Origin of the sequence: Xanthocytophaga agilis (genome assembly GCF_030068605.1) — a bacterium.
In the GTDB taxonomy this organism is placed as follows: Bacteria; Bacteroidota; Bacteroidia; order Cytophagales; family 172606-1; genus Xanthocytophaga; species Xanthocytophaga agilis.
Genome location: NZ_JASJOU010000017.1, coordinates 173,015 through 220,572, shown reverse-complemented (window position 1 = coordinate 220,572; position 47,558 = coordinate 173,015). Strand labels below are relative to the sequence as shown.

General features: G+C 40.1%; 36 protein-coding genes and 1 pseudogene (1 of these 37 cut by a window edge). 19 read left to right on the top strand and 18 right to left on the bottom strand.

Annotated features, from left to right (window positions below):
* The 5 genes from QNI22_RS33875 to QNI22_RS33855 form a co-directional block, all read left to right on the top strand.
* On the top strand, positions 1 to 1,094 hold a 1,094-nt coding region (locus tag QNI22_RS33875), incomplete at its 5' end, for an RHS repeat-associated core domain-containing protein (RefSeq protein ID WP_314518053.1).
* An 835-nt stretch (positions 1,095 to 1,929) separates the two neighbouring features.
* Positions 1,930 to 2,082, top strand: a complete 153-nt coding sequence (locus QNI22_RS33870) for a hypothetical protein (protein WP_314518051.1) — start codon at positions 1,930 to 1,932, stop codon at positions 2,080 to 2,082.
* Between the two features lie 71 nt (positions 2,083 to 2,153).
* Complete coding sequence (locus QNI22_RS33865) at positions 2,154 to 2,603, top strand: hypothetical protein (protein ID WP_314518049.1); 450 nt, start codon at positions 2,154 to 2,156, stop codon at positions 2,601 to 2,603.
* Between the two features lie 429 nt (positions 2,604 to 3,032).
* Positions 3,033 to 3,440: a hypothetical protein gene (locus QNI22_RS33860; protein WP_314518048.1), complete on the top strand. Its 408-nt coding sequence runs from the start codon at positions 3,033 to 3,035 to the stop codon at positions 3,438 to 3,440.
* 131 nt (positions 3,441 to 3,571) lie between these two features.
* Complete coding sequence (locus QNI22_RS33855; protein WP_314518046.1) at positions 3,572 to 4,018, top strand: hypothetical protein; 447 nt, start codon at positions 3,572 to 3,574, stop codon at positions 4,016 to 4,018.
* A 165-nt stretch (positions 4,019 to 4,183) separates the two neighbouring features.
* On the opposite strand, the gene QNI22_RS33850 is transcribed toward QNI22_RS33855, so the two are convergent.
* Positions 4,184 to 6,628 carry a M56 family metallopeptidase gene (locus tag QNI22_RS33850; RefSeq protein WP_314518043.1) on the bottom strand — a complete coding sequence of 815 codons (2,445 nt, stop codon included), beginning with the start codon at positions 6,626 to 6,628 and terminating at the stop codon, positions 4,184 to 4,186.
* A gap of 13 nt (positions 6,629 to 6,641) precedes the next feature.
* Positions 6,642 to 7,007: a BlaI/MecI/CopY family transcriptional regulator gene (locus tag QNI22_RS33845; RefSeq protein WP_314004700.1), complete on the bottom strand. Its 366-nt coding sequence runs from the start codon at positions 7,005 to 7,007 to the stop codon at positions 6,642 to 6,644.
* Positions 7,008 to 7,272: 265 nt separating this feature from the next.
* Between QNI22_RS33845 and QNI22_RS33840 the strand changes: the two genes are divergently transcribed.
* From QNI22_RS33840 to QNI22_RS40410, 3 genes and pseudogenes are all read left to right on the top strand, one after another.
* Positions 7,273 to 7,827, top strand: a complete 555-nt coding sequence (locus QNI22_RS33840; protein ID WP_314518039.1) for a hypothetical protein — start codon at positions 7,273 to 7,275, stop codon at positions 7,825 to 7,827.
* A 91-nt stretch (positions 7,828 to 7,918) separates the two neighbouring features.
* Entirely contained in the window at positions 7,919 to 9,220 is a 1,302-nt protein-coding gene (locus tag QNI22_RS33835) for a hypothetical protein (RefSeq protein WP_314518037.1), read from the top strand.
* A gap of 289 nt (positions 9,221 to 9,509) precedes the next feature.
* Positions 9,510 to 9,602 (top strand): annotated as a pseudogene (locus QNI22_RS40410) (hypothetical protein); the annotation flags it as partial.
* Positions 9,603 to 9,807: 205 nt separating this feature from the next.
* Here the strand turns inward: QNI22_RS40410 and QNI22_RS33830 are convergent.
* Together QNI22_RS33830 and QNI22_RS33825 are read right to left on the bottom strand one after the other, a co-directional pair.
* Complete coding sequence (locus QNI22_RS33830) at positions 9,808 to 10,353, bottom strand: YceI family protein (protein ID WP_314518036.1); 546 nt, start codon at positions 10,351 to 10,353, stop codon at positions 9,808 to 9,810.
* Positions 10,354 to 10,423: 70 nt separating this feature from the next.
* Positions 10,424 to 11,044 carry a Crp/Fnr family transcriptional regulator gene (locus QNI22_RS33825; RefSeq protein ID WP_314518034.1) on the bottom strand — a complete coding sequence of 207 codons (621 nt, stop codon included), beginning with the start codon at positions 11,042 to 11,044 and terminating at the stop codon, positions 10,424 to 10,426.
* 123 nt (positions 11,045 to 11,167) lie between these two features.
* Here QNI22_RS33825 and QNI22_RS33820 point away from each other — a divergent pair, with 123 nt between their 5' ends.
* Positions 11,168 to 11,359, top strand: coding sequence for a hypothetical protein (locus QNI22_RS33820; protein ID WP_314518031.1), 192 nt, complete (start codon positions 11,168 to 11,170; stop codon positions 11,357 to 11,359).
* Positions 11,360 to 11,458: 99 nt separating this feature from the next.
* Here QNI22_RS33820 and QNI22_RS33815 read toward each other — a convergent pair whose 3' ends face one another.
* Positions 11,459 to 12,433 (bottom strand): ThuA domain-containing protein, encoded by a 975-nt coding sequence (locus tag QNI22_RS33815; protein ID WP_314518029.1) that lies wholly within the window; start codon positions 12,431 to 12,433, stop codon positions 11,459 to 11,461.
* 241 nt (positions 12,434 to 12,674) lie between these two features.
* Here QNI22_RS33815 and QNI22_RS33810 point away from each other — a divergent pair, with 241 nt between their 5' ends.
* Complete coding sequence (locus QNI22_RS33810) at positions 12,675 to 13,043, top strand: hypothetical protein (RefSeq protein ID WP_314518026.1); 369 nt, start codon at positions 12,675 to 12,677, stop codon at positions 13,041 to 13,043.
* A 55-nt stretch (positions 13,044 to 13,098) separates the two neighbouring features.
* On the opposite strand, the gene QNI22_RS33805 is transcribed toward QNI22_RS33810, so the two are convergent.
* On the bottom strand, positions 13,099 to 14,100 hold the full coding sequence (locus QNI22_RS33805) for a carboxypeptidase-like regulatory domain-containing protein (protein WP_314518024.1): 1,002 nt from the start codon (positions 14,098 to 14,100) through the stop codon (positions 13,099 to 13,101).
* A 139-nt stretch (positions 14,101 to 14,239) separates the two neighbouring features.
* Positions 14,240 to 16,342: an IPT/TIG domain-containing protein gene (locus tag QNI22_RS33800; RefSeq protein WP_314518021.1), complete on the bottom strand. Its 2,103-nt coding sequence runs from the start codon at positions 16,340 to 16,342 to the stop codon at positions 14,240 to 14,242.
* Positions 16,343 to 16,702: 360 nt separating this feature from the next.
* On the opposite strand from QNI22_RS33800, the gene QNI22_RS33795 reads away from it, so the two are divergent.
* Together QNI22_RS33795 and QNI22_RS33790 are read left to right on the top strand one after the other, a co-directional pair.
* Complete coding sequence (locus tag QNI22_RS33795; protein ID WP_314518019.1) at positions 16,703 to 17,803, top strand: sensor histidine kinase; 1,101 nt, start codon at positions 16,703 to 16,705, stop codon at positions 17,801 to 17,803.
* Positions 17,804 to 17,882: 79 nt separating this feature from the next.
* Positions 17,883 to 18,623, top strand: a complete 741-nt coding sequence (locus tag QNI22_RS33790; RefSeq protein WP_314518017.1) for a LytR/AlgR family response regulator transcription factor — start codon at positions 17,883 to 17,885, stop codon at positions 18,621 to 18,623.
* A gap of 630 nt (positions 18,624 to 19,253) precedes the next feature.
* On the opposite strand, the gene QNI22_RS33785 is transcribed toward QNI22_RS33790, so the two are convergent.
* Both QNI22_RS33785 and QNI22_RS33780 read right to left on the bottom strand, forming a co-directional pair.
* On the bottom strand, positions 19,254 to 19,388 hold the full coding sequence (locus QNI22_RS33785) for a hypothetical protein (protein ID WP_314518015.1): 135 nt from the start codon (positions 19,386 to 19,388) through the stop codon (positions 19,254 to 19,256).
* Between the two features lie 71 nt (positions 19,389 to 19,459).
* The gene (locus QNI22_RS33780) at positions 19,460 to 19,750 is read right to left on the bottom strand and encodes a hypothetical protein (RefSeq protein WP_314518013.1); all 291 of its coding nucleotides are present in this window, start codon (positions 19,748 to 19,750) and stop codon (positions 19,460 to 19,462) included.
* 347 nt (positions 19,751 to 20,097) lie between these two features.
* On the opposite strand from QNI22_RS33780, the gene QNI22_RS33775 reads away from it, so the two are divergent.
* From QNI22_RS33775 to QNI22_RS33760, 4 genes are all read left to right on the top strand, one after another.
* A complete protein-coding gene (locus tag QNI22_RS33775) occupies positions 20,098 to 20,349 on the top strand; it encodes a hypothetical protein (RefSeq protein WP_314518011.1) in 252 nt (83 codons plus the stop codon).
* Positions 20,350 to 21,080: 731 nt separating this feature from the next.
* Positions 21,081 to 21,932 (top strand): AraC family transcriptional regulator, encoded by an 852-nt coding sequence (locus tag QNI22_RS33770; protein ID WP_313980414.1) that lies wholly within the window; start codon positions 21,081 to 21,083, stop codon positions 21,930 to 21,932.
* A 682-nt stretch (positions 21,933 to 22,614) separates the two neighbouring features.
* A complete protein-coding gene (locus tag QNI22_RS33765; RefSeq protein WP_314518009.1) occupies positions 22,615 to 25,821 on the top strand; it encodes a SusC/RagA family TonB-linked outer membrane protein in 3,207 nt (1,068 codons plus the stop codon).
* Between the two features lie 43 nt (positions 25,822 to 25,864).
* A complete protein-coding gene (locus tag QNI22_RS33760; protein WP_419836259.1) occupies positions 25,865 to 27,418 on the top strand; it encodes a SusD/RagB family nutrient-binding outer membrane lipoprotein in 1,554 nt (517 codons plus the stop codon).
* 181 nt (positions 27,419 to 27,599) lie between these two features.
* Here QNI22_RS33760 and QNI22_RS33755 read toward each other — a convergent pair whose 3' ends face one another.
* Together QNI22_RS33755 and QNI22_RS33750 are read right to left on the bottom strand one after the other, a co-directional pair.
* Positions 27,600 to 28,067: a VOC family protein gene (locus tag QNI22_RS33755; protein ID WP_314518008.1), complete on the bottom strand. Its 468-nt coding sequence runs from the start codon at positions 28,065 to 28,067 to the stop codon at positions 27,600 to 27,602.
* A 300-nt stretch (positions 28,068 to 28,367) separates the two neighbouring features.
* Positions 28,368 to 29,333 (bottom strand): helix-turn-helix transcriptional regulator, encoded by a 966-nt coding sequence (locus QNI22_RS33750; protein ID WP_314518007.1) that lies wholly within the window; start codon positions 29,331 to 29,333, stop codon positions 28,368 to 28,370.
* Positions 29,334 to 29,429: 96 nt separating this feature from the next.
* Here QNI22_RS33750 and QNI22_RS33745 point away from each other — a divergent pair, with 96 nt between their 5' ends.
* The gene (locus QNI22_RS33745; RefSeq protein WP_314518005.1) at positions 29,430 to 30,581 is read left to right on the top strand and encodes an FAD-dependent oxidoreductase; all 1,152 of its coding nucleotides are present in this window, start codon (positions 29,430 to 29,432) and stop codon (positions 30,579 to 30,581) included.
* Positions 30,582 to 30,661: 80 nt separating this feature from the next.
* Here QNI22_RS33745 and QNI22_RS33740 read toward each other — a convergent pair whose 3' ends face one another.
* Complete coding sequence (locus QNI22_RS33740; protein WP_314518003.1) at positions 30,662 to 30,904, bottom strand: hypothetical protein; 243 nt, start codon at positions 30,902 to 30,904, stop codon at positions 30,662 to 30,664.
* Positions 30,905 to 31,139: 235 nt separating this feature from the next.
* Here QNI22_RS33740 and QNI22_RS33735 point away from each other — a divergent pair, with 235 nt between their 5' ends.
* The gene (locus tag QNI22_RS33735) at positions 31,140 to 31,826 is read left to right on the top strand and encodes a DUF421 domain-containing protein (protein WP_314518002.1); all 687 of its coding nucleotides are present in this window, start codon (positions 31,140 to 31,142) and stop codon (positions 31,824 to 31,826) included.
* Positions 31,827 to 31,970: 144 nt separating this feature from the next.
* On the opposite strand, the gene QNI22_RS33730 is transcribed toward QNI22_RS33735, so the two are convergent.
* The 4 genes from QNI22_RS33730 to QNI22_RS33715 all read right to left on the bottom strand — a co-directional run bounded on the left by QNI22_RS33730 (position 31,971) and on the right by QNI22_RS33715 (position 40,537).
* Positions 31,971 to 34,355: a family 78 glycoside hydrolase catalytic domain gene (locus QNI22_RS33730; RefSeq protein ID WP_314517999.1), complete on the bottom strand. Its 2,385-nt coding sequence runs from the start codon at positions 34,353 to 34,355 to the stop codon at positions 31,971 to 31,973.
* A 185-nt stretch (positions 34,356 to 34,540) separates the two neighbouring features.
* The gene (locus QNI22_RS33725; protein ID WP_314517997.1) at positions 34,541 to 36,148 is read right to left on the bottom strand and encodes a RagB/SusD family nutrient uptake outer membrane protein; all 1,608 of its coding nucleotides are present in this window, start codon (positions 36,146 to 36,148) and stop codon (positions 34,541 to 34,543) included.
* 44 nt (positions 36,149 to 36,192) lie between these two features.
* Positions 36,193 to 39,351 (bottom strand): SusC/RagA family TonB-linked outer membrane protein, encoded by a 3,159-nt coding sequence (locus tag QNI22_RS33720; protein WP_314517994.1) that lies wholly within the window; start codon positions 39,349 to 39,351, stop codon positions 36,193 to 36,195.
* Between the two features lie 640 nt (positions 39,352 to 39,991).
* Positions 39,992 to 40,537 (bottom strand): RNA polymerase sigma-70 factor, encoded by a 546-nt coding sequence (locus tag QNI22_RS33715; protein WP_314517993.1) that lies wholly within the window; start codon positions 40,535 to 40,537, stop codon positions 39,992 to 39,994.
* A 913-nt stretch (positions 40,538 to 41,450) separates the two neighbouring features.
* Between QNI22_RS33715 and QNI22_RS33710 the strand changes: the two genes are divergently transcribed.
* Positions 41,451 to 45,470: a hybrid sensor histidine kinase/response regulator transcription factor gene (locus QNI22_RS33710; RefSeq protein ID WP_314517989.1), complete on the top strand. Its 4,020-nt coding sequence runs from the start codon at positions 41,451 to 41,453 to the stop codon at positions 45,468 to 45,470.
* Between the two features lie 149 nt (positions 45,471 to 45,619).
* Here the strand turns inward: QNI22_RS33710 and QNI22_RS33705 are convergent, their stop codons facing one another.
* Both QNI22_RS33705 and QNI22_RS33700 read right to left on the bottom strand, forming a co-directional pair.
* Positions 45,620 to 46,615, bottom strand: a complete 996-nt coding sequence (locus tag QNI22_RS33705; RefSeq protein WP_314517986.1) for a glycosyltransferase — start codon at positions 46,613 to 46,615, stop codon at positions 45,620 to 45,622.
* Between the two features lie 289 nt (positions 46,616 to 46,904).
* Positions 46,905 to 47,558 carry the 3' end of an Ig-like domain-containing protein gene (locus tag QNI22_RS33700; protein WP_314517984.1) on the bottom strand. The gene runs 5,232 nt beyond the window's last position, so only the last 654 of its 5,886 coding nucleotides appear in the window; the start codon falls outside the window, past its right edge; its stop codon occupies positions 46,905 to 46,907.

The following is a 47,558-nucleotide window of genomic DNA, read 5'->3' as shown; positions in this document are numbered from 1 at the left end:
AACCACAGGCAACAACCACAGGCAACAACCACAGGCAACAACCACAGGCAACAACCACAGGCAACAACCACAGGCAACAACCACAGGCAACAACCACAGGCAACAACCACAGGCAACAACCACAGGCAACAACCACAGGCAACAACCTAACAGGTCAGACAGAAGGCAATGTTACCTGGCCATCGCTTCAGGTAGGACTGGCTATGACTCCTCGTAACAATACAGCCAATCAGGTTCCTAAAGCCTATCTGAGATCTGAGCAAATAGTACAGCAATCAGGGTATGTGAGAGTCTTTGTGGTTAGTGAGTCCAATGTTAATACCTGGTTTGATGAACTCGCCATTACTCATGTAGAATCACCGATTGTACAGGAAAATCATTATGATCCGTGGGGATTGAATCTGGTGGGTATCGAAGTAGAGAATAATCCCAATGACAAGTTTCAGTACAATGGGGAAGAGAAGCAGGAAGAGCTTGGTTTAAACTGGATGGACTACGGTTTTAGAAATTATGATGCGCAATTGGGACGGTGGCATGCGGTTGATCCGGTATCAGATTGGGCTGAAAGTCTTACTCCATACTGTTATGGTCTTAATAATCCCGTCAATAATATTGATTTATTGGGCTTATGGGAAACTACTGATGGAGGATATACAACCAACAAAAAAGAAGATATTGAGCGTTTTATGACTTATCTTCAATCTGAATCTATAGGCAGTAATAACGAGACATCGCCTTCTACTGAACAAATGGAACAGTTTGTTGAAAATGAAATGGTAAATAAAGCTACTCAGTTGATTAATGGACAAATGTTTCTATCAACTGTTAATGTACAGGGTTATCGTGATGGACGTGGTACTCGTTGGTATACAGATCGGCCCTCACTTGATAATGCATGGCATCAAGTCCAGGGAACTTTAACACCAGATGCTTTAGATCCAAGAATGGTTGGGCAAAATCTGTTGGTTTTGGTTATCCGGGCGGCGATAATCCTAAAACATATAGTGGAAAAGATGATTTTTCATATGTTCCAGATGACTTATGTAAATCCTGCAACTGGTGAACAAGTAACAAATAAACCAGATACTAAATAGTCTAGATATGACGTTGAAAGAAGCCTTAATACGATCTTATTTAGTTGCGTTTCTATATGTAGGTTTTGCGACTTTTGCTGTACTCAATTCTTATGGAAGTAGCCCTTTTTATGGGGAATGGGTTTTGTTTGGGCTAGTTATTACATTACCTGTTAGCATTATCAGCTTTGGTATAATGTATGCTAGCAAAGAAGCCTACTTAGTTGTAATTGCCATACAACTTATTATGTTTCTGATTACAGGTTTTTTAATTTTTTTCGTATTCTATCGTCATAAGTTAAGATGAGTTGATACTAAATTTTAATCTGTTGTGTTAGAAATTTTGCATTCTTATCTATTTGAAATTAACTAAAGATTATCTGGTTTCTTTTAGCATAGGATTTTCTCTATTTACATGAAGAAATATCTTTGCGAACAAAGAATTATACTTTGTTTATAAAGGTTAAAGTAAGCTATAGTATAGCAACTTTCGGTAGCAAACACACGTATTCCGTATGCATCTGAGCTAGACCATTCTTCCTTACAATAAGCAAGGCAGTATATTTAAGCTAACTAACAACTACGGCCTGAGTCGAATGCTTACTAAGAAATAGATATTCTCGAACAGGAATCTGGAATTACAGGCTTTTGTGCACCATCGTATAATACTAGATTGTATGGAGATCCTGAATCCACTGAGTCATTGGCAGCATATGTAGGTAGTGGAAAGAGTAATTAACAGAGATAAAAGTATGAATACTATTTGTAAAGCCTCACCGCCATGTGAGATTTTCTATTTTTAGGGGGCGTAATCCTGATTTTCATGTAAATAATGGTCAGGTGTATTTTGATAACTTTGAGATCAAGTACGAAGAGAGGCTTATTGTACATGAATGCCATTATGATCCGTGGGGACTCAACAGTTGGTTTAGGTTATAATAAGAAAGAAGATATTACAGAGAATCACCTACATGAAGAACAGGGACAAAATAAACGAGGTGCATATTAGTTATGAGAACATTATTTAGAATATTACCGATTTTTATATTGCTGTATGGGGCGTCCTCCTGTAAGGAACAAATGAATACAAACGATGAGCAAATGAATAAAGATATTGCTCTTGATAAGTTGATTGTACTGATAAAATCTGTTCCTGGAGGAAGCCGGGCACACATTATAACTTTATCAAAAGATGGACGATTAAGTTATAAAATAGGCTCGATAGAGGACTTGTCGGCATTTAATGAAAATAAAATTGAGATTGATAAGTCCTATAAAAAAATACGTAAGCAATTAACAAATGTTGAAATACAGGAAATTAAAGGTTATTTATCCGCAGACAAGGCTATGATTTATAATGATACAAAAACAGTAAAGGATAACTTCCAATATCTATTATTTGTGAATGGAGATAAAAAAGCATTTGTATACGAGAAAAATTTTGATGATTATCCTGAAAATTTTAGAAAAATAATTACTTTTTTACTTGAAAAGACGGGAACACTTTATAAGATACCGGAAATGTCATAATTCAAAGTCTCCAAAAACTTTCAAAGCTCGATTTTTCGAGCTTTTTTACTTATAAAATACTCTGATTTTTTCTATTAAAGATAAAAGTATCAATCACAAAGAAGAGATGTAAGCGTTTATCTTCTGCAAATTTGAATACCTCCAAGATATGTTTTTGTGTGGTTTTATCTATTTGTAAATCAGCTTTACCATTCAGAAATCAAGGTAAAGATACTCGGGTGATAATCCCACCCAAAGCTGATCGAATTCACCTCAAAGACTATGACCAGAATCAGTATAAAGATCAAAATAAAATGTCAGTTTCTTAAAGATATTTCGACACATTTCCACTTGTTATGATAAAACTGTTGTTTCTTTTTTAGCTCATGTACACCTAGCCTATCCTTTAATCTAATTCAGATAATTGTCAAAATGCGCTAACTTGTGGCTATGCCTCAAGCAGGGTCAGAACCGGTAGGCTATCTGAATATCTTGGTTTACAATAAAGACTATACGTTGATTTCAAGTAAGATTCGTCAAGTTACACAGGCAGCATCTGAATGCTGGGAAGAGTTGTATTTATCTCATGTAGCCATAGAAGACGGCTATGTACAAATCCTACTAGCCAATGAAAGTGAAAAAGCGGTTTGGTTTGATGATATCAAAGTTAACCATAGCAGAGATCTAATTGTCCAGGAGAATCACTATGATCCGTGGGGATTGAATCTGGCTGGTATTGAAACGCAGAGTAATCCCAATGACAAGTTTCAGTACAATGGAAAGGAGAAGCAGGAAGAGTTTGGGCTGGATTGGATAGATTATGGAACCAGAATGTATGATGCGCAGTTGGGTAGATGACATACTGTCGATCCACTGGCTGAGAAGATGCGTAGACATTCACCTTATAACTATGCATTTGATAATCCGTTGCGTTTCATTGATCCAGATGGAATGGTGCCTAAAGATCAACATCCTAAAATACCACTAAAATGCATTATTTAGGGAGTAAAGTTTCATATATTCTTTTGTTTGTACCCAGTGCTTTATTTCTAGTAGCTGGCTTAGGATTTATTTGCGATGCATTCATTGGTAGTAAAGCTCATGAAAACGCAGTAATAAGTATAGTAGGGTGCCTATTTATTTTATTTGCATTCCTATACTCAAAGTTAAATCTTATATCCTATGACAAAAATGGAATTTATATAAAAAGCGTCTTCTACAAGAAACACTATAAATTGGAAAATTTCCTTCTTATCAAGCCTGCAAATAAGAATATACCACTTTTGATAAATATCTATAAAATTGTTTTTATCGATGGTAGGTCATTTTATTTTGCGATTTCTCCCTCCAGAGATTTTTCTATGTTAGATCCAGTATCTAAGGCAAACCAAATGGCACAAAAGTTAAATACATTTGTTCAGGATAATAAAATCTGAAGTTGTATTGATCAACCCAAATTTGATAAAACAATCTTTATTTAGGTGTGGGCTTCCCTATAAAGGGAGCCAGTAAAAATAAAGATAAAGAATCATTTGACCCCACTCACTCTACCCTCCCGAAAGGACATGTCTTTCAGGAGGGTAGAACGGATTTTCTCAAAATCAATCAGAATTGCGGCGACTAGCCATTCCATGAATTTTGAGGCGGATGTATTCATCAAATTCTTTTGGACTATATCCTTTTTTACGGGCTTCTTTGATAAAGTCGGCAGTTACTCCATGTATTTTGGCTTCGAGCACTTTGTCAAATTCCAGGTTTTTAAAACCGACGTCAGCCAGGTCCTTCAGATAGCTGGCATTTACACCATGTATCTTGGCATCTAATACCTTGTCCAGCTCCAGATTCTTAAAACCCGCATTGTTCAGATCTTTGATAAAGTCTGAGTTGATACCATGAATCTTGATCTCAATCATCTTATTCAGGCTCATGTCACCATACCCTAATGCATGAATATTCTTAGCTTCTTCGGCGTTGATACCATGGATTTTAGCCTCCATAATTTTGTCTAGCTCCAGGTTCTTAAATCCAGCTTTGCCCAAATCGCTAATGTATTCGGCATTGATGCCATGAATCTTTAACTCTATCATTTTACGCAAACTCAGATCTCCAAATCCCAACGCACGGATGTCTTTGGCAGAAGCCGCATCAATGCCGTGAATTTTAGCTTCCAGTATTTGTTCAACAGGCAGATCTGCAAATCCTGCAGCTTTGAGGCCATCAATGTATTTACGGGTTACCCCATGAATTTTTAACTCCATGATTTTGCGCATGCTCAGGTCTTTGTAGCCAGCCTCCTGCAACTCCTGAATGTATTCTTGTGTAACTCCATGAATACGGGCTTCAATCACTTCACGCATGGATGGTTTTTTCTGCGCGTATTTATCGAACATACTCAGATAGAGCTGATAGTCGGTCTGGGTAATGCCATGAATAGCAAGTTCCTGTATCCGCTCTCCATCAATATCCTGGTAGTTAGCTTTCAGGAAGGCAACATACTTGCGATCTACATTGCCCATAAACAGATGGAATAAGAAGTTTTTGTCGGTATTGGTAATATCATTCTTCTCCAGATAAGACTCAAAACCTGCATCTTTGGCAAAAGTATATTTGCCCTGGCTTACTTCCTGATCCAATGCACCCTGCAAGGTCATGGTACCGGCATCACGTGTGAGCGTAAAGGAATCGCTGGCTTTCTTGACAAACAAACTCTTGTCAAAACACTCCGACATATTCCAGTAGGAAGTTCGGGTATTGTTGCCACCCTTGAATTCAATGCAATATTCTTTGTCAACCTGACGTCCGTACCAATACCCGGTCGACATATCTACATCACTTCTGAAGTTAAATGAGAAGTTGGTTTTGGTATTTATGTTAACCGAAAGGTTCGGATTCGCATTCACCTCTGGAGTTGCTGTGGGAGTAATAACAGCAGAAACACGAGGAGTAGGTGTGGCAGTGATGACAGGTGTCGGGGTTGGAGTCACAACTGGTGCAGTTATAACAGGTGTTTGCTGGTCTCTGGCTCCAACATAACCAATCAGGGCAGTAGCCTGGCTCTCGATGGGTTTGTTAATCACTAACAAAACGCCAAAAAATAGAGGAAGCATAAAGGCATATTTCCAGTAATTGTGCATAGTTGACTTTTTCGCGTTAATCATACGAATTCGTTGTTTGAGTAAAGACTGATTATAGTTTGTAGTTATAGTTAGCGGTTTATGCGGGGCTGCAATTTGTAACAAGCTCCACTGGTAGGTTTCTTTGTCCACTTCATGACCACGAAGCAATAGATCATCGGTCTGGTATTCAATGTTTTTCTCCATCTCCTGTTTGAGCAGCCACATAATGGGGTTAAACCACAGTACAATTCCTACCAGTTCGGCCAAGAGTAGATCCCAGGTATGGCGTAACCGTACGTGGATTTTCTCATGTGAAATGATTTGTTCATACGTCTCAAAATCATAGGCATCGGGATGGATAAAAATGTACCGAAAGAATGAATGGGGTGCTTTTAGCTGGGGCAAATTCACGATGGTGTACCCTGTGTCTGATATGGTATCATGGCTGGTATAGATTTTCAACCATACACTGCCCAACTGAAACAACAGGTTTAGGGTAAATATGCCTACCCCAAACAGGTAAAGTACCAGTAGCCAGAAAGTCCAGCTTTTAGGTGCTGTAGGTGTCTCTTCCTGTGAGGATTGAGCAGAAAGGGCAGTAGCTTCTTTCGCTGTTTGTGGAGACGACACTTCCTTCTGCATTTCATGAGGCGTTTCTTTGGGCAATGCCTGTTGGCTGGGTGATGTAACCAAGGCAGAAGTACCCTCAGACTGCTCCGTTACTTCGTTAGCTGAAAAAATAGTGGAAAGATAGCCCTGGTGAGTAACCAATGGCGGCAATGAAACAAAGGGCAAAACGAAAGCCAGCAACAACACTGCCCAGAAATACATACGATTGACAGCAAAAAAGCTTTCGCGTTGCAAGACAGCCTTGTAAAACAACCAGGCAATGCCCAGAATAAAGGATGATTTAACCAGGAGTGCAATCATAGGTGGATGTAGGTTAAGGTTTTTTCTGGTCTTTGATCATACGTACTATTTCATCCAGGTCGTCGTCAGACAGGTTTTCCTCCTTGGCAAAGTGAGTGAGCATCTTGCTGAACGATCCTCCAAAATACTTTTTCTGGATTGATTCCACGTCCTGCTTACGGTAGTCTTCCAGCGAAATAAGTGGCTCATACCGGTAGGTATTACCAAATTTTTCAGCACTGAGAAACCCTTTGTCCTGGAGTATCTTCACCATTGTGGCAATGGTGTTGTAATGTGGCTTGGGTTCTGGCAAATGCTCGATGATCTCCTTTACAAAGGCTTTTTCGAGATTCCAGATTACCTGCATAATTTGCTCTTCGCGTTTTGCTAATATCTGCATATTCGTATTGTTTTTACAATACTACTAATCGATTAGGACTAATCCTAATAAATTAGTAAATAAAACTAATGGATTAGGAGTTTATTTTTTGATTAGAGTTTTTTATTTAGATGTTTACTGGGGTAATATATTGATTTTTAGTGATTTGTGTTGAATTTTAGTCTCGATGGTGAGAGATTTTCTTTTTGATTTCAGAAGGATACTTTATATGACTTTGGCTTCCATTGATAATTTGTTTTAATTTTCAGTAACCAGAAAATACAACATGAACAAAGAAGAAATACTTCAGCAAATAACCTGGGATTCCTACGGTATAGGTAAGATTACGTTATTCGTTCCCTTATTCGGACAATCACTCCCCTTTGTATTTTTTGCTGAAAATGCCGATTCCCCAACCATTACAGATAAGATGGTAGCCTGTGTGGAAGATGTCCTTACACTTAGACCTGCTGCAATCCAACATGTAAAGGAACTACTTTGGGAAGAATGCTTATTTGCTTTTCAGGTCGCAGACTATGGTGTAGACATTCTTGATGGAGAAACGGCACTGCAAGCACATTTACGGGAATTCGAAGTTGCCAATGCAGAAGATGCTTACCAAAAAAGTGAAGTGGAAGAAATTCATATCAGTCATGAGAACGAGGTGTTCAAGGGACAGTATGCAGAAATAAAAATCAATACAGCTTCTGATAATTATATTAGTGTAATTGTGAAAAACGGACAGATTATTGATTTTGACGACGATGGTACATACGTAAGCTGGTTTGAGCAGGATGAACAGTATGCCCATAAAAAACGGAGTAAAACACTTGGAGATTGACAATCCTTATGTGATTACATGGGGCTATATCTGGTAACGTAGTTATCTAAGTATAACCGAGTTTGTGTTGAGCGAAAAAAAATAAGTATAGATGAGGACAATCGATATAAAGCGGCAGTTTTTAAACTCACTAAAACGTGGGACAGGCGAAGCCTATCTGATACTGAAAAAGAATCCGGAAATTGACTTTTCAGATCAAATCATAAAAGGTGCTTTGAATATTTATGCTTATGACGGACAATCTGAAGGAGATAGGGCACAATACATTTTTGACATAATCTCCATTTCAAAACAAAAAGACAAAATTCGCAAAGCTGTTTTGCAGGGTTTGGCAACAGAACAAAACGATACATGGAATCTAACTCATTTGTTTGCTCTCACAAAACTGTATGCTCAACAGAATGATACAGAAGCGAAACAGGCAATCTATAACAGGTTTTTAAATCACCCAATAGAAGGCTCTGATTGGGTTGGAGAGTCAGAAATAGTGGAACTTGATGGGCTAAACGGATTATTTTATGTGTCGGAAAAGTATGGCAGGTATATTGAACAAAATCCTGGCGATTGGCAGGACGGTTCGGTTATCAGGCATTTTCAAGAAGAGCATATGGATATAAATGTGTATGAAGAACTTAATGATAGAGCCAGGTCAAACAAGTATATTCAGATCTGTCTTGACAACATAGAGCAAACGAAAGCAATACGGGAAAAGAATAAAACAGAACCTGTACCCTACAAAGATATAGTGGATGAAGTCCTTACCAGCAAACCATTTATTTCAGTTAGAAGGAAAAGAAACCTTACAGAAAATGAAGTAAATCAGATAGCAAAACGACTAATTGAGGAAACTGACAAATCAAATATCGAAAGACTTTTAGACATTTTTGATTCTCATAAATTTCCCTACAATAGCAACATAATGTTGAACTTTGCCAAACAGAAACGTACACGTAAAAAAAGTATAGTTGATAATGCTGTTAACGCATTAAAATATCTGAAAAGCCAAAGTATTAGAGAGTTTGCTCTGGACAAAGTCCAAACCACTAAAAACCCGATTGATTTTTTAGAAATTCTGATTTCCAATTACAAAAGTGGTGACGCTAAACTGTTAAGTGAAATTGCAAATAAGACAAACAGTGAGTATAAGATAGAACAACTGGCAGGAATATATACAGATATTTACAAAGCTAATCAGACAAAGGAATGCAAAGAGCCTCTTGAAATTTTGTATAGCAAAATGAATTGTGCTATTCATCGAAACGGAATAGTAAAAATATTGATTGAAAACGAAGTTCTTTCAGATAAAATCAGAGAGGAAATTAAATACGATTGTGATTTAGACACGAGAAAGCTAAGTGAAAAGATAAAAAATGGTAGGGACAAGTCTAGCTGAGTATGGATGATATTTCCTTAAATTTGTCCGTAAAAAGGTAGTTTCAGTAGATAGGAAAACTACTACGAATTGTTTGCAGTGAACCAGATATGATTGTTAAGCTGACAACTAATAAGGCAGTGGTTACCTACTCAAAAATGCCGAGAAAGACGAATAGCTCAGGGCAATCAATAAGACTGAGGATAGGTAAAATTATTCTCAAAAAAACATAGGAGAAATACCTCAAAAATGTTTTTGCTCCTGAGTCTAAAACATCTACCAATCCGGTTCTGAGTGAGAAAAAGAGGTTCTTACATATATTACTGCAGAATTTACCTCACCTGAAATTGCCGACAAACTTTTTATGAGTCAATATACTGTAAACCACATCCCAAAAACCTAATTTCGAAGCTAGGTGTCAAGAACGTAGCCGAACTGGTAAAATATGCTTTTTAAAAAGGCCTGGCATAGCAACCTTACCAGTTGAATAGATAGTGTATGATACTAAACCTGTGTGTAAAGAAACAAAAGCTATATGCTATATCAGGTGAAACGTTGGACGACTTCTCTGTAACTGATCAACTAGTATATAGAAATGCCACTCACTCTTATACTTCAGGTGCTTGTTTGATCAACTGAATGTCAAAATGTAGTTTTATTTCTTCACCCACTACCAGGCTACCTGCTTCTGTTAGCAAATGAAAGGTAAGCCCAAAATCTTTTCGGTTAATTTTACCATTGCCTTCGAAGCCTGCTCTTGTATCGCCAAACCTACCTGTTCCTGTGCCTGTATGTTCTATTTCGATTGTTACGGGTTGAGTAATGCCTTTAATCGTCAATTCGCCCACTAGTTGGGAGGTAGGCTGGTTTTTTCTAATAAAGCCATTAAACAGGATTTCCGGAAATTGTTCTACATCCAGAAACAGAGTTGACTTTAGATGGGTATCCCGTTCGGAATTATTGGTGTTAATGCTGGAGGTTAGTAGCTGAAAAGAGACCTGTGCATTCTGAAATTTGTCAGTTTCGGCTTGTACCTCTCCTGAAAATAACTTAAAAGTGCCCGATACATTAGAGATGGCAAGATGTTTTACTTTGAATTGAATCTCTGAATGAGCAACGTCAATCGTCCATTTGGATGTTGTTAGTACTGTCATCGTTTTGCTTTGTTTGTTTTTACAAAACTAGACACAGTCAACAACCTGTTTTTTACCCTATGGTAAAAAATTACCTTTGGGCCCGAATTCTACTTAACGACTGCTGGGTTATACCCAGGTATCTGGCCATATCACCAAGGCTAATGCGGTGAATAAGGTGATTGTTTTCTTTTACAAACTGGTGATAACGTGTAGTAGCGTTTTCCTCCAGCATTTCACTGATTCGTTTGGTCATTTTGACTGTTGCTCTGGAAACCAGCTTTCGGAAAAATGTTTCCAGAGAATGGTGTTTATGACAGAGCATTTCCATGGAATCATATGAAATCAGTGTTAGTGTGGTTGGTTCCAGTGCAATCATCTCAAAATTGGAGGGTGTTTGAGTAAGAAAGCTTTCAAAGACGCTAAACATCACATTTTCAGAAAAAAAACGCATGATGAACTCTTTGTCTTGTTTGAAAGAACAGATTTTGGTAAGTCCGGAATTGATAAAAAACAGATGCCGGCATACTTCGCCATTGTAAACGATGGTATCGCCCTTCTGGAATATTCTTGTCTTTGTATGGGGTATCAAATCGTTGACAGCAGCTTCATCCAAAGGAGAAAAATCATTGCAAAAAGTAAAAAAGTCAGCCATAAACCAATAGAAAAGCTTCTTTGGATAAAATGCAAAGAAAAGATAGGAAGGTTGCAAATCTAACGGGTATAATTATCACATAGAAAATGGATGGGTAGTAAAAATTGTGACGTTGTTGTGAAAGCAACGAACAATGTCTTAAAGCAATATCTCTGTCAGCACAATTCTTGCCAACAAAACTTGTTACATTTACCTGGTAATAAATCATGCAATTGGTGTCTTTTCTATATATCCCATGAAAAATATCTTGATTTTGTAGATAAGGCTACCTTCAAAGAAGAATATAAGTCTGAATTGTTGGCTGCTTATCCCAATTATGGCGGAGACCGTCTTATAGATATTTATCTGGCCTATTATCTGAAAAAAGACTGACCAGTTAAATAATAGAAAAAAGAGTGTGTTTTTTTGAGACACACTCTTTTATTACTTGCTTGTGAAAGTGCTATACTTTCTCTTATCAAGGTGCTTTGTTTATTTATCAAACTTCCGCTGACGTTTTTCCGTTTCTGTGGGGAAGTCGTCTGGAATCGGAATGTCTACTTTTCCGGTAGCTGCCCACTGACTACCTCGTTGAAGGCAAGTGATAAAACCTACACACTCTGCTGAGTAGTCAGCATGACCCAATGTCATATGGAAGATGCGTCCTTTTCCATAGTGAATGGTTATCAACGTGGGTTCGTTACGATCCGTACCATTGTTGCTTTTGGGTGAAAATGCCGTAGCCAGTATCTGCATGTTTTTAGCCGGGCCCCGTAACCGGTCATAGAGTTCATCCTTGTTGTGTAACCATTTTTTGGGCATTCCTTTGGTAATGGGATGGGTTGTATCACGAAGTGTAATCAGAAAGTCAAACTGAGAACCATGTGAACCGGCTTTGCCTGGTTGTGTATCCTTAACCAGCTTATCATTCTGATCATAGTAAACATACGGACCATCTTTTTCAGTACGATCTCCCCAGCCTCCCAGACCGATCATCTGATTATAGGCAGGCCATTCCGGAAAGGAGTTATCCGCTGCATGAATGACTACCAAACCCCCTCCGTTTTTCATGTACTTTTCAAAGTTTGCCTGAGTTTTGGTTGTCCATGGAGCTGCATTCCATCCGAAATTGCAGATGATGAGGTCATACGTAGAAAAGTCAGGGTGAAACGTTGAATCTACTTTGGACTGAGCTAGTGCCTGTGTTTGTCGCAGACCTTTGATGGGATAGGCTTCTATATATTTATCTCCCTGCCAGGTAAATTGTGTGCGTTGCACATCTACAGAAAACTTTCCGGTTTGTTCCAGGTATTGTTTCATCATGGCAGTAATCTTGGGCCATTGTTCATGGTTATTTTGCCCATCTACAATAAGAGCACGTATCCGGGAAGATTGTGCGAACGCTGGCACGCAACAAATAGCCAGACAAAATATGATCAGAAAAGAAAAATGTTTTTTGGTAAGCATAACGATTTCAATATAGATTCAGGTGTTTTTGACCTTAGTGGTAGTCTGGATTATTTTTAAAGAAGTGAAAAGATAGAGGTATTTACTCTGAAATACCAATTTTTGGAATAGTCTGACTAACATAAAGCTACCTATCTTAAAAGATACTGATTTGATTTTACATACCGATTCTTTTTTGGATATGATTTGATGTATGGCACGTTCTTTTTTTAACTAAGTTTTTCACTAATGTCTGAAAATTATGAGACACTCAGAAGAATATTTAACACCTCAGCAAGTGGAACGTATCCTTTATAAAGAAGATATAAAGTTAGCTTTGCGTAACTATCTGACATATTTGTTGGAATACAAGCAGCTTCCCAGAGAGGAAAATTCACTGGAACTCATACGTAAACAGTTTTTTCTGGAAAATAGGGTAGACGTAGCCAAGACCCTGTTTTCCACAACTCTCATGACGCATCACTCGCTGCATTTACAAAATGTACATGGGGAAGACTCGCAGGAACAGCATGCAGACCAAAAACTTATCTCGACTTTGGAAAACTTATCCGTCTCCAATCTGGAACGTTTACTGTCTATGGTTGATAATATGGAAGAAGTTAATCGTTGATAGCCTGAAGATTATTAACGATTAACTTGTGTCCTGTAAAACTGCAATTATTGCTCTAGGGTAACTCGAGCTGGATTTGTGTGCTCTCCCAATTGCCACCATGTGCTGGCACCATTTGTGGAGTTCTGCCCACAACTGGCGTAAAAAGCATACTGGCAGAGCCTTTGGCTTCTGCAGGTTTAAGACCAAAGGCAGGATAGTAGCCTGCATAGGTACCCACTTCACGCATTTTTAACTCTCGGCCATCTGTAAGCTTTGCCTTGATGATATATTTTCCTACAGGTATATTGACAATGGTCAACTTGGAATATCCAATCTTTTTGTAAATCCTGAAAGACTTGTTTTCTCCATACAAGCCTGGTTCTTCAGGGATAAGATGAAGCTCAATTTCGCCATCTTCAGGCAAGTAGTTAGGAATAGTATGATCCCAATCTACCTGATAATCCAAACTAATTGCGCCTCCATAATAATGGGTGGAATTGCCTGGCTGTTGAAGAGCGTCATCTTTGTCGCCTATACCATAAGACTCAAGAACAAAATTTTCTACACTCCCTGTTTCTGAGGCAAACCCTGATATATTGTCATCTGCTGGATGTAAACCTACCACTGCTCTTCCTTCGCCATAATCGATGGTATAGCCTGTTGCATAATACTGCACGGCTCCGATAGGAAGATTTATTTCATAATACCCTTTTTCATTTGTTTCGGCAGAAGCCCCACTATAAGAGCCACCAATTACAGTCACCCGCACTCCTATATAGGCTCCCTTTATCGGTTTCCCACTCAAATCTGCCACATACCCACGAAGTACCCCTTTTTTAACGGATAGTGAAGGGAAATTTGGAGTTCGGGGCTGAACATTGCCCATTACATTTACATAAAATTCGTTTCCACTCAGACGAAAAGTAGCCTCTCCATTTACGACAGGAAGCGGGGGCTGGCTACCCCAGTCAGGGTTTTTCGAATCATCAGGACTAGTGGTGTCAGAGTCTTTTTTGCAGCTACACGCAAATAAGGTGAATACTAAGGAAGTTGCAAGTAATACTTTGGTTGTCATAGTCATAGTATTTAATATAAGTTGATAATAGATGTTTGCGACAATGCAGATTCGTCTGGTAGGTAACCAGGATTGAAAAGATCTATGCATTTACTACAAGTGCTTACTTTAGGGTAATACACTATCCCTGTCAAATCATTTACAAAGCATAGTCTGATTTAGGTAGAAAATTAGGTTTGATAGCCTTCCACTCAAGTGTGATTCCAAACTCAGGAATGTTGCCATCTGCATATTCTATTTCTGATCGGTCCAATCCTTTCCCCTCTACTTTTCCGGCTTTAATTGTAAAGTCCTGGTCAAACTGAAAATTGAATAGCAGAAAACTCTTTCCGGGGTTTTCCAGTGTCATATTATCGTAGGCTTTATCAGAGGTGCCACTGGATGAACTACAGGCCCAATCATTGTATACTGAATTCTGGGAGGGCTTTACAGCAATAAAGTTCAATCCACTTAGTTCGAATCCGTTTGTTTTTTCTGTACTAATAAGTAAAACCCCTTCCTGATTAGGTTTATTTATATCATAAAGTCCAATCTCTCCCTGTTGGGATATCCAGTTGGCATAATAAGTATAGGTGCAATTTTCGTCTTTATTTACATACTTTGCAGACCCACCAAACTTATATATAGCTTTACTATCCCTTGCAGGACCTGTAAAAGGGGAAGCGTCTATTTTCTCAGGTTTTAATCCTGCTCCTTTCCTGTACTGAGCTATGTCTCTTCTCAAATGGATCTTCAGAGTTACTTCTTCCATATAGGACCCCGCTGAGGGTCGTTTGTATAGCAATTCTCCTCTCCATTCGGTGAGTATTCTTGGGCGACTTTCATTCCCTTTTACCTTCACGATTACCTCTCCGGCAGAGCCTTTACCTGAAGATTTGATCTTGCATTTGATCATCTGTGGTGTCCATTCTAATATCTCTGTTGTTTCCCCATCAATGGTTACAAATCGTTTGCCAGCCCCGGGATCTTCACCAAAAAGGCCATAAATAAACAGCCAGTCGAAATACTCATATACCTGCATATAGGAAATGGAAGGCCTGAGTACAATATCTTTATTGGGACCTTCCTGGTATTTTAGAAAGGCTACCTGATAAGGCCTTGATGAATAGGGTGTTGATTCGACAAGGTTTCTCTTGACCATATCCTTATATACAGAAGGAAAGTCGAAAGACCTTTGTTTGGGTGTTTCATGAGGGATCACAGGATATCCTTGTAAATTCACTCCCAGTAATCGGTCAAATACAAAGGAAGTTGCTTTGTGTGCATCATCATCTCCTACGTTATCAGACCATCCGATCACAGTACCTGTTCCCTGCGACTTGCTATGAAATGCCCACCAGTAATCTTTTACTCTAAAACTCTGACACAAATCAAGATAGATCAGGCTGTTTTTAGGGAAAGACATGTATTTATCAACGAACTTAGCTGTAATCGCAAAATGGGTTTCAGCTACTTTTTTTCCATTTTCATGTCTGTCATAGGCATCCATATAAACCAGTTCCCCTGCTTTGATTTCTTTCCTGTATTTCTTTTCTAAGTCTACGGTCACCTTTTCTGTAGTCCATGAGCCATAAATAGAATCTTTTGGATTGTCTTTAAATCTTCCCATTCCACCATGTGAACAGTAATAAAATACCCCGGCATCCTTGATGTCTTTCAGGTTGTTGATTGTCGCATCAACAATAGTGGCTTTGTACCCTGTCTTTTGTTTTTCAAAATCGAAAAGGAATTTATAAAAAGGAGTTCCGATATACGAACTCTTAAAATAGTTACCTACCCCTTTGAATATATATACATTGCTACTTTCAGGAATAGCCGGATATTCATAGGCTGTTGTTCTTTGGCTAGAGGAGGTTTGTTTCAGCTTACCATAGTCAGGTTCAGGGATATCTTTATCTGTGTTCCTGTTATTGACCATCATATAGATAGCTCCATCGGTGAATTGAGCTATGATGTTGTCAGAGGTTTCATCATACTCCACCTTTTTGAATTCGGGGATCTTTTTCAGATGAGCCACAATCGCACTTTGTGCCTTGGCTCTATCGTTCCAGGAGAGGTCATTTAAAAAGACATTGATAGATTCAAAGATTTCTACCCTTCGTTCTGCCAAAATGGTATCTCCATTGGTAGTATCTGGTTCTTCATCTGGGGGCGTATTATTTTTTAGTACATCATCTTTTTTGCAGTTCATCAGGCAGAACAACAAAAGGAGTAAGCCTAATAGGGATACATAGTTTTTCATAGTAGTCATAGAAATCCAGTAAGCGGATTGTAAAATGTGGATGGATTGTAGAAGAGAAATAAGTTTTCTGCAAAAATCCTCTTCCGTTTTGACGTAATTATGCTGCAATGTAGAGTAGAAATGTATATGCATTATTGGTGCAAAACCTTCTGTAGACAGACAACCGGATTAATCGTTGAACTACAGAAAGTGAGGGCGAATGACTAGAAAAGAAGGATTCATTCGTATAATAGGTAATAATGTGTTGTCTGTCGACTGAAACTGTTTTATGTCTGTTTAGATTGTCTAGAAAGATCGTACACTGTAAATTTGAAACAAGGCATACTGTCCCCAGTTATCTTTTCGCGTTATTGATGTGCTATGCGTTCTCTTCTTCATTTCAAATGGAAGCAAGTACTTCCGGATATTATATTCTGGTTGGCAGCAACCTTAATCCTAACTCTTTTTTACAGGCCTACTTTGCCCAGCTACGAATTTGCGTTTACACTTGTGTTGCTGGTGATGCCCATTAATATTCTGTATTATTATGTAGTAGTGAAATGGTTGCTTCCACGATTTCTCTATAAGAAAAGGTACGGGTGGCTTAATGTGAGTATACTATGCATAGGTCTGATAGCTGCCTTACTCTTTCGTCTCAATGAAATTTTGTTGTTATATCCACTGATCAGTGATGCCTATACAAAAGCAGGATGGACCTTATCCTATAAAATTCATGATCCCTTTCTGGCTCAGTTAACTGATCCGGTTTACATAGTCAATGCCATTGAACAAAGCAATAGTATTGTCTGGATTGCCCTTGGTATTACATTTTTCCGGATGTGGTTTGAGAGGCGTCAGGCAGCGATGGAAGCAGAACTCAATTTACTAAAAGCACAAGTACATCCTCATTTTTTGTTTAATACCCTCAATAACCTCTATTCACTTACACTGCAAAATTCACCTCAATCGCCTGCTATAGTATTAGGATTGTCAACCATCTTGCGGTATATGTTGTATGAGTGCAATGTCGAGTTCATATCGCTTGCCAAAGAAGTACGGATTCTGGAGAGTTATATGGAACTGGAGAAGATTCGCTACAAAGAAAGGCTGGACCTTAACTTCACCTGCAAAGGCGATTTATTCAGTCAGGAGATTGCTCCACTTCTATTAATGCCTCTAGTTGAAAATGCTTTTAAACACGGTGCAAGTCAGGAGATGGCACAAGCCTGGATTAATATTGATCTTCAGATAAAAAGCAGCAAGCTGAAGTTTAAGGTATCTAACAGTATACCTGACCAAGACTTAGTAAGAAGTATTGAGTCTAACGATATACTTACTGAGAAGGATGGGATAGGCTTAGCAAATATCCAAAGAAGACTGGATATCATTTATCCGGCTGCTCATAGGCTTCGTATATTTGAGGAGGAAGATATGTTTCTGGCTATTCTGGAAGTGGAGCTGGATAGACGAGTGGGTATATAAAAGGCAGGCTAGACCCGATGAATCACAGTATTTGTGTTAAATTTACTGTTTTGTAAATTCACTACTACAAGAAGAGTTAATGAATGAAGCAACTATAAAATTAAAGGTGCTATTAGTAGACGATGAACCTTATGCCTTGGACATTCTTGAAACTTATCTTCAAGGTCTTGCCGAAATGGAAATAATAGGCAGATGTTCCAATGCATTGGAGGCTTTTCAGATTTTACAACGAACCTCTGTTGATCTATTATTTTTAGATATACGGATGCCAGGATTACAAGGTACCGAGCTAATCAAAAGCCTTAAATGCCCTCCTAAAGTTATTTTTACTACCGCTTTTGAAAATTATGCCCTGGAAGGTTTTGAATTAAATGCAGTAGACTATCTGTTGAAACCTGTTTCCTTTCCCCGCTTTCTAAAAGCAATAGACAAAGTATTTGCTCTGTTGCATACTCGAAACACCCATACAGGTGATCATATAACAGAGCCTTCCCTTTCTGTTCAGGAAGTCTTTCTGTACCTGAAAGTAGAAAGAAAAACGGTAAAGCTTAACGTGTCCGATATTCTATGGATAGAGAGTGAAGGCGATTATGTGAAAGTAAAGTTGAAAGAGAGGGTAGTAGTCTCAAAATATAAAATCAGTTTACTGGAAGAGCTTTTACCGGAAGATCAGTTTATAAGGATACACAGATCCTATATGGTATCTATTGCAAAGATTGATAGCTTCCATGCTAATTTCGTGGAAATCGGAGGGGCAAAATTGCCAATTGGCAGAAGCTATAAGGAAGAATGCAGCATTCGGTTTAAGACCGGTTTTTAATAAAGAAACTAGGAAGCCACTCCTGTATTGGTGCAAAGAAAAAATGTAATCAGTTGTGGGAATTAACAGTAGTTTGTGCCTTTGAACCTGTAAACACTACTACTCAAGCTTTAGTTCCCATAAAGATTAATAATGAAATTATTTTGCATTTTTTTTCTGATCAGAAGAGTATACCTTATTAATAATCTAGTAGTAGGAGAGGGTGTTAAGTATGATAGTTTGATTTGCAGTAATAAGAAGCATGAGTCATCCCGAATATTGGATATGAGTAAAACCCAAGCCTATACTTTTGAAAGTGTGGGCTTAGAGTAATTTTTACGAAAGCTCTCTTTCTTTGTTTATAGTCACTTTTATCACTCTTCTTGAGGCTCCTTCCTTTTTTGCTTGCCCAAAAAAGGACAACAAATGAGAATTTGTTGGGCCAGGATGTGTGCTAGCCGCAAAAAAGGGCACTTTTCTCTGATCCTTCCCCTCACTGGCCAAAGGCCAACATCGCGCAGAAAAGACTCTCTACGCACCTACACCACCTTCCGCGATTGAAGGCAACACCACTCTCTTTGTGACATTTATTATCCCTTCTCAATGAGATCCTTTATTCAGAATTCGGGATGACTCATGTTTGACTATAAACTAGTCCTCAAGCAGGAACATAATTTTTGTTTGCCATTTGGCAGGACCAGGTTCAAAGTCAGGATCAATCAGATAAAACTCAGTGCGGCCACCCCATTGGGTAATGCCTTGAGATGACAGTAGTTTCTCTTTCAAACCTCTTTGCCTGATCCAATTTTGCAAAGCAATATGCCCCTGCATCATGTCTTTGAAGTCTCCCGAGTAAATTAGGCTTGCATACCTCCCTTCAGGAAAGCTACCAAGTGGATATGGGAATTACCTTCAATGGGTATATCAATAGTAAAGCCAACCTCACATTCAAGCTCATTATTCTCATTGATTGACTTGTATAAGAAAAAGTCAGGACCACTTGGTTTAATCTTGTTATTGTTCATCCATTGTCTGACTTCTGGAATCAAAGGGGGAAGAACTTGGGGAATCTCATGCATGTGCACAGTCTTTGCAATGGCTAGATAATACCGTAGTGTCTGGTGTTCGATCTTAGGTTCTGAAAGCATATAATGGGTTGGTGTTTGGCAAGTTTACGTAATCAGAAAGTAACCTAACGGGCGTACCTATGGCAAAATAAGTGGTGGATTACGACATGACTTCTGTAAGGGTGAATTATATAAGTTGAAAAAATCAGTTACACAAACAAGTGGATAGGTGTGAGATTATCGAATTGGATTGTATACTGTTTTCATTCTCCCAACGCTCCTCTTGTAGTAATGCGATTTTACATTACCTTTCTTTACCAACATGTACGATCTCTATCAGGGAGTCATAAATTTTTGACCTATTGCATGTTTAAATTATATAAAGGAATATTGTAAGAAACTCACTATATAACTATCACCACACAAAAATGGCAAGTAAAAAACCAAATGAAATGAGCAATGAAGAACTGCTCAAAAATGAGAAAACCTTGAAGCTAGTCATCACTATGGGGATTGTTGCAGCTGTTTTGATGCTGGCAGCTGGCATATGGCTCACCATAGCAAAACAAAAATTTAGTGCTCTGACAGCCGTTCCAATGTCAATGGGAGTGATTGTGATAGTGAATGCTAATAGCTTAAAAACAATACAAAAGGAGAAAAAGTCCAGAGGCTTATTGTAAAGGCTTAGAAAATCAGTCATTTATATTGATTTAACTATTGCGTTAGTGAATAGATTGACTGGTATTCGAATAGTTGCCAAGTTTGACCATACTACCAGTCACTGACAAAAGCGACTGGTATTCGAATATTTTTTCAACCTGACCAGAATTCCAGTCAAAGTTGAAAGCGACCGGAAGTATGGTCAAAAACAAAAGTGAACAGAGTTCCAGTCATTTTGTAAAGTGATTCTAAGTATGGTCAATTGCTTTGCTAAACAGTTGCTTGATCACTCAGCCATCAATTGTCATTTTGACCATACTTTAGATATTTTTACTGAGTGAACACAATTACTGTCATTCTTCTTCAGTGACCATAACTATGGGCTTGGAGGGAAAAGATAGGTGGGTTTTACTAATTTACAGAATCTAAAACTTCTTCATCTAAAGCGAGTATATTAGCTGGCCAGACCAAAGAACAACAGTATTGGCTGCAATGATATTTTAGCAAAGGAAAGCTTGGACGGAAACTCTATTTTCAGTGGGTAGATAGTTTATCTATGATAAATTCTTCAATAAAAAATCTTTATTGGTTTAATAGCTTATGAATGAGGGTTCGAATTGTTGGCAACTTAGCTTATTATCGTAACAGACTAATCGCTAACCTAATGCTCCTATTTTCATTTTTCTTGCCATTAGTTGAACTATTCTAGCAAAATAGACCAGAGTATGACATATTCTGTTAAATTGAAGACATGAATTTGTCGTTTCGGCTAATCACCCCACAAGCTAATCGTTCCTATAGCTTTCGCAGAGAGTTATTGGGTTTTACTACGCTCTGGCATTACCATCCGGAGCTGGAGCTGGTGTATTTTATGAAAGGGAAGGTGAATGCGCTGGTTGGTGATACATTCCGTGACTTTGCAGAAGGGGATCTGGTGTTACTGGGTTCCAACTTTCCACATATATTCAAAGAACAACCAGAATATCAGGCAGCTAACCCTACGGTAAATCCGTATGGCCTAATGCTTCAGTTTCAGGAAAATTTTCTCGGAAAAGAGTTTCTCGAAAAGCCTGAAACTATCAGATTGCGCCATCTGTTTGAGCGTGCCCGTCGTGGACTGTTATTTAAACCCAATGTGGTAGAGTCGTTACAACCTGTATTGGAAACACTGCATACCCAGGGAGAAACGCGCCAGTTGCTGATGTTGCTGGATATTCTCTTCACCATGGCTGAAACTCAGGACTATGATTACCTAACCAATCAGGATTACTTTTTTCATATCAACGACGATGACGAGCATAGGCTGGCTCGTGTACGGCAGTATGTATATGAAAACTTTAAGTCCAAGATTACGGTAGCTAAAGTAGCTTCTATTGCCAATATGAGTGAAACAGCCTTTTGTCGTTACTTTAAAAGTCGTACCTCCAAAAACTTTACCCGTTTTCTGAATGAAGTCCGGGTTGCATATGCCTGTAAGGTTCTGCACAAACCCGATACTACAGTTTCAGATGCCTGCTTTCGGTCGGGCTTTAATAGCCTTTCCTACTTCAACCGGCAATTTAAAGCTATTATGCAAGTTTCACCTCAGCGATATCTACGCTAAGTCAACCAGATAGTTAATTAAGTTAGTAATTGAATAGTAATCCTTAGCTGCAAGTAATGAGTATACATAATTGAAAATATAAATATTAAAAGAAAAAGTAATATTCAGTAAGGGGAGAGTATATAGTAGATCCAGATTGTCAATGAGTTAAAAATAAATAGGTATGTGTATAAACAGGCATTACTAAATCAGCAGCAGATTGTTATTTTCTTTGATTCGTCTTTATTTCTGTTCCATCTTCACTTTGAAAAATGTATATAGTTATTGTCTTAACAGTAGTAATTCGTCTTGAAAGCATGTTTAAATTCTATTCCCTGAGGTAAAAAATAGGTAAGGAGTCTATTAGTAAAAACTGTTCGCTTGACTCTTCCAGCAAGGCTTTCTTTTGTTTAATGAAAATTGTGTTGTAAAGACACCTTTTGTGCATTTCTATTTTTTGGGAAGAAGCTACTGAATTGAAGCATCCCGTTGACAACCATACAAGCAAAAGTTTTACACTTTTCAAATCGTACTATTTACTTATCAGCAATTTACATCTGTAATCCAACATCTGACAAGTAGCCTAAGATCCTGTAGAAGACTTACCTGGATCTGCTACCTGTGATTAGTGGGTTCGCTAGGCTTTTGCCTGAAAGTATCTAGATAATAATTCACTTTCACACCTTTTAAAGCAAAATCTTTTATGAAAAAACAATTACCAGATGGCTTGCCATCCATTTTGCTATCAACTAATGCCAGGTTGCTGGTGTTAAGCATACTTATCTTCTTTGTATGCTCTACAAGAATACTCGCTCAAAATACCCCCATTAGGGGAAAAGTACTGGAAGGTACCAGTAAGGAACCCCTGATAGGAGCCAGCGTAACTGTTAAAGGCGAAAGAATAGGAACAATTACAGATGCCAAAGGGGAATTTAGTTTGTCTGTACCTCCCAATGCTATACTTGAAATTTCTTCAATTGGCTATGTAACTCAAAGCGTGACTGTAGGTAACCAGACAATGCTTACAATTACTCTGGCTGAAGATTTAACCAATCTGGGTGAGGTGGTAGTTACAGCATTAGGTATCAAGAAAGAACAGAAAAAACTGGGCTATGCAACTTCCACAGTTTCAGCCGAACAAATCAGCGAGAATCGGTCTCCTAACTTTATCAATACACTTTCCGGCAAAATTGCCGGAGTAAATATTTCATCGCTGGGTACAGGTCCTGGTGGTACAGCTAAAGTCCGGATTCGGGGGCAATCCTCTATTGGTGGACAGAACGGACCACTGATCGTAGTGAACGGAGTTCCCATCAACAATACCAACTTCGGCTCTAATCAGGGGAATAGTGGAGCCGACAACTCCATCGCCAGTCGCATTGCTACCAATACATCAGATGGTGGAGATGGATTATCCAGTATCAATCCCGATGATATCGAAACGATGACTGTGTTGAAAGGAGCAACCGCGGCTGCGCTGTATGGATCACGAGCCAAAGATGGGGTGATAATGATTACCACCAAGTCCAAAGGTGAGAAAAAGGGAATTGGTCTTTCGTATAATCTCAACTATACCAATGACACTCCGCTAGACTTTACTGACTATCAATACGAGTATGGACAAGGAGAAAATGGTGTTCGACCCACCACAGCTAACCCTACATCCGGACAATGGTCGTTCGGTGAAAAGTTTGCCCCAGGCATGACTCAGGTTTTATTTAACAACATTACTGTACCATATGTCCCTGTACGCAACCGCATTCGTGATTTTTATCGGAACGGACAGAATATCTCACATACTGTTGCCTTATCAAGCAATGGTGAGAAAGGTGGACTGAACTTGTCCATTGCCAATATTGATAACAAGGGCATTGTACCTAACCACTCGTTTAACCGGAAGATAATAAATCTGGGTTTTTCCTATAATCTGACCCCTAAGCTGAGCTTTGCAGGTAATATTAACTACTCAAATGAGAAAACCAGAAATGCACCTAATATTTCACAGCAAGACCTGACGATTCCAACTTCCCTGATGAATCTTGCCAATTCCATGCCATTGGATTTGCTAGAGGCTAACAAGTTTAATGCCGATGGAAATGAAACCGTATACTCACGGTTTACCAATCGGACTAATCCATATTTTACTTTGTCCGAACGCTTTCAGAATGTGATACGTGACCGGATATTTGGCAATGTTTCTGTTAAATACAACATTCTGTCCTGGTTGTCTGTACAGGCTCGTGTAGGACAAGATTATTGGTCACGCGATCAGGATTACAACACGCCCACAGGTACCGCGTTCCTATCTCCTGCACCAGCAGGATTTGTCAATGGTAACTATGTACAGGAAACCCGCCGGTTCCGTGAAATCAACAAAGACATCCTGATTTCTGCTTCTAAAACATTTGGAAAATTTGGTATAGATCTTAATGTTGGTGGAAATCAGCTGTATGTACGTCAGGATTACAACTCTGTATATGTACAGGATTTTGTTGTGCGGGGACTGTATACTGTCATGAACAGCCGTCAGAAAGAACCCCTTTACGTTCTGACAGAACGAGCTGTTAATTCTCTTTACGGATCAGGTGAGTTTTCGTTTAAGAATTTTTTGTTTTTAAACGTGACTGCACGTAATGACTGGTTCTCTACTCTTTCCCCAGCCAATCGAAGCATTCTCTATCCATCCGTTTCACTGAGTTATGTATTGTCTGACTCGTTTGATGGTTTACCACAATGGGTCAATTTTGTCAAACTCAGAGCCGCTTATGCTCAGGTAGGTAGTGACACTGATGTACCTGCTTACTCAAACAACTTATTTTATAACATCAACCCTGCCTTGTTTGCCAATCCTTCAGGCTCTATGCAGCCAGTGGGAACCATATCTGGTAACACAGTTCCTAATCCCAATCTGAAACCCATGCGTGTAGACGAGAAAGAAGCGGGTTTTGAGGTAAAGTTGTTTAACAACCGTGTCAACATCGACTTTGCGATATATAAAAAGGTAACTACTGACCAGATTGTGACAGCTCAGGTTTCAGATGCCTCCGGTTATATAAATACATTGGTAAACAGTGGTCAAAGCCAGAATGTAGGTCAGGAAATGTTAGTTAATCTGGTCCCTGTTCAGTCATCTACTTTCAAATGGGATATTACCTTCAATGCTTCTCACAACAAAACTAAAGTATTGAGTTTGCTTACTGACAAACCCGGTGAAAGAATTACGGTAGGAACAGGTTTCTTTGGAGGAGAATTGCGTCAGGTTGTAGGCCAGGAAATGGGCCAGATCTATTCCTTCGGTTTTAGACGTGATGAACAAGGGCGACAGGTATTTGGTTCCAGCGGACTTCCTCTCCGAACTACTGACTTGATCAGTTTTGGCAGTGCATTACCTGAATGGGTAGGGGGTATCACCAATAGTTTTAATTACAAAGGTATTGCACTCTCTTTTCTGATTGATTTTAAGTTGGGTAATACCATAATTTCCAACACCAATATGAATGCCTATCGCCATGGATTGCATAAAGCCACACTGGTAGGAAGAGACGGTGGGGTAGTAGGAGTAGGAGTAAACGAAAAAGGAGAGACAAATACAGCAAAAGCCAATGCACAGGATTACTATTCCATTCTTCGTACACAATCCATTTTGGAATGGGTAGTATACAATGGAGGCTTCTGGAAATTACGTCAGCTTACTGTAGGATACGATTTTTCAAAATTCTTACCCAAAAATTCACCCATTTCTGGAGTTAAGCTAAGTTTTGTAGCTAATAATGTACTTATGCTGAAAAAATGGATAGACAATATTGATCCTGAATCGTTTGGCAATTCATCTGATAACCTTTCCGGTATTGAAATGACAGGTTTGCCTACTACCCGTAGTCTGGGATTTAACCTCAATGTTAAATTCTGATTCGTTCACTCAAGTATTTTTAACCTGCTTAAAAATCAAAACAATGCATACTCAATTTATAAAGATATCCAAAATTCCAGGTATGGTACGGGTACTTTCAGTTCTTATACTGTCTGTCCTGACACTTGTTTCATGTGAGAATGGTTTTGACCAACTCAATATCAATAAGACGAATCCAACAGCCATCAATCCGGTGTTTAGTCTTAACAATGCGGTAATTAATTCTTCCTTCAATCAGTCATCTATACTTTACGAAATGGGTATTGTCCAGCAACTGGTCACACCCAATTCTGGGTTTGTAACAGGAGCTAACTTTAATCAGGACAACCGGGACCAGACGAATGGAAACTGGGTTAAGTTTTTCCAATCGGCTATTAGACACACTCAGGATGTTTTGAACCAAAAGGCAACCTTGGAAAACCGTCCAAACCTGATTCAGATGGCCCGCATCCTGCAAGCCTACAATTTTATGGTACTTACAGATACCTATGGGGATATTCCTTATTCTGAGGCAGGCAAAGGTTATTCAGAACTGATACTTTATCCCAAGTATGACACACAACAATCTATTTATACAGATATCATCAAAGAGTTAAATGAAGCCTCAACAGCACTGGATGCTAGCAAACCCATCGAATCGGCGGATGTATTGTATGGGGGAAATGTGACTCAGTGGAAAAAATTCGCTAACTCCTTACTTTTACGGGCTGGTATGCGATTAGTGAAGGCCGATGCAGCACTGGCAATGCAAACTGCCGTAAAGGCGATTGAGGGAGGTCTCATTGATGCAAATGCAGATAATGCAATCATCCGGCATGATGCTAACTATACAAATCCTATTGGTGTTACACTTAATAGTACTGAGGCTGCAAACCTGTATCTGACTGCTCCGTTTGTCAATCAGTTGAAAAGCACCAATGACCCTCGCCTGAGAGCCATTGCCGTGCGCTATGTGGGAGCTAAATCCGGACCCGAACAGAAAGCGGCCATTGCCTCTACAGATCCTTCTGTTCAGGTAGGCATGCCAATGGGTTACGATAATGCTACCATTGGTACTAAAGTAACAGAACTGAATTTAGCTAGTTTTTATGATTTTAGTCAGGTTGACAGAACACGGATGGCCAAGATATTGGCTCCTACTTTTTTGGTAACGGCTTCACAAACCCAACTTCTACTGGCTGAAGCTGTACAAAGAGGCTGGACTACGGGTGATGTAGCTGAGCTATACAACAAAGGGGTAAGATTGCATATGGAACAGATGGCTTTGTTTGATGCGAATTCCGCAGTTACTACTCAACAGGCAGATGCATACCTGAACGCCAATCCGTTTGATGCTAGCAAAGCCCTCGAACAGATCAATACACAATACTGGATCAGTTCGTTTTTGAACGGCCCAGAGACCTGGGCAAATTTTCGCCGAAGTGGCTTTCCTGCGTTGACTCCTAATCCGTATCCAGGAAAAACAATCAAAGGGAATTTCATCAATCGGCTGACTTATCCAAATTCTGAAATCTCTGTCAATAAAACCAATGTTGATGCAGCCATTTCACGACAGGGAGCCGATGATCTGGATTCTAAAGTGTGGTGGGATAAATAATTTTGTTTTTACAGACCAGACACTAGTTATAACCAGAAATAGAGAACTGACAATCAGTCAATTGTTTCTGGATTATAACTAGTACTTTTCATACTATTCTTTAGTAAGGGTTTGTTTTGTGGAATTCCGGTAAAGTATGTGGGAACACCCTGGGTATTGTTCTTACATGGTATGTAATCTCTTATTTTAATCTGGATGCCAGCTCAATAAGGTTACCGTAAGGATCAGCAAAAAAAGCCAGGCGTTTACTAATGGTAGGAAAATCGAACGGTTCACCGAGCACATTTACCCCTCTTCGACGCAACTCAGCAACCGTTTGGTCAATGTTGAGTACTTCAAGACAAAAGTGATGGTAACCAGCAGGTTGTAAGCTTTCATTCAAGTCAGTATAGTCGGGCTGTGGTAAGGGTTGCCCTCCGCCAAGTATTTCTACACAAAAGTTATCGTCGTTTGGCGGTGCGAGAAATGCCAGTTGTAAGTCTCCAAATGGCCATTCCTGTATAAGACGAAAGTCTAGCTTTTCCTGATACCATTTAACTATACCTGCATAATCTGCTGCACGTAGAGCGACATGTCCTCCTCTCATTGTACTAAATTCACTAGCTTCATTCCTTAAAGGATGCTGGATTGTGATGTTTGTCTCTTCCATGATGTTGTTTTTTGTATGATTAAAGTTATATTGTCCGTTCCATGCACCTTGATCAATAGAAAAGCATCTACAGTGATTTTGAAGGATTTGTGATGATTCTGGAAAAATAGCCTATGAGTAGCCGCAATGTTGATCTCAATGGCATTTGAAATGGACTCGATGATACAAAATTGACGTATCTCAAAAAGAGAACCTATCTGCTTGTGTGTGAACTGTTGAAAATCCAAGATCTGACTACACAAATTATCCCTTAACAGTGCATCAGAAAGGGTCTGTAAAATAGGTGAATTTGGCAAATTCTTATTGTTCGCTGGAATACCTTTTGGGTTTGATGCCTATATATTCTTCGAAAACTCTTGAAAAATGACTAAGATTGGTAAATCCTAACAGGTAACCTACCTCAGAAACACTTAGCCGTTTTTCTTTAAGCAATCTGGCAGCTTCCTGCATTCGTACTGATTGGTAATAGTCGAAGACCCCTTTTCCAAAAGTTTGTTTGAAAAGCTTTCTCAGTTTGGGCTGACTCATACCTGCTTCCCTTGCTAGAGTTGCAATATGTGGAGGTTCATTCAGATGGGATTGTAAATGAGTTTTAACAGCATAAATAGCTTTAATATCTTCAATATGCATAACACTTGTAGATACAGCCTCACGTTGCATCAGTATCGCAAAGATATAGCATAACAATTCTTCACATTTCAACTTGTAGTAACAACTTTCAAGAGCTTCCGGAACGGATTGGTGCAACATATCACTGGTGGTATGTATGATCTGGGAGGATAGGCTGGTTTCATAAACGAAGTTGTCTTTGGCTTCCAAAACACTGGCTACTACCGGATGATCTAGTTGTTCAAAAAGCTGATTCAGGTATTGTCGGGAAACCCGGATTGTTACACTTCCAAATAGGGTGTTCGAAGGCATAGTCATAACGGCAGCAACACCCTGCCTGCAGATTAGGATATTTGCTTGTTCGGTTGATAAGTGTTCGTCAGACTGTATGAGTGAGGGAAAAACACCACTCAGTAAAAAAACAACATTTTCTTGTCCTTCAGCGAATTCATTTGTCCGTTCAATCAAAATATCCTCTTTCAGGTGATAATTGCGGATCATGACACTCATATCATTTCCCCACGAAAAGCCGGTGATATAACCTGACCCTTTACTTTCCGGAATGTATATAAAACGTCCGCTGATAGTTGCCCCAATAGCTTTGGCAAATTGCAGTGCGATGCCTGATCCTTGCTTATCAATAACTGATATTTTCATTTACGACTATTTTAGTAGCAAATACGGCTATTTTAATCCTAAAGATATACAGAATTTTGTGAGCAGTTAAAAATTACTTATTCAGAAAACAAAGAAATGCTGTTAGAAAATAAACAAGTAGCCATCATCGGCGGTGGTCCTGGTGGCTTGACGCTCGCAAGACTTTTACAGTTGAAAGGAGTAAATGTAAAAGTGTATGAAAGAGATCTTACCAAAGATGTACGGGTGCAAGGTGCCACCCTGGATCTGCATTATGATTCAGGATTGAACGCGATAGCGAAAGCAGGGTTATTAGAAGCGTTCAAACATGCTTACCGACCTGGTGCTGAAAAAGGGCGTGTAGTTGATCAGTATGCCAACATAGTTTATGACGAACATACTAAGGACTCAAATCAAGGTTTCGGTAATGAATTGTTCAGACCGGAAATTGACCGGGGAGATTTACGAGATATTTTGTTAGCTTCTCTCAAACCTGATACAGTTGTCTGGAACAGTTATTTAGTGGCTCTATCACAAAGTGGTAACGGTTGGAAACTGGAATTCAAAAACGGATCAATGGCTGTTGCTGATATTGTAATTGGAGCAGATGGGGCTAATTCTAAAGTTCGTTCCGTTATTACATCTGTTAAGCCTTTTTATGCAGGTATTACAATTTTTCAGGGAAATGTGGAAGATGCAGGAACAAAAGCCCCCACTATAGACAGATTACTGAAGGGTGGAAAAATCTATGTGCACAGTGGCGGAAAGTATTTACATATATCTTCAAAAGGGGATGGAAGCATTGATTTTTATATGAGCAGTCAACTAGACGAAAACTGGGTGAAAAACAGTGGAATCGATTTTACAGACAGATCCCAACTGATGGTATGGTGCCAGAAAGTGCTTGCCGGATGGGCAGATGTATGGTTCGAACTGTTCGAAAATGTAAGCTTGCCACTACTAATCCGTCCACAATATTGTGTCCCATTGGATCAGACCTGGGAAGCACACTCAACTATAACTCTGCTGGGAGATGCAGCCCACATCATGCCACCTTCTGGTGAGGGTGTAAATTTAGCTATGCTGGATGCTTTGGAATTAAGCGAATGTCTTACTACAGGAAACTTTAATAATGTACAATCTGCTATTGCTGCCTATGAAAAACAGATGCAGAGAAGAGGTCTGGCAGAGGCTCAAGCATCACTAGAGATGGTACAATGGATGCATGGTGAAGGTGCAATGGAGAAAATGGTCCAGCTATTTGGCTGAATACCGAATGAATAAGCGTATAGTCTTTATAATACGTTTTTGAAGATGTCAATGGTAGATGGCGAACGAGAACTGAAAATCTAACGGATTAGTAACCTGTATTCTGCTTCAGAATTCTGCTTCAGATTAGGATTCACAGTCAGATTTGATGAGAGAATAGGAGACAGGCTATGATAGTCAGCAACTCCCGTTCCGTCTTTTACTCCACCTTTCCATAGCCATAACATAGCTATTGGCAGTAAACATGTTGAAGCGAATAAGATTAGTTCTGCGATGTACTTCCCAGTTAGTTTCTCCAGCTCTTCCTCTGATGATAAAATCAATAGCAGAACTTAAAAGATTTTTATAGTATAACCTTTTCCAAAAAATGTCTGCTTATTCCCCAAAATATAAAGTATTGACTCTGTGTTTTGTGGAAAGTGGGTAGGCTGAATTTTATAACCGATTCAAAACATATTCACTTTTGCAGAATTACTCAGGTACATCTTTTTATCCAAAAGGTGAGGGCATATATCATTAAAGCCTTTAATAGATAATTTTATAAAGTTTTCAAATACTATGCAGAACGAATGGGCAGAAGTTTTTATAAAAGATTTAGATTGGACAATCGTAGTACAAATAATAGTGAGAACATTTATTATGTTCTTGTTGGTAATCACTTTTTTGCGTTTGTCTGGTAAGAAAGGAATTCGTCAGTTATCCCTTTTTGAGGTAGCAATTATTATCTCGCTGGGGTCTGCTGCGGGCGATCCTATGTTTAGTAAAGATGCAGCTATTCTCCCTTCGCTGATTGTAATTATAACCGTATTGGTATTTTATCGGGTTATTATCTGGCTCACAAGCAAAAGTGAAAAAATAGAGAGTATGCTGGAAGGTGATCCTATCTACATTATTGAAGACGGAGAATTTATACTGACCGATGACAAAGATGCCCAATATGCCAAAGATGAATTTTTTGCGGAGATGCGTCAGCAGAATATTGAGCATCTGGGACAAATCAAAACGGCTATTCTGGAAACCAATGGGACTATTAGCTTTTTCTATTACCCGGAAGAAGAGGTTAGATATGGATTACCTGTCATGCCTAAACTGTACATACAAAAAGTACGGACTATACCAAACAATAAACCTTATGCTTGTTCCTATTGTGGCCGTGTTATAGAAGCCATACATTCAGTAGAGGCCTGTACCAAATGCCATAAGTCAGAGTGGGTTGCGGCTATCAACACCCTCCGGATTACTTAAGCAGCACGTTTGCATCTTATCAGAAAATTGAGGTGTTTTAGCTGAAGTCTCTTCTATTTTCCTGATGAATGAGTTATACCTCAATAGGTAAACTATTCACAATACAAAAGATAAATATACAGTCTTTTTACTTTCTCTGGCACTCTAGTCTCCATTCAACTGGATTTTTTGTGTCCCTCCTTTTAATATCATTGTTTTAGAATGCCAGATCAGTACTCCTTCAATTCCTTGGGGTAAGGTTATTTGTCCTTTGATCGTTTTGCCCTTTTTTTCGAGATGAAGAGCAATCTTGCCTGCAGGATGAGGTATACTTGCCTGAATCCATTGCAGATTGCCAAAGTTAGGAGCTATTTGTACCCGCTTAAATCCTGGTTGCTGAGGCTCTATGCCGCATACAGTAGCTAGAAGATCATAGGTAGGGCTGGCACTCCATCCATGGCAGTCCGATCGGGTAGGCTCTGGGCGTTCTGCAAAAGTGGTCAGGCCTAAATCTATCATATGATACCATGGGGTAAGTAGTCGGAGGTATTCGTTACCCAGGCCAGCTTTTTTAAAGGCTTGAATCAAATAAAAGCGGTAATAGAGAGTACACTGAATGATGCTGGTGTCTTTTTCTATTTGAAGTAGTACCTTCTTTTCATCTTTTTGGGGAATAGTGCCTGTTAGTACTGCTAATGCATTTACATGCTGGCTAAACGCTGCTTTTTCAGGCGTATCCGCCATCATTCCTTTTGTCTGATCCCAACATGTTTTATAGGTAGTGATTCGTATCTTTTCCTCGAGTTGCTCAAGTCTTTTTGCTTCTTCAACCTTACTAAAAGCATAATACAAATCCCTTGCTTTTTGTAAGGCGTAGACATATTGCAAGGTTAAAATTGCAGAGTTCCCTTCCAATGCTCCGGCAGGTATACCACTTATATTTTCATCTCCTTTCCAGGGCCACTCTTTAGGCCAGTCCACAAAGTTCCAGTAGGGCATTTGAGTTAGAATGTGTTGCTGGTTTACATACTTGCTATGCCATTGTATAATTTCATTGACTGCTGGTAAAAAACGCTTTACAAAATCCGGATCACTGCCTAGCATCCAGTAATCATGCAGCATAGCAATCCAGAAAAGAGAAAATGGAGGAATAATCTGTTTCTTACCAGAAGGGTAGCGGCTTTGGGTCAGCCCTTCCGGAATACGTGACTGATCAAACTGCTCAAGCGCATTTTTCATCAGTCTGTCATCTCCTGAAACATACAATGAAATTAGTGCCTGAATACGGGTATCCCCAATATATTGCATTTGCTCATAGTAGGGACAATCCATATAGGTTTCAAATGCACATAAGCGGCTTGTACGCCAACCCACCTCCCAAATGGCATGTAAGTTGGTATCACTGGAAGCAAATCTTGCTTTTTCAATGAATGGATAGGCTGTAAAACGGCTGTTATACGTATGAATGGTTAATGGAAACTGAGCATTTTCTATCTTGAGTTCTACATACCGAAAAGTGCGGTAATACAATGGGCAGAAAAGTCTTTTGTCTCCTCCATCTAGTATAAATACATCCTTGTCTCCCTTGCTATGTTTACCTTCAGTTTTATTGCGATTTCCTTTTCCTCCATTTGTATCGGCATACAATGCTTCCGAATAGGTAACAGTTATTGTACACCCTTTTCCTCCACTTACCACTAACTGCGGATAGGCTGTTGTCAATACACCCTGATCAATCAGAAGTGTACCTTTTTGTTGGGAAGATAGATATAATGGATGATCACCTCTTAAAAATCTGTCGTCCACTGCTATTCCCTCGGCTCTTCTGATATGAGCAAAGGTCTGTTGTTTTTCTTCCATAAATGGAATGTTACGTGGCAACAACTGCCTTTCTGATGCGTTGGCGTGATGAACAGGAATGGCTTTTTCAGAAATGGCTTTTTCTGTTTCAATCGCATACATCCATGTATCATCGGCATAGTCTGGATCTTGCCAGCCCCACGGATATTTTTCAGCTGTAATCTGATCAAATGGTCCGGTAATATGTAATGTACTGATAAGGGGGCTATAGGCTTGGTTCTTAATTACTTTCCAGGTCGTGTCCGTATTGATAATCGAGGCTGCTCCAATACCTTCTACCCACAAGCCTGTCTGCAATGACAGTTGTGCCCATGCCATTCCTTCTCCCTGATTCCATACCTGAATGGCAATACTATTGCTGCCTTTATGAAGATACGAGGCAATATCCAATGTATCATACCTCCAATGTGTGAGGTCAGACCGTTGGGGACCGGAAAGTACAGATACTCCATTTATATACAGCAGATAACGGTTATCCGCTGAAATCCGGATGGCAAATGCCTCCGGTTTCGATGCTAACTCTAGTCTTTTCCTGAAATGATAAACGCCATAGGTGGTCAAAGAAACCTTGGGAGGGGCAATCCAACTGGCTTTAAAATGTATTTCGTTTTTGGGAAGAGGAGATATTTCCTGTGCAAAGAGAGCACAACTATATAACAGGGTTACTATAAATGCTATATTTTTATTCATAAGTCGGTAAACTACACAAAGTATGGTAAAGTACTTTATTGAAATAGTATAATAAAGGAGTTAGGAAAGGATCAAACTCATATATCCTATCAGTAGTAGTGGGTATGTACACTTTTGTCCATGTAAAAAACAAAAGGATATGCAACTGATACAAGACCAGCTACATACCCTTTAACCCCCTTTTCTTAATTCCAATCGTCCGCAATGTCACTTGCGACAGCCGAATTAGTTAATTTCTCAGCTTCGGGAATTGGTAACAGTAAGTACTTGTCTGTTAATGGTTGTGAGCCAATAGCTGCCTGTTTTTCAGGATTGATAGTCTGTTTGGCAATACCCCAGCGATTCAAATCAAACCAGCGGGATTGTTCACCACATAGTTCCAGTTGTCTTTCACGCATCAGCAGCTTCATCGCTTCGGTTTGGTTACCCAGTTGTGTATAAGGGAAAGCATTCACACGAGCACGCACCTGGTTGATCAGTTGTAGTCCCGCTTCCATATTGGATTGCTGGATGTAGGACTCTGCCAGTAACAACAGTACATCAGCAAAGCGAATTACCTGAGAATTGATATTACTTTGTGGACCTCCAAACTGTTCTACCACCTCATAATTTTCATACTTACGCCACCGATATCCTGCTGCTTCAAACGGGTAGGGGAATGGTCCGCCATTGGGCGAGTTGGCTGCATAGGAAGGCAGTGGAGTTATCTTGCTGGCAGGACATGTCTGACAGAAATCTGTATCGCCACCACTGGCAGCATCTCCATAAAAAGTCAATTTTGCCCGAGGATCTGTATAGGATTCTCCCTCTTCGTCCAAATAGGTAAACGCCTGCACGGCAGCGTTGGAAATAAATACATTTCGCCAATCGTTCCATCCATACTCTTGTGCACGACCTGAGTGGGTGGCAAGTCCACCCCATGCTTCCTGTCCACCAAAATAATAGGTTTGTTGTCCGGTAGCAGCATCTACCCATTTATGAGGTATATCAAAAACCGTTTCGGGACTCGTACCATTGCTTTCAGAAAACTGATTGTCAAAATTCGGATTTAACGCATACGCAAAAGGCGCCTTGGTAAGTTTTTCCAGCTCAGTAGAAGCAAGAGCATATTTTTTCTGATACAGATAGGCCTTGCCAAGCAAGGCAATGGCAGCGCCTTGTGTGGCACGACCTAGGTCTGCACTGGCATACGTTAAAGGCAAACCTTCAATAGCTGCCTTCAGGTCTGCTTCCACAACTTCCCAACCCTCGGCAATCGTGGCTCGCGGAGCCGCATAAGCTGTTGAACTAAAGTAATCTGGTCTGAGTGGTACTCGTCCCCATAATGCAACTAGCTGAAACTCGGCAAACCCTTTCAGAAAGTGAGCTTCCGCGAGGTACTGATTCTTTTTAGTTATCTCTTCTGGAAGCTCTGGCGACCATTGTCCGGCTTTGTCAATTACCAGATTGGCGCGGTAGATCATGCGGTAGAGTGACCCCCACAAGCTAGTTATCTGTTGTTGGGTAGTACCATAGCTATAATCGTGCAACTGTAGTAAGTCCCCTAATAATGGGGCATCGCGCTCGGCATCGTTACCTAGTAAATCAAATAGAAAATACCAGTCACGGGAATACATGCCCTGATGCAGGAATACAGAATAGGTTGCAATAACAGCTTCGTTGAATTGAGTAGCTGTTTTAAAATAGGTAGCATCACTATAGGCATTTTGATTTTTTATATCAAGCGCATCATTTGAGCAGCTACTAGCCAGTAAAAGTCCAGCTGCTAGCAGGAATAATGTTATTTTTTTCATAGGTGAAAAGTCAAAGCAGATTAATCGAATTGGAAGTACACTCATTAGAAACCGAGTCGCAAACCTACCAGGAATGTACGCGGCTGAGGATATTGCCCCTGATCGATGCCACGTGCAAACAGGAACGATTGTCCGCTGACTTCAGGATCATATCCACTGTATTTGGTTATGGTAAAAAGGTTTTGAGCTGTTACATACATGCGTATACTGGAGACCGCACTACCCATCCATCGATGCAATACAGCAGATGGTATCCCATATCCCAGTGTTACGTTCCGCACCCGCAGGTAAGAGCCATCTTCTACAAAGCGGTTTGAAGGGCGTAGGTTCAGATTGCTGTTAGCATTCTGACCGGCTCTGGGTATGGATGTAATATCTCCTTCTTTGCGCCAGCGATCCAATACAGCTGTGCTGGAGTTAAAAGGACGCGTAGTGCCTTCGGTCCAATAACGGAGTGCATTCACAGTCTGTACTCCGCCAATGCCCTGTAAAGAAACCATCAGGTCAAAGGAATGATACGACAGGTTTACATTTGCTCCATAGTTCCATTTCGGAATAGGACTTCCCAGAAATGTCTGATCTTTTTCATTTACCACTCCATCATTATTCAGATCTTGGAAGATGATATCGCCTGGTTTGAGATTAGCCTGGTAGACAGTGCTTTTTCCACCTGAACGCTCCTGTGCCAGTTTATTGTAGGCATCAACATCAGCCTGGCTGATAGCTACATGATCTGTCTTGTACCCATAAAAGGCTCCTATCGGATGACCAGGCTCTGTACGGGTCATAGCAGACACACCAGCATAGCCACCCCCAGTGATTGGTACAGCATTCTGAGTGCCGAGTGTAGTTACCTGGTTTTTGTTATAGGCTCCATTTGCACTAATACTAAACTGAAGCGGACCTACTTGTCCATTGTAGGTAGCACTTACCTCCAGGCCACGGTTATATGCTGAGGCGGCATTGGTGAGAATAGCAGTCGGAATGTACCCGGTACCTCCTACACCTGTAGAAGGAGGAATATTTACATTCACCAGCAAGCCATCATTCTGCCGATTATAATAATCCACGGTCAGATTCAATCGATCTTCCCACAAGCCAAGATCTATTCCTATGTCGGTTTGTGTAGTTTCTTCCCAGCCTAAATTAGGATTGGAGGCAGCGCCAATAGTTGCACCTCTTACATAAATTTTGTCAGGTCCCAGAGAATAGACAATGTTATTGGCGACACCTTTAAAGACTAGTGGCTCATACGAAAATGGTGGAATACTGGCATTGCCTGTTTTGCCCCAACTAGCCCGAAGCTTCAAGGATGACACGGAAGTAAGACCACTCATAAACGGTTCCTCATTGACCTTCCAGCCTAAGCCTACAGAGGGGAAATTGCCAAAACGCTTGCTGGGCCCAAACACAGAGACTCCATCCCTACGCAAGGTAAAAGAAAAAAGATATCGATCACGGAAAGAATAATTGACACGCCCGAAATAAGATATCAGAGCCGAAGTGGCTGCTCCTGCGGCTGTTCCTCCGGCAGGATTCAGGTTTGCTTTACTTACCACACCAATCTGGGTAATATCGTAGTTATTAAACCCACTTCCCGCCAGGCTAACCGAGCGGGCTGCGCCAGGATCGCGATACGAATTTCCTAGTGTAGCAGATACAGTATGTTTACCCCAGTGCTTGTTATAGCTCAAAATATTTTCCAGTAATGGAAACAGACTCCATCCATACCCTTCAATAATCCCATCTGGATTGGTTAGATTACCGTTCTTATTGGCCTGGATGAAATCATACCCACTGCCATATCCAATATTGAGCGATGCCTGAGATCGAAACTTTAATCCGTTCAAAATGTCTATTTCTCCAAAGAACTGAGCATAATTGAGCCAGCTACGATCCTTTTTATCACGTAGAAATACATTTGTTAATGGATTGAAAGAGTCGTTAAGGTCATTGATGGTCGTTACTCTTGAATACCCTCCGAGATTGGTTGGATCATAAACAGGCGCATAGGGCGGCATACGCAAGGCAGCTGTGAAGTCTGGAGTAGTGCCAGTGCGTAATGAATAACGCATATTCAGGCTTTGTCCCAAACGGATATGCTTTCCGATAGTTTCTTCCAGATTTACTAGTAGATTCAGTCGCTTGAAGTTATACCCCACTTCAATACTCTCCTGATTGGTGTATCCTGCCGCTATGGTGTACAATACTTTATCTGTTCCTCCAGACAAACTCAGGTGATGCTCCTGTAATTTAGCTGTCCGAAAAATAACATCCTGCCAGTCCGTACGGTCTATGAGCACATCTGGTGTATTCAGTTTCTCCGGAATTTTTGTGTTTTGTGCAGCAGCGATATCTTTTACCAGATCTATGTATTGACTTGCATTGAGTAGATCCAGTTTTTTCCAGGCCTGAGAAATGCCATAATAGCCATCATAAGAAATTCGTAGAGAGCCACTTTTAGCTCGTTTGGTTGTTACCTGAACCACCCCATTGGCTCCCTGTGCTCCATATATAGCCACAGAGGAAGCATCCTTAAGAACAGTAATACTCTCAATATCATAAGGACTCAATGAGTTGAATGTTCCGGCATCACTCTGAATACCATCAATAACATATAGAGGGGCAACACTCGAAAAAGAACCAGTACCTCTGATAACAATGTTGGTACCTGATCCTGGTACACCACTATTATTCACAACCTGGACACCAGCAATTTTTCCCTGAATCAGCTGGTTCACAGTACTCACATTTACCTCTCCAAATTCTTTGCGGCCTGCTACAGCAACAGAGCCAACCAGATCTTTCTTTTGCTGGGTGCCATAACCCACAACTACTACCTGTTCAAGCGTCTGGATATCAGGCTCTAGTTGTATGTCAATAATGGAAAGCTTATCTGTAGTTCTTTCCTGGGACAGGTATCCAACAAAGCTGAATATCAATGTAGCTCCTTCCGGTACTGAAAGCTGGTACTTGCCATCTTTGTCGGTAGTAGTGCCATTGGTAGTTCCTTTAATGAGTACACTAACTCCTGGCATCGGAGCGTCATCTTCTGAACGAACAGTACCCGAAACAGGGATATCTGCTTTTAGTTTTACTTCAACATTTGCTAAAGATGGGAAGTAGGTGGGCAATGCATAGCCAGATGAGGTATAGCAGATTGCAAATACCAACTGGCTAAAAATGAGTATTCTTTTTTTCATTCTTGTTAAATAGATAAAGTGGTAAACAAACTGCACTCTTTAACAATGAATGGTTGGCTCACCGAGTAAGCTTTTCTTCCATAGTAAGAAAGTACTCAGTGGAAAAGCAATAGGCTTATTCTTTACAGAAAGGAAAGTTGGATAAATCAGAATTTGAGAATATACGTGGTACTAAAAAGCATGAGTGGATTCAATCTGTATCAAACCTATAGTTTGTGTCAAAACCATGGATTGTATTAGAACCATAGGTAGACAGAAAGCAGGATGATAAAAACCAAAACACCTATCAGTACAAATTCCATTGCCCAAAGCCAGCTAAACCTTCCTGTGGGGAGTCGCCAAAGCATTCGTTTTTTAAACAGTGACATACTTGAACAGTTCTGATGTATGGTTTTTAATCGATTATAGGTACTTGTTTTAGAAGCACTTCCTGAAAGAGTATTTCTTTGATATGGTCAAAAGTAGCTGGAAAGGCTACTTTTGTATGGGACGCCATTTGCAAAGTATCGTACTCAGTTTGCAATTGTATGTTTTTCGCTCTAAACATAGAAGTGGGAGTGGAGTTTTTGACAGATAAGACAATTCCTGGGAGCTAATCCCCATAGCCCATTCTACTATTTCGTATCGAGCTATAGTAGTTCTACATAAAACAGTGATTTTTAAGCTTACTGCGAAGCCGGGATAGAGCACGTGTAATCAGCGCTTCTACTGACTTTGAAGTAATCTCCAGTTCTGTGGCAATCTCTTCAAGGCTTTTACCTTCTACTCGTTTGAGGACATATGCCCGGCGGCATTGTGCAGGAAGCTGCTCTACCACCTGTTCTACATGTGCATATAGTTCATTGAAGTGCAATGTTTCAAAGGGATTGTAGGCAGAAGTTACTGCCTGCATATTGATGCCATCCAGTGGAGCTGTACGATTTACATTCCATTTGAGGTAATTGTAAGCACGATGCCGTACAGACTTGTAGAGGTAGGCACGATATGAATACGTAATTTGCTCAAATGTTCTGTTTTGTATAAAAACAGCGAACACTTCAGCGACTATATCTTCCGCCACCTCTCTGGAGTGTACAAACCGCAAGGCATGATTACACAGGTTGGCGTAGTATCTTCGAAACAAAAGCTCACAACCCTTCTTTGTATTTTGGGCAAAAGCTGACCGAATTAAACATTCATCTTTCATAAGCAAGCCTCCTCCCCAGATGTACAACATTCAAATAGCAACAAACAAGTTAAAGAGGAGACAGCTTTAAACATGAGTTCCATGTCGTTAAACAATGTATGGAAAGCTGTCAAAAGAGATCTCTTCTGACCAGAGATAGGGCAGATGCCATACAGGTAATAAGGAGACACATTCCGAGAATACTGATATAATACATAGCTTGGTAAGGGATAGCCAAGAGAATATACCAAATAGCTAAAAAAAAGTAGTCTTTTTTTCATTCCTGTTAGATAAATAAAGTGGTAAAAAATATCACTCTTTAACATTGAACGGTTAGCCCACCAAGTGAACCTTTCTGATTATAGCAAGAAAGAATCACTGGCCTAACAGCAACAGGCGTCTTTTCTACAGAAAGGAAAGATAAGAGCGACGGAAATACTAACAGAATAGGATGAGAAAGCATAGGGAAAATCAACCAAGTCTGAAACCATGGATTGTATTAGAACCATAGGTAGACAGAAAGCAGGATGATAAAAACCAAAACACCTATCAGTACAAATTCCATTGCCCAAAGCCAGCTAAACCTTCCTGTGGGGAGTCGCCAAAGCATTCGTTTTTTAAACAGTGACATACTTGAACAGTTCTGATGTATGGTTTTTAATCGATTATAGGTACTTGTTTTAGAAGCACTTCCTGAAAGAGTATTTCTTTGATATGGTCAAAAGTAGCTGGAAAGGCTACTTTTGTATGGGACGCCATTTGCAAAGTATCGTACTCAGTTTGCAATTATCTGTTTTTTTAGTTAAACAAGTGCTATCAGATTAGGTTAATTCGGTTGTTGTTCCTACTTTGGACTTACCACTTTAAAAGGGAAATTCCATTGAGAACGATCAGTTTTTTGTGGCGCACCACACTTCCTCTTTTGACTTTTGTCATGTACATTTTAGGGACGATCCTGTCAGATGGACAGTCCGTTTCTACACGTCCTATTTCTTTCGAACATCTGGGTACCGGTCAGGGAATGTCTCAAAGTACAGTTCATGCCCTTTATCAGGACTCGGACGGTTTTATCTGGATTGCCACCCGGGATGGCCTTAACCGGTATGACGGAAGGACCTTTCAATTGTATCACCGACAGCCAAGACAACCTGGAAGCCTTCAAAGCAGTGATGTAACAGCACTGGGAGGAGGAAAAAACGGTCAACTCTGGCTTGGTACCATCAATGGAGGGTTGCATCGGCTCAATGTTGATGGAAAAACATTTACTCATTATGCTAAAACATCATCTGGTATAGATGTAAGTCATTGGTCTATTAACTGCCTGGCCGAAGATGATCGTCAACGAATCTGGGCTGGAACAACAGATTATGGATGGTTAGTAGTAGATACCCGAACCGGACAGGTAAGTCAGTATCGATTGGACACTTCTTCTGTTGGAAATGCGTCAATCCTTTCTGTCCTGACAGACAAGGACCATTCGTTATGGTTTGGGATGGGAAATGGAATTCTGGCTCATCTGCCCAAGGGCCAGAATCGATGGGAAGTTTTTCATATGCCTGCTGAGTCACACTCCAGAACAGATTTTAATATAAAAGCCTTGTTACGTGACTATCGTGGAAATCTATGGATAGGTACTAAAAACAGAGGCCTGTATCGCTTTATAGAAGAAAGTGGTCAATTTATAAAAGTATTTGACGAGCCGGGTGTATTTGAGAAAGGTAATTTTATAAGATGCCTCGCTGAAGATGCTCAACATTCTATCTGGGCCGGAACGGATGATGGGATCCGTATATTACCCAATGGCAATCCAACAAACTGGATTGGCCTTTATCCTGATCCGGCTGACGAACATAGTCTAAGCAGCCATGCTATTCAATGTCTTCTTACCGACCAGTTAGGCAATGTGTGGGCTGGCACCTGGGAGGGAGGACTAAATGTCCGGTATGCTGAACCCAACAGGTTTGAGATCATAAAGCCCAATCTGGTTGGTACCCAAAGGTTGCTTGCTTCTAAAGTTTCAGCACTGACTACAGATTTACAAGGGGATTTGTGGATAGGATCTGTGCGAGGTATTTTACGGTTTTCGGATGATAGTCAATCTATGGTTACTGTGTCTGCACCATCTGCCTTTAACACACAGGATGTATATACTCTCTTTACAGACTATCAGGGTGATGTGTATGCCAGCTATTGGAACGGAGGAGTAGTACGATACAAAAGAGATGGAACGATCAGAGTCATCCCTGTTTCTGAACAGGCTGCACGACATGTACTCTGTTTTGCCCAAAGAAGAAACGGTAAAATCTGGATGGTGCGCAATGACCTGAAGCTGTATGTATATGATCCACTTACCGAAAAAATGGAACAGGTGGTAAATCTTTTCAACCTGTTTAAGTTGAAACAAAACATGACTATTACCTGCTTACTGGAGGATAAGCAAGGATGGCTGTGGTTTGGCACTTATACCTATGGGCTGGTGGGATGGAATCCTCAGAGTGGTCAGATAACTCATTATCAGGCCAAAGCTAAAGCCGGTAGTCTAAGTGATGACCACATTACCTGCCTTTACCAGGATAAATCAGGCAAACTCTGGATGGGAACAAATGGAGGAGGATTGAATTGTCTTCTTTCTACTAATGGCAAGTTTCGTTTGTTTACGAGCCAACAAGGGTTGTCAGGTGATGTAGTCAACAGCATCACAGAAGACCAACTGGGAAATTTATGGATAGGCACCACTCGTGGACTTACCCGCCTGACAATAGAAAATGAACACATGGTTGTATTTAATGAAGAAGATGGACTACCCTCTGCTGAATTTACGAACCTGGCTTGTACCCGTATGCCTACAGGTGAGGTGGCTTTCGGAACCACACAAGGCCTACTCATTGTACATCCTGAACGGTTTACTGAAGTTCCGCCGTCGTCCAAGGCGTACCTGGACGAATTAAAACTGTTCAACAGACCAGTGGGTATTGGTGCTTCTGGTGATCCCTTACAAAAAGCACTCTCACAAACCAGTCAACTAGTGCTGACTCCTCAACAAAGCGTATTTACCCTCACATTCGGTGCCTTGAGTTATGGTCGTAATAGACACATCCGGTTTGCCTACCGACTGGACAACTTTGATCCGGACTGGAATTATTTGGAAAACCAGGAAAATGCAACCTATACCAATCTTCCTCCAGGGCAATATGTGTTTCGACTAAAAGCTGCACAAAGTGGTCAGCCTTGGGGACCTGAAAAGCAACTGGAGGTGATTATTCAACCACCATGGTTCAAAACCGGTTGGGCGGTGGCTCTATATTTGACTATTTTATTAATAATTCTTGGACTCATTCGTCATATTGTGCGCATTCGTGAAAAACTCAAAGCAGACATTCGTATCCAGGAGCTAAAGGCAGATAGTATTCGTCAACTAGATCAGGTCAGAACCAGCTTTTTTACCAATATTTCACATGAACTAAGGACTCCGCTCACACTGATTATTACTCCTCTGGAAAAGCTGCTGACAGAAGAATTACCTTCTCCTGAACGGCTGCAACACCAGTTTCGTCTGATGAACCGGCATGCAAACCGTCTGCTTCGGTTAATCAGTCAGCTTCTGGATCTTTCCAAAATTGAAAGTGGCTCTCTCAGACCACAAATAAGTCAGGGCGACATGTATCAGCATCTGGAAAATAGTATTCGTTCCTTTGAGCAATTGGCCGAGTCCAAACAGGTTCAACTAAAATTACAAATTGACCCTACCCTCCGTCAGGCCTGGTATGATGCGGATATTACAGAAAAGATCATCTTCAATCTGCTTTCCAACGCCCTAAAATTTGTTCCGGAAAGTGGTCTGGTCACAGTAGAAGCCTCCATTCGGGAAAACAAATTGCAACTGGTGGTTAGTGATACTGGAGCTGGAATTGCTCCTGATGAACTACCCCGAATCTTTGAACGGTTTTATCAGGGAAAAGCACCTAATCCATTAGGTACAGGAGTAGGCTTGGCGCTGACGAGAGAATTAACAGAGTTATTGGGAGGGACTATATTTGCTTTCAGTACACAAGGTATAGGCAGCCAGTTTGTTGTTACACTCCCTATTGTTAGTACCGATTTTCCATCGGAGTGGATAGCGTCTTTTCCAGATGTACCTCTCAATCAGACCACTCACCAACTAACCCCGTCAATAGAAAGTTTGACTGGTACCAATTCTCAATCCATTCTTTTGATTGCAGAGGATGATCCTGATCTGCGTAGCTATCTGGCCGATTGTTTTACAGACTCTTATATTGTGCTGCAAGCTTCTGATGGACAACAGGCACTGGAACTGACATTACAACATTTACCTGATCTGGTTATTACAGATTGGATGATGCCTGGGCTGGAAGGCCCCGAACTATGTCAACTCCTAAAGGCAGATGAAAAAACCAGTCACATTCCGCTGGTAGTACTAACAGCAAGAGCCAGCCAGGCTCATCAGCTATCAGGGGTTAATGCAGGTGCGGATGATTACATAACCAAACCCTTTACTGCCGCTTTGTTAAAAAGTAGGGTTCATAATCTAATTGAAAACCGTCATCGTCTACGCAGGGCATTCAGTCAGGAGGTTTGGTTACGCCCTAGTAACGTGAAGGTAACCTCATTAGATGAAGTGTTTCTCCAGCGGGCTACTGCTTTGATAGAGGAACATATAGATGAGCCCAATTTTGATGCAGAACAGTTGCAGGAAGGATTAAATATGAGTCAGATGCAGCTTTACCGAAAGCTAAAAAGTCTGACAGATTTATCTGCTCGTGACTTTATCCGGTACATTCGCATTCAGCGAGCCGCTCAACTACTAAAAGCCAGTCAGTTCACAGTTTCAGAAGTGGCCTATCAGGTTGGATTCAATGACCCAGGCTATTTTGGGCGCTGCTTTAAAAAACAATTTGGAAAAACACCTAATGAATATGCAAGTGAAAAAGTATAATGGCAACAAGCTACAGACTAAGTTCTTATGTCTGAGAGCTTGTTTTTGTTAAAGTTTTACCATTTAATTTACCTTACAAACAAAGAATAGTTTAGTGGCTGTCTTATGTGAACAGACTTGGAAAAATCAGGTCTTTTTTAGTAGAGAAGTTAAGCGATCTCTGTAAGTTCATATCTGCGTCCTTTCCAGTATGTTGGTGATACGAGAGCATATTGGATAAGTGTTGAAAATGTTATAAAATGAAAATATACTGGATAAATCCAGGCATACTTATACAGGTGAAGAGCTCTTAATCTATATACACAACTGAATGTCAATACGCCCTGGATTATTAACAATCCTATCCATGAAAGTAGACTAGTGAAAGGTTGAGTGATAAAGGACACCACAATAACAGGAAGTAGGAAAAGAGGGAGTAATGTCAGCATTCGGATATACCATGGCGTTTGCATGGCTGCATTCATCCATCGTTTTCGCTGATTGATAAGGCTATCAAAGGTTGGTAACCCCTGTGTTTCTACCAGACAGTCTACTGCAAAAAGTTGCCGGAAGCCATATCCTTTTTTAAGAACAGCCTTGAACAGTTGATGATCCTCACTAATAGAAGACCGCATGTTTTCATATCCACCTGTTGCCTTATAGGCTTCTTTGGTTACCAGCATATTATTTCCCAAACCTGAGATCGGTATTCCCCAATGTGACAAGTGATAAATCATACAGAGTGCCTGTGCCCAGTCAATAGCCTGCATTGCAGTCCAAAGTGTAACAGGCTGAGGTACTGTTACTCCGGAAATAATTCCTATACCAGGTGTATGTGCACTCAGCATAACCTCTATCCAGTTTGGAGGAACCGTTACATCCGCATCTGTAATGAGAAAATAACTGCCTTTGGCAAAACGAATCAATTGAGCCAGTACATTAGCCTTTCCCCGGGCCATACCTAAATTGGTAGTAATTTTCTTATAGTGAAAATGCGGCTTATCGCGAATATATTCCAAAATCAATGTTGCTGTGAGATCATTAGAGTCATCGTCCCCAATCCATATTTCCAACTGATCTATGGGAAAAGTTAACTGATTGAGAGACTGCAGACATTTTAAAATAGAATCTTCTTCATTGCGCGCAGCTATTAAAATGGAAATCATAGATGTATTGTTGATTTTATAGTTGTTGCTCGTAATGATAAGTTTAAAAAATACATGCCTTGTGAATTGATAAACAGATGGTTATATCTGAAAGTGAAAATTGAGTTGAAAAAAGTAAGTTCTTGAACTTGTCTATAGCTTTATAGGGTAAAAAGAAAGAGGTTCCGCTCCTTCTGAAATGATTTTAAATAAAATAAGCCTGACCATATAAAGTGATCAGGCTTATTTGGTGAATAGAAATTGCGGACAAATTCCTATTGTCCGCAATCACCAGAGTTAAAATAACAGTTTAGAGTTTTATGACCTTTACAGATGTAGTTTGCGTACCCGATCCAAGCCGAATCAAATAGATACCTGCTTGTTTTCCCAATGGCACTGTTTGAATCGTATTTTCAAGGGGGGCAGAAACCGTTTTTTCTAACAAGACAGATCCTTTTGTATCCACCACCTGTAAACGAACAGGTAATCCATTTAATCCGCTCAGACGCAGATCGGCTTGCTCTGTAGCCGTAGGATTTCCAAGTACTGTTACCTGTAGACCAGTAGAAGCCTCTTTTGTAGTTATTCTGGCAGATGATGAAACTAAAGGTTCTACCCCATAAATACGCACCCCTTTATAATACAAGGCAATGTGGCTGTTTTCAGCAAAAGGTGCCGCAGGCATATAGGAATGATCATTTGTCTCATTAAATAGGGATCCATCTGATCTATAGATCTTGTACTGAATTTTTCCCGTACTGCTTAGAGGATATAATTTTCCTACTGATGAATCTATTTTAGATTCGAAGTATGTATCAGAATATTGTCCTGTATCAGTCCCAAAAACACCTGACACATTACTGGCTCCCAACTTTGCGTACTCAATTGTATACGAAAGAGAAGCAGCATTATCGGCAGTAAACCAATACTTTATCTTCAGATCCCTATAATCAACGGGTACATT

Coding starts and splice junctions, on each gene's coding strand:
- QNI22_RS33850 (WP_314518043.1), bottom strand. CDS start 6,628: ATGATTGCACTCCTGGTTAAATCATCCTTTATTCTGGGCATTGCCTGG.
- QNI22_RS33745 (WP_314518005.1), top strand. CDS start 29,430: ATGCTGTTAGAAAATAAACAAGTAGCCATCATCGGCGGTGGTCCTGGT.
- QNI22_RS33755 (WP_314518008.1), bottom strand. CDS start 28,067: ATGGAAGAGACAAACATCACAATCCAGCATCCTTTAAGGAATGAAGCT.
- QNI22_RS33760 (WP_419836259.1), top strand. CDS start 25,865: ATGCATACTCAATTTATAAAGATATCCAAAATTCCAGGTATGGTACGG.
- QNI22_RS33790 (WP_314518017.1), top strand. CDS start 17,883: ATGAATGAAGCAACTATAAAATTAAAGGTGCTATTAGTAGACGATGAA.
- QNI22_RS33835 (WP_314518037.1), top strand. CDS start 7,919: ATGAGGACAATCGATATAAAGCGGCAGTTTTTAAACTCACTAAAACGT.
- QNI22_RS33765 (WP_314518009.1), top strand. CDS start 22,615: ATGAAAAAACAATTACCAGATGGCTTGCCATCCATTTTGCTATCAACT.
- QNI22_RS33770 (WP_313980414.1), top strand. CDS start 21,081: ATGAATTTGTCGTTTCGGCTAATCACCCCACAAGCTAATCGTTCCTAT.
- QNI22_RS33805 (WP_314518024.1), bottom strand. CDS start 14,100: ATGACAACCAAAGTATTACTTGCAACTTCCTTAGTATTCACCTTATTT.
- QNI22_RS33795 (WP_314518019.1), top strand. CDS start 16,703: ATGCGTTCTCTTCTTCATTTCAAATGGAAGCAAGTACTTCCGGATATT.
- QNI22_RS33865 (WP_314518049.1), top strand. CDS start 2,154: ATGAATACAAACGATGAGCAAATGAATAAAGATATTGCTCTTGATAAG.
- QNI22_RS33840 (WP_314518039.1), top strand. CDS start 7,273: ATGAACAAAGAAGAAATACTTCAGCAAATAACCTGGGATTCCTACGGT.
- QNI22_RS33800 (WP_314518021.1), bottom strand. CDS start 16,342: ATGAAAAACTATGTATCCCTATTAGGCTTACTCCTTTTGTTGTTCTGC.
- QNI22_RS33750 (WP_314518007.1), bottom strand. CDS start 29,333: ATGAAAATATCAGTTATTGATAAGCAAGGATCAGGCATCGCACTGCAA.
- QNI22_RS33735 (WP_314518002.1), top strand. CDS start 31,140: ATGCAGAACGAATGGGCAGAAGTTTTTATAAAAGATTTAGATTGGACA.
- QNI22_RS33715 (WP_314517993.1), bottom strand. CDS start 40,537: ATGAAAGATGAATGTTTAATTCGGTCAGCTTTTGCCCAAAATACAAAG.
- QNI22_RS33710 (WP_314517989.1), top strand. CDS start 41,451: ATGTACATTTTAGGGACGATCCTGTCAGATGGACAGTCCGTTTCTACA.
- QNI22_RS33855 (WP_314518046.1), top strand. CDS start 3,572: ATGCATTATTTAGGGAGTAAAGTTTCATATATTCTTTTGTTTGTACCC.
- QNI22_RS33815 (WP_314518029.1), bottom strand. CDS start 12,433: ATGCTTACCAAAAAACATTTTTCTTTTCTGATCATATTTTGTCTGGCT.
- QNI22_RS33725 (WP_314517997.1), bottom strand. CDS start 36,148: ATGAAAAAAATAACATTATTCCTGCTAGCAGCTGGACTTTTACTGGCT.
- QNI22_RS33830 (WP_314518036.1), bottom strand. CDS start 10,353: ATGACAGTACTAACAACATCCAAATGGACGATTGACGTTGCTCATTCA.
- QNI22_RS33730 (WP_314517999.1), bottom strand. CDS start 34,355: ATGAATAAAAATATAGCATTTATAGTAACCCTGTTATATAGTTGTGCT.
- QNI22_RS33720 (WP_314517994.1), bottom strand. CDS start 39,351: ATGAAAAAAAGAATACTCATTTTTAGCCAGTTGGTATTTGCAATCTGC.
- QNI22_RS33860 (WP_314518048.1), top strand. CDS start 3,033: ATGCCTCAAGCAGGGTCAGAACCGGTAGGCTATCTGAATATCTTGGTT.
- QNI22_RS33775 (WP_314518011.1), top strand. CDS start 20,098: ATGGCAAGTAAAAAACCAAATGAAATGAGCAATGAAGAACTGCTCAAA.
- QNI22_RS33780 (WP_314518013.1), bottom strand. CDS start 19,750: ATGCTTTCAGAACCTAAGATCGAACACCAGACACTACGGTATTATCTA.
- QNI22_RS33705 (WP_314517986.1), bottom strand. CDS start 46,615: ATGATTTCCATTTTAATAGCTGCGCGCAATGAAGAAGATTCTATTTTA.
- QNI22_RS33845 (WP_314004700.1), bottom strand. CDS start 7,007: ATGCAGATATTAGCAAAACGCGAAGAGCAAATTATGCAGGTAATCTGG.
- QNI22_RS33810 (WP_314518026.1), top strand. CDS start 12,675: ATGAGACACTCAGAAGAATATTTAACACCTCAGCAAGTGGAACGTATC.